60 protein-coding genes, 1 tRNA gene and 2 riboswitches (2 of these 63 only partly in view) are annotated in these 56,345 nt (G+C 48.2%); of the genes, 35 read left to right on the top strand and 26 right to left on the bottom strand.

What is annotated here, in order from left to right; translation table 11 throughout:
- Positions 1–4, bottom strand: partial view of a hypothetical protein gene (locus tag B3S86_RS12580; protein ID WP_290753134.1) — the 5' portion only. Its footprint begins 419 nt before the window's first position; 4 of the gene's 423 nt are visible here — the first part of the coding sequence; its start codon is at positions 2–4; the stop codon falls past the left edge of the window.
- Positions 4–1,905, bottom strand: a complete 1,902-nt coding sequence (locus B3S86_RS12575) for an ATP-binding cassette domain-containing protein (protein ID WP_290753302.1) — start codon at positions 1,903–1,905, stop codon at positions 4–6. Before B3S86_RS12575 ends, B3S86_RS12580 begins: the two co-directional genes overlap by 1 nt.
- Before the next feature lie 167 nt (positions 1,906–2,072).
- Here B3S86_RS12575 and B3S86_RS12570 point away from each other — a divergent pair, with 167 nt between their 5' ends.
- From B3S86_RS12570 to B3S86_RS12530, 9 genes are all read left to right on the top strand, one after another.
- Positions 2,073–2,732, top strand: coding sequence for a redox-sensing transcriptional repressor Rex (locus B3S86_RS12570; RefSeq protein ID WP_023469604.1), 660 nt, complete (start codon positions 2,073–2,075; stop codon positions 2,730–2,732).
- A complete protein-coding gene (locus tag B3S86_RS12565) occupies positions 2,732–2,929 on the top strand; it encodes a twin-arginine translocase TatA/TatE family subunit (protein ID WP_029342825.1) in 198 nt (65 codons plus the stop codon). Before B3S86_RS12570 ends, B3S86_RS12565 begins: the two co-directional genes overlap by 1 nt.
- A gap of 7 nt (positions 2,930–2,936) precedes the next feature.
- Positions 2,937–3,716: a twin-arginine translocase subunit TatC gene (tatC, locus tag B3S86_RS12560; RefSeq protein ID WP_035410816.1), complete on the top strand. Its 780-nt coding sequence runs from the start codon at positions 2,937–2,939 to the stop codon at positions 3,714–3,716.
- 104 nt (positions 3,717–3,820) lie between these two features.
- Positions 3,821–3,896, top strand: a tRNA-Ala gene (locus B3S86_RS12555).
- A gap of 223 nt (positions 3,897–4,119) precedes the next feature.
- Positions 4,120–7,866, top strand: a complete 3,747-nt coding sequence (locus B3S86_RS12550; protein ID WP_290753131.1) for a S8 family serine peptidase — start codon at positions 4,120–4,122, stop codon at positions 7,864–7,866.
- Between the two features lie 127 nt (positions 7,867–7,993).
- The gene (locus B3S86_RS12545; protein WP_034801002.1) at positions 7,994–8,152 is read left to right on the top strand and encodes a hypothetical protein; all 159 of its coding nucleotides are present in this window, start codon (positions 7,994–7,996) and stop codon (positions 8,150–8,152) included.
- Positions 8,153–8,272: 120 nt separating this feature from the next.
- The gene (locus B3S86_RS12540; protein ID WP_290753123.1) at positions 8,273–8,725 is read left to right on the top strand and encodes a hypothetical protein; all 453 of its coding nucleotides are present in this window, start codon (positions 8,273–8,275) and stop codon (positions 8,723–8,725) included.
- Positions 8,726–8,738: 13 nt separating this feature from the next.
- Entirely contained in the window at positions 8,739–9,248 is a 510-nt protein-coding gene (locus B3S86_RS12535; protein ID WP_290753120.1) for a hypothetical protein, read from the top strand.
- On the top strand, positions 9,215–9,682 hold the full coding sequence (locus B3S86_RS12530) for a hypothetical protein (RefSeq protein ID WP_290753117.1): 468 nt from the start codon (positions 9,215–9,217) through the stop codon (positions 9,680–9,682). The genes B3S86_RS12535 and B3S86_RS12530 overlap by 34 nt, the downstream gene beginning before the upstream one ends.
- 53 nt (positions 9,683–9,735) lie before the next feature.
- Here B3S86_RS12530 and B3S86_RS12525 read toward each other — a convergent pair whose 3' ends face one another.
- From B3S86_RS12525 to B3S86_RS12510, 4 genes are all read right to left on the bottom strand, one after another.
- Complete coding sequence (locus B3S86_RS12525; RefSeq protein ID WP_197026239.1) at positions 9,736–10,740, bottom strand: FecCD family ABC transporter permease; 1,005 nt, start codon at positions 10,738–10,740, stop codon at positions 9,736–9,738.
- Positions 10,740–11,741, bottom strand: coding sequence for a FecCD family ABC transporter permease (locus tag B3S86_RS12520; RefSeq protein ID WP_035410802.1), 1,002 nt, complete (start codon positions 11,739–11,741; stop codon positions 10,740–10,742). The genes B3S86_RS12525 and B3S86_RS12520 overlap by 1 nt, the downstream gene beginning before the upstream one ends.
- 78 nt (positions 11,742–11,819) lie before the next feature.
- Positions 11,820–12,731 (bottom strand): iron-hydroxamate ABC transporter substrate-binding protein, encoded by a 912-nt coding sequence (locus tag B3S86_RS12515; RefSeq protein WP_035410799.1) that lies wholly within the window; start codon positions 12,729–12,731, stop codon positions 11,820–11,822.
- Between the two features lie 3 nt (positions 12,732–12,734).
- Entirely contained in the window at positions 12,735–13,526 is a 792-nt protein-coding gene (locus tag B3S86_RS12510; RefSeq protein ID WP_214852023.1) for an ABC transporter ATP-binding protein, read from the bottom strand.
- Between the two features lie 185 nt (positions 13,527–13,711).
- Between B3S86_RS12510 and B3S86_RS12505 the strand changes: the two genes are divergently transcribed.
- The 3 genes from B3S86_RS12505 (at position 13,712) to B3S86_RS12495 (ending at position 16,778) form a co-directional block, all read left to right on the top strand.
- A complete protein-coding gene (locus B3S86_RS12505) occupies positions 13,712–14,770 on the top strand; it encodes an NAD(P)/FAD-dependent oxidoreductase (protein ID WP_056064111.1) in 1,059 nt (352 codons plus the stop codon).
- Positions 14,771–14,949: 179 nt separating this feature from the next.
- A complete protein-coding gene (locus B3S86_RS12500) occupies positions 14,950–16,245 on the top strand; it encodes a cation:dicarboxylate symporter family transporter (protein WP_035410792.1) in 1,296 nt (431 codons plus the stop codon).
- Positions 16,246–16,481: 236 nt separating this feature from the next.
- Positions 16,482–16,778 (top strand): DUF2089 family protein, encoded by a 297-nt coding sequence (locus B3S86_RS12495; protein ID WP_214852030.1) that lies wholly within the window; start codon positions 16,482–16,484, stop codon positions 16,776–16,778.
- Positions 16,779–16,819: 41 nt separating this feature from the next.
- On the opposite strand, the gene B3S86_RS12490 is transcribed toward B3S86_RS12495, so the two are convergent.
- Both B3S86_RS12490 and B3S86_RS12485 read right to left on the bottom strand, forming a co-directional pair.
- On the bottom strand, positions 16,820–17,053 hold the full coding sequence (locus tag B3S86_RS12490; protein ID WP_214852032.1) for a DUF4305 domain-containing protein: 234 nt from the start codon (positions 17,051–17,053) through the stop codon (positions 16,820–16,822).
- A 21-nt stretch (positions 17,054–17,074) separates the two neighbouring features.
- On the bottom strand, positions 17,075–17,767 hold the full coding sequence (locus tag B3S86_RS12485) for a CPBP family intramembrane glutamic endopeptidase (protein ID WP_058713945.1): 693 nt from the start codon (positions 17,765–17,767) through the stop codon (positions 17,075–17,077).
- Positions 17,768–17,987: 220 nt separating this feature from the next.
- Between B3S86_RS12485 and groES the strand changes: the two genes are divergently transcribed.
- The 4 genes from groES (at position 17,988) to B3S86_RS12465 (ending at position 21,683) form a co-directional block, all read left to right on the top strand.
- Complete coding sequence (groES, locus tag B3S86_RS12480) at positions 17,988–18,272, top strand: co-chaperone GroES (protein WP_023469587.1); 285 nt, start codon at positions 17,988–17,990, stop codon at positions 18,270–18,272.
- Between the two features lie 33 nt (positions 18,273–18,305).
- Positions 18,306–19,946 carry a chaperonin GroEL gene (groL, locus tag B3S86_RS12475; RefSeq protein ID WP_029342811.1) on the top strand — a complete coding sequence of 547 codons (1,641 nt, stop codon included), beginning with the start codon at positions 18,306–18,308 and terminating at the stop codon, positions 19,944–19,946.
- Positions 19,947–20,087: 141 nt separating this feature from the next.
- Positions 20,088–20,708, top strand: a complete 621-nt coding sequence (locus B3S86_RS12470) for a LysE/ArgO family amino acid transporter (RefSeq protein WP_290753101.1) — start codon at positions 20,088–20,090, stop codon at positions 20,706–20,708.
- Positions 20,709–20,744: 36 nt separating this feature from the next.
- A complete protein-coding gene (locus tag B3S86_RS12465) occupies positions 20,745–21,683 on the top strand; it encodes a HEAT repeat domain-containing protein (RefSeq protein ID WP_290753099.1) in 939 nt (312 codons plus the stop codon).
- Between the two features lie 107 nt (positions 21,684–21,790).
- Here B3S86_RS12465 and B3S86_RS12460 read toward each other — a convergent pair whose 3' ends face one another.
- On the bottom strand, positions 21,791–23,581 hold the full coding sequence (locus tag B3S86_RS12460) for an LTA synthase family protein (RefSeq protein WP_290753096.1): 1,791 nt from the start codon (positions 23,579–23,581) through the stop codon (positions 21,791–21,793).
- Positions 23,582–23,879: 298 nt separating this feature from the next.
- Here B3S86_RS12460 and wrbA point away from each other — a divergent pair, with 298 nt between their 5' ends.
- Complete coding sequence (wrbA, locus tag B3S86_RS12455) at positions 23,880–24,482, top strand: NAD(P)H:quinone oxidoreductase (protein WP_035410786.1); 603 nt, start codon at positions 23,880–23,882, stop codon at positions 24,480–24,482.
- Between the two features lie 61 nt (positions 24,483–24,543).
- Here the strand turns inward: wrbA and B3S86_RS12450 are convergent, their stop codons facing one another.
- A complete protein-coding gene (locus B3S86_RS12450) occupies positions 24,544–26,976 on the bottom strand; it encodes a HAMP domain-containing sensor histidine kinase (protein WP_290753091.1) in 2,433 nt (810 codons plus the stop codon).
- A 215-nt stretch (positions 26,977–27,191) separates the two neighbouring features.
- On the bottom strand, positions 27,192–28,205 hold the full coding sequence (locus tag B3S86_RS12445) for a zinc-binding alcohol dehydrogenase family protein (RefSeq protein WP_290753295.1): 1,014 nt from the start codon (positions 28,203–28,205) through the stop codon (positions 27,192–27,194).
- A gap of 189 nt (positions 28,206–28,394) precedes the next feature.
- Here B3S86_RS12445 and B3S86_RS12440 point away from each other — a divergent pair, with 189 nt between their 5' ends.
- Positions 28,395–28,820, top strand: a complete 426-nt coding sequence (locus B3S86_RS12440) for a hypothetical protein (protein ID WP_035410778.1) — start codon at positions 28,395–28,397, stop codon at positions 28,818–28,820.
- 71 nt (positions 28,821–28,891) lie between these two features.
- On the opposite strand, the gene B3S86_RS12435 is transcribed toward B3S86_RS12440, so the two are convergent.
- From B3S86_RS12435 to B3S86_RS12420, 4 genes are all read right to left on the bottom strand, one after another.
- Complete coding sequence (locus B3S86_RS12435; RefSeq protein WP_214852058.1) at positions 28,892–29,404, bottom strand: PCYCGC domain-containing protein; 513 nt, start codon at positions 29,402–29,404, stop codon at positions 28,892–28,894.
- A 76-nt stretch (positions 29,405–29,480) separates the two neighbouring features.
- The gene (locus B3S86_RS12430) at positions 29,481–30,398 is read right to left on the bottom strand and encodes a metal ABC transporter substrate-binding protein (RefSeq protein ID WP_290753084.1); all 918 of its coding nucleotides are present in this window, start codon (positions 30,396–30,398) and stop codon (positions 29,481–29,483) included.
- Positions 30,395–31,240 carry a metal ABC transporter permease gene (locus B3S86_RS12425; RefSeq protein WP_290753081.1) on the bottom strand — a complete coding sequence of 282 codons (846 nt, stop codon included), beginning with the start codon at positions 31,238–31,240 and terminating at the stop codon, positions 30,395–30,397. Before B3S86_RS12425 ends, B3S86_RS12430 begins: the two co-directional genes overlap by 4 nt.
- Positions 31,237–31,974 (bottom strand): metal ABC transporter ATP-binding protein, encoded by a 738-nt coding sequence (locus tag B3S86_RS12420; RefSeq protein WP_290753078.1) that lies wholly within the window; start codon positions 31,972–31,974, stop codon positions 31,237–31,239. Before B3S86_RS12420 ends, B3S86_RS12425 begins: the two co-directional genes overlap by 4 nt.
- Before the next feature lie 231 nt (positions 31,975–32,205).
- Here B3S86_RS12420 and mgtE point away from each other — a divergent pair, with 231 nt between their 5' ends.
- Positions 32,206–33,558 carry a magnesium transporter gene (gene mgtE, locus B3S86_RS12415; RefSeq protein ID WP_035410763.1) on the top strand — a complete coding sequence of 451 codons (1,353 nt, stop codon included), beginning with the start codon at positions 32,206–32,208 and terminating at the stop codon, positions 33,556–33,558.
- 57 nt (positions 33,559–33,615) lie between these two features.
- Here the strand turns inward: mgtE and B3S86_RS12410 are convergent, their stop codons facing one another.
- The 3 genes from B3S86_RS12410 to B3S86_RS12400 form a co-directional block, all read right to left on the bottom strand.
- A complete protein-coding gene (locus B3S86_RS12410) occupies positions 33,616–34,266 on the bottom strand; it encodes a hypothetical protein (protein ID WP_290753072.1) in 651 nt (216 codons plus the stop codon).
- Between the two features lie 13 nt (positions 34,267–34,279).
- Positions 34,280–34,609, bottom strand: coding sequence for a potassium channel family protein (locus B3S86_RS12405; RefSeq protein WP_035410757.1), 330 nt, complete (start codon positions 34,607–34,609; stop codon positions 34,280–34,282).
- 381 nt (positions 34,610–34,990) lie between these two features.
- Positions 34,991–35,824, bottom strand: coding sequence for an SDR family oxidoreductase (locus B3S86_RS12400; protein ID WP_290753067.1), 834 nt, complete (start codon positions 35,822–35,824; stop codon positions 34,991–34,993).
- A 127-nt stretch (positions 35,825–35,951) separates the two neighbouring features.
- On the opposite strand from B3S86_RS12400, the gene B3S86_RS12395 reads away from it, so the two are divergent.
- The 3 genes from B3S86_RS12395 to B3S86_RS12385 are packed head-to-tail and all read left to right on the top strand — an operon-like array spanning position 35,952 to position 38,211.
- Positions 35,952–36,707 (top strand): DeoR/GlpR family DNA-binding transcription regulator, encoded by a 756-nt coding sequence (locus tag B3S86_RS12395; RefSeq protein ID WP_290753064.1) that lies wholly within the window; start codon positions 35,952–35,954, stop codon positions 36,705–36,707.
- A complete protein-coding gene (locus B3S86_RS12390) occupies positions 36,704–37,753 on the top strand; it encodes a Gfo/Idh/MocA family oxidoreductase (protein WP_290753061.1) in 1,050 nt (349 codons plus the stop codon). Before B3S86_RS12395 ends, B3S86_RS12390 begins: the two co-directional genes overlap by 4 nt.
- The gene (locus tag B3S86_RS12385; protein ID WP_290753058.1) at positions 37,741–38,211 is read left to right on the top strand and encodes a heme-degrading domain-containing protein; all 471 of its coding nucleotides are present in this window, start codon (positions 37,741–37,743) and stop codon (positions 38,209–38,211) included. The genes B3S86_RS12390 and B3S86_RS12385 overlap by 13 nt, the downstream gene beginning before the upstream one ends.
- Before the next feature lie 394 nt (positions 38,212–38,605).
- Here B3S86_RS12385 and B3S86_RS12380 read toward each other — a convergent pair whose 3' ends face one another.
- The 4 genes from B3S86_RS12380 to B3S86_RS12365 all read right to left on the bottom strand — a co-directional run bounded on the left by B3S86_RS12380 (position 38,606) and on the right by B3S86_RS12365 (position 40,398).
- Complete coding sequence (locus B3S86_RS12380) at positions 38,606–39,085, bottom strand: DMT family transporter (RefSeq protein WP_214724201.1); 480 nt, start codon at positions 39,083–39,085, stop codon at positions 38,606–38,608.
- 12 nt (positions 39,086–39,097) lie between these two features.
- The gene (locus B3S86_RS12375) at positions 39,098–39,526 is read right to left on the bottom strand and encodes a DMT family transporter (RefSeq protein ID WP_035410744.1); all 429 of its coding nucleotides are present in this window, start codon (positions 39,524–39,526) and stop codon (positions 39,098–39,100) included.
- A 65-nt stretch (positions 39,527–39,591) separates the two neighbouring features.
- Complete coding sequence (locus B3S86_RS12370) at positions 39,592–39,909, bottom strand: ArsR/SmtB family transcription factor (protein WP_290753053.1); 318 nt, start codon at positions 39,907–39,909, stop codon at positions 39,592–39,594.
- Positions 39,910–39,954: 45 nt separating this feature from the next.
- Positions 39,955–40,398, bottom strand: a complete 444-nt coding sequence (locus B3S86_RS12365; RefSeq protein ID WP_290753049.1) for a GNAT family N-acetyltransferase — start codon at positions 40,396–40,398, stop codon at positions 39,955–39,957.
- A 170-nt stretch (positions 40,399–40,568) separates the two neighbouring features.
- Between B3S86_RS12365 and rpoE the strand changes: the two genes are divergently transcribed.
- Together rpoE and B3S86_RS12355 are read left to right on the top strand one after the other, a co-directional pair.
- Complete coding sequence (gene rpoE, locus B3S86_RS12360; protein ID WP_035410737.1) at positions 40,569–41,093, top strand: DNA-directed RNA polymerase subunit delta; 525 nt, start codon at positions 40,569–40,571, stop codon at positions 41,091–41,093.
- A 267-nt stretch (positions 41,094–41,360) separates the two neighbouring features.
- A complete protein-coding gene (locus tag B3S86_RS12355; protein ID WP_047394418.1) occupies positions 41,361–42,956 on the top strand; it encodes a CTP synthase in 1,596 nt (531 codons plus the stop codon).
- Between the two features lie 102 nt (positions 42,957–43,058).
- On the opposite strand, the gene B3S86_RS12350 is transcribed toward B3S86_RS12355, so the two are convergent.
- The gene (locus B3S86_RS12350; protein WP_035395788.1) at positions 43,059–43,568 is read right to left on the bottom strand and encodes a DUF2529 family protein; all 510 of its coding nucleotides are present in this window, start codon (positions 43,566–43,568) and stop codon (positions 43,059–43,061) included.
- A gap of 94 nt (positions 43,569–43,662) precedes the next feature.
- On the opposite strand from B3S86_RS12350, the gene B3S86_RS12345 reads away from it, so the two are divergent.
- The 5 genes from B3S86_RS12345 to glpX all read left to right on the top strand — a co-directional run bounded on the left by B3S86_RS12345 (position 43,663) and on the right by glpX (position 48,100).
- On the top strand, positions 43,663–44,037 hold the full coding sequence (locus B3S86_RS12345) for a response regulator (RefSeq protein ID WP_035410731.1): 375 nt from the start codon (positions 43,663–43,665) through the stop codon (positions 44,035–44,037).
- 132 nt (positions 44,038–44,169) lie between these two features.
- A complete protein-coding gene (gene fba / locus B3S86_RS12340; RefSeq protein WP_035410728.1) occupies positions 44,170–45,024 on the top strand; it encodes a class II fructose-1,6-bisphosphate aldolase in 855 nt (284 codons plus the stop codon).
- Positions 45,025–45,178: 154 nt separating this feature from the next.
- Complete coding sequence (fsa, locus tag B3S86_RS12335; protein WP_023469552.1) at positions 45,179–45,826, top strand: fructose-6-phosphate aldolase; 648 nt, start codon at positions 45,179–45,181, stop codon at positions 45,824–45,826.
- A gap of 28 nt (positions 45,827–45,854) precedes the next feature.
- Positions 45,855–47,102 (top strand): UDP-N-acetylglucosamine 1-carboxyvinyltransferase, encoded by a 1,248-nt coding sequence (gene murA, locus B3S86_RS12330; protein ID WP_290753037.1) that lies wholly within the window; start codon positions 45,855–45,857, stop codon positions 47,100–47,102.
- 32 nt (positions 47,103–47,134) lie between these two features.
- Positions 47,135–48,100, top strand: coding sequence for a class II fructose-bisphosphatase (gene glpX, locus B3S86_RS12325; RefSeq protein WP_035410722.1), 966 nt, complete (start codon positions 47,135–47,137; stop codon positions 48,098–48,100).
- 399 nt (positions 48,101–48,499) lie between these two features.
- Here the strand turns inward: glpX and B3S86_RS12320 are convergent, their stop codons facing one another.
- Complete coding sequence (locus B3S86_RS12320) at positions 48,500–49,177, bottom strand: C40 family peptidase (protein WP_035410719.1); 678 nt, start codon at positions 49,175–49,177, stop codon at positions 48,500–48,502.
- 355 nt (positions 49,178–49,532) lie between these two features.
- Here B3S86_RS12320 and rho point away from each other — a divergent pair, with 355 nt between their 5' ends.
- Positions 49,533–50,906 (top strand): transcription termination factor Rho, encoded by a 1,374-nt coding sequence (gene rho, locus B3S86_RS12315; RefSeq protein WP_056064138.1) that lies wholly within the window; start codon positions 49,533–49,535, stop codon positions 50,904–50,906.
- 91 nt (positions 50,907–50,997) lie between these two features.
- Complete coding sequence (locus tag B3S86_RS12310; protein WP_023469546.1) at positions 50,998–51,243, top strand: type B 50S ribosomal protein L31; 246 nt, start codon at positions 50,998–51,000, stop codon at positions 51,241–51,243.
- Between the two features lie 35 nt (positions 51,244–51,278).
- Here the strand turns inward: B3S86_RS12310 and B3S86_RS12305 are convergent, their stop codons facing one another.
- Positions 51,279–51,929 (bottom strand): DedA family protein, encoded by a 651-nt coding sequence (locus tag B3S86_RS12305; protein WP_052019115.1) that lies wholly within the window; start codon positions 51,927–51,929, stop codon positions 51,279–51,281.
- Between the two features lie 183 nt (positions 51,930–52,112).
- On the opposite strand from B3S86_RS12305, the gene B3S86_RS12300 reads away from it, so the two are divergent.
- Positions 52,113–52,727, top strand: a complete 615-nt coding sequence (locus B3S86_RS12300) for a thymidine kinase (RefSeq protein ID WP_035410895.1) — start codon at positions 52,113–52,115, stop codon at positions 52,725–52,727.
- A gap of 84 nt (positions 52,728–52,811) precedes the next feature.
- Here the strand turns inward: B3S86_RS12300 and B3S86_RS12295 are convergent, their stop codons facing one another.
- Positions 52,812–53,570, bottom strand: coding sequence for an alpha/beta hydrolase (locus tag B3S86_RS12295; RefSeq protein WP_290753029.1), 759 nt, complete (start codon positions 53,568–53,570; stop codon positions 52,812–52,814).
- A gap of 67 nt (positions 53,571–53,637) precedes the next feature.
- A riboswitch (SAM riboswitch) is annotated at positions 53,638–53,739 on the bottom strand.
- Positions 53,740–53,988: 249 nt separating this feature from the next.
- Positions 53,989–54,092, top strand: a riboswitch (SAM riboswitch).
- A gap of 86 nt (positions 54,093–54,178) precedes the next feature.
- Here B3S86_RS12295 and B3S86_RS12290 point away from each other — a divergent pair.
- The 3 genes in view from B3S86_RS12290 to B3S86_RS12280 are tightly spaced (at most 19 nt apart) and all read left to right on the top strand, a layout consistent with a single transcriptional unit that may run on beyond the window.
- Complete coding sequence (locus B3S86_RS12290) at positions 54,179–55,207, top strand: methionine ABC transporter ATP-binding protein (RefSeq protein WP_035410710.1); 1,029 nt, start codon at positions 54,179–54,181, stop codon at positions 55,205–55,207.
- Complete coding sequence (locus tag B3S86_RS12285) at positions 55,197–55,847, top strand: methionine ABC transporter permease (protein ID WP_023469541.1); 651 nt, start codon at positions 55,197–55,199, stop codon at positions 55,845–55,847. Before B3S86_RS12290 ends, B3S86_RS12285 begins: the two co-directional genes overlap by 11 nt.
- 19 nt (positions 55,848–55,866) lie before the next feature.
- Positions 55,867–56,345, top strand: the 5' portion of a protein-coding gene (locus B3S86_RS12280) for a MetQ/NlpA family ABC transporter substrate-binding protein (protein WP_035410708.1). Its footprint extends 340 nt past the window's final position; 479 of the gene's 819 nt are visible here — the first part of the coding sequence; it begins with the start codon at positions 55,867–55,869; its stop codon lies off the right edge, out of view.

The following is a 56,345-nucleotide window of genomic DNA, read 5'->3' as shown; positions in this document are numbered from 1 at the left end:
GCATCAGTGTTGGTTCTCCCATCGTTCCATCAATTCGAGTAGATCGACATCGATCTGGTCCCGTTCCGCAGATAACGCTGTCGCTTTTGGAATATCATTAAAGACTTCCGGTTCGCAAAGCAACTGTTCGATTTCCGCTGAACGCTGTTCGAGCCGTTCAATATCTTGTTCGAGTTGTTCGATTTGCTGACGGCGTTTTTTTTCTTCTTTCTGTGCTTCTTTGTCGATCGTCTTCGATGCCGTGACTTTTACCGCTTTTGCCTCTTCGGCTTCAAGGCGAGCGATTTCTTCTTGTTCGGCCTTCTTCTCTGTGTAGTACGAATAATCGCCGAGGTATTCTGTCACACCAGCTTCACTCATCTCGATGACGCGTGTCGCGATCCGATCGATGAAGTACCGGTCATGGGAGACGAAGAGTAGCGTACCTTCATAGTCGACGAGAGCGTTCTCAAGGACCATCTTCGAATCAAGATCCAAGTGGTTCGTTGGCTCGTCAAGGATGAGGACGTTAGTCTTCCGGAGTTTCAGTTTTGCGAGCGCGAGACGTCCGCGTTCGCCACCAGACAATTCATGAACGATTTTGAAGACATCGTCGCCGCTGAACAGGAATTGTCCGAGCACAGAACGGACTTCTTGTTCGCGCATCAGTGGCCATTCGTTCCAAATCTCATCGATGACACGGTTCCGGTCATTGAGTTCCGCTTGCTCTTGATCGTAATACCCGATCGAGACGCCGGTGCCGAAACGGAAATCACCGAAGAGAGGACGTAAACGACCGACGAGGACTTTTAAGAGCGTCGACTTCCCGATTCCGTTCGGTCCGACGAGTGCCAGTGATTCACCGCGTTGCAAGCGGAACGTGATGTCTTTTGAGACAGCTTCTTCGTAACCGATTGCCAATTGATTGACTTGAAGAACGTCATTCCCGCTCTGTTTTTCGATTGGGAAGGACAGGACCGTACTGCGTTCATCTCCATCTGGTCGATCGAGCCGGTCGACCTTCTCGAGCCGTTTTCGAACGCTTTGAGCACGCTTTGTCGTCGTCGCCCGAGCGATGTTTCGTTGAATGAAGTCCTGCATCTTTGCGATTTCTTCTTGCTGCTGTTCGAACTGTTTCATTTCTTGATCGTACAATGCCGCTTTTTGCTCGAGGTACTTCGTATAGTTCCCCGTGAACTTACGACAGACATTACGAGAGAGCTCATAGACGACATTGACGACTTGATCGAGGAAGTACCGATCGTGCGAGACGATCAGAACGGCACCACGATAACCACCGAGGTAACTTTCAAGCCAAGCAAGCGTATCGATATCCAGGTGGTTTGTCGGCTCATCGAGAATGAGAAGCTCTGGTGCTTGCAGGAGCATCTTCGCTAAGGCGAGCCGTGTCCGTTGACCCCCGGACAATGTCTGAATCCGGCGCGAGTAATCATCCGGATAAAAGCGCATGCCGTGCAGGACGGAGCGGATATTCGCTTCGAACTGATAACCACCGGCTTCTGAGAAGTCGTGTTGCGCTTGATCATACGTCTTCAAGAGACGATCGTACGCGACCGGGTCGTTCAAAATGTGCTCCATGCCCATCTCGATTTCCATCCGGCGCAGTGTCCGTTCTTGTTCTTGCAGATGTTCAAAGACGGTCAGCATCTCGTTCCAGATCGTCTCATTCGATTCGAGACCACTGTCTTGCGCGAGATAGCCGATTTTGACATCTTTACCTTTCATGATATCGCCCGAGTCATGACTGAGTTCACCAGCGATGATTTTGAGCAAGGTTGATTTACCGGCACCATTTCGACCGACGAGCGCAATTCGGTCGCGCTCCTGTACTTCTAGTTTGATATTTTCTAAAATCGGCTCGACGCCGAATGATTTCGAGAGTTGGTTGACTTGTAAGAGTATCATTTCCATCCATCCTTCCACCTTTTAGTCTATCACGAACAAAAGCGCGAGGTCCTGCGGAATATATTATTTGTGACTCTATGTGAAGTGGTTTACAATCAAGGAGAGTAGAAAGCTTTTTGCAAAGATTTGGGTGCCACGATGGATGTGGCCGAAGGGGGAACTGCAGGATGAATGGACCAGACACAAAAATTCCACAAGCGACAGCAAAACGGTTGCCGCTATATTATCGTTTCATCCAAAGTTTATACAATTCAGGTAAGCTCCGCGTCTCTTCTGCTGAGTTAAGCGAGGCGGTGAAGGTTGATTCAGCAACGATTCGTCGCGACTTTTCCTACTTTGGGGCACTAGGGAAGAAGGGGTATGGATATAACGTTCAACATCTCTTAACGTTTTTCCGGAAAACCTTGAATCAAGATGAGGTGACGAATGTCGCCTTGATCGGGGTCGGTCATCTCGGAACAGCGTTTGCAAATTATAACTTTTTAAAGAATAATAGTACTCGGATAGTCGTTGCGTTTGATGCGGACGAAGAGAAGGTCGGAACAACGACGCATGACGTTCCAATCTATCATGTTTCGGACATGAAAGAACAAATCGAAGCGAATCAGGTCGATGTCGCCATCTTGACGGTTCCATCCCAGTTCGCACAGTCAGTAGCGGATGAGTTAGTCGAGTATGGTGTGACAGGCATTCTGAACTTCACGCCTGCACGGTTGAACGTGCCAGCGAGCGTTCGGGTTCATCACATCGATTTATCGATCGAGTTGCAGTCGTTAGTTTATTTCATGAAGCATTATTCGCAATCAGCTGAAGGAGTGAAATCATAATGGAAAACCTTATCCCGCTCACGCTAGGTATCGGACCTGCGAGTATCGGATTAATCGCTGTCGTCGCGTTGATCATCTTCGGACCGAAGAAGTTACCGGAATTCGGTCGTGCTGCCGGTCAAACATTGAAAGAGTTCAAGAATGCCACGAACGGCATCATGGACGACGATAAAAAGGACGAACCGAAAGAGAAGTGATTGAATCATGACGGTTGATCAAGAACAAAGCATGACGTCGCACCTAGACGAACTGCGTAAGCGGATTGTCTGGTCGCTCCTCATCGTCGTCGTCCTGTTCGCTGTCGCATTTCCGCTCGTCCGACCGCTCGTCCGTTTTCTGCAAGCGGACTTAAAAGAGCTCGGTATCGGATTAAATGCCTTCAACGTCGCCGATCCTTTAATGTTGTATTTGAATCTTGCGTTCATCATCGCGCTGATTTTAGCGTCACCGTTCTGGATGTATCAACTGTGGGCATTCGTCCGACCAGGGCTTTATGAAAAGGAACAAAAAGCAACACTGACATATATTCCAGTCATCTTCTTTCTATTTTTGGCTGGTGTAGCCTTCTCGTATTTCTGGTTGCTTCCTTTCTTGCTCGAAGTCTCAACGGATCTCGGGAAAGAATTGGGGATCGAGCAAGTCATCGGGGTCGAAAACTACTTCAGTTTCTTGATCCGGTTGACGATGCCGTTTGGTCTTCTCTTCCAATTGCCGGTCGTGACGATGTTCCTGACACGTCTTGGTCTTGTGACGCCATATTTCATGCGAAAGAATCGGAAATATGCGTATTTCGCGCTGTTCGTCGTTGCGGCATTGATCGCACCGCCGGACGTGACGTCACACTTGATGATCTCAGTGCCGTTGTTCGTTCTCTATGAAATCAGTATCTTGATTTCTGCGCGGACGTATAAAAAGGTCTTGATCCTCGAGCAACAGGCAGAGCTTGAACGACAGGCGGATTTGATGCGTGAATTGAATAAATGAATCGTGAATTCCTTCCAGCAATTTCGGGAGGAATTCTTTTTTATGAAAGCGTTATGTTTATATTGATAAAGCAGTTAGCGATGCGTATACTAAAGATAATTCATGGGGGCTTAGCTCAGCTGGGAGAGCGTTTGGCTGGCAGCCAAAAGGTCGTCGGTTCGATCCCGATAGTCTCCACCAAGTGCATACGTTCAACTCCTCGAGTGCTCGAGGAGTTTTTTTTATGTTCCCAGTTAAATTCCTTCCAAATATAAAATGTCACCAAAAAGAAATAAATTAAAAAAATAGACAAATATAAATTGTTTATTTCCATTAACTTCATTAAACTAAAAATACAGAATTTTCTTTAAACTGTTTTATTAGTATTACTACTATGGTTTTACAGAAAAGGGGAAACGAACGCATGAAGAAGAAGATTGCACTTATGGCAGCCGTCTTAATGACGTCTTCCAATCTAGTCAGTGCGCAAGGTGCACTGTCCTCGCAAGACAAAGCGACGGGTCAAAAACCGCAGGCGCTCTCACTGAAGAAATCGGGGCAAGAAAAGAACTACAAACAATCGGATAAAGTCCGAGTCGTCATCGAGATGGAACAAAAACCGGCGATTCAAATCGCCCAATCTCAAAACAAGCGGTATAGCACATTGAGTAATGCCGAAAAGGAATCGATCAAGGATCGACTCGTCAGCGTCCAAAAATCAGTCAAGTCAGCTATCGCTAAAAAGGCGATTCCTGTTACATATAAAGAAAGCTTCACAACCGTCATCAACGGATTCAGTGGTGAAGTGAAGTTCGGTGACATCGAAGATATCAAACAACTCGAAGGAGTCAAAAGTGTACATATCGCGCACGAATATGCGCGCCCAACCGTCGATAAAGGTGCCAAGCCAGACATGCTGTACAGCAAGGACATGGTCAATGCGAAGGAAACGTGGCAGGACTATGGCTTCAAAGGGGAAGGAACCGTCGTCGCGGTCATCGATACGGGGATTGATCCATCGCACAAGGACATGGTCTTGAGTCCAGAGACAAAGGTGGATTTAACCTCTTCGAAGGTCGAGAGTGCGAAAGAAACAAAAGGCTTAAAAGGAAAGTACTTCACGGAAAAAGTACCGTACGGCTATAACTATGCCGATCACGACAGCGAAATCCGTGACTTAGGTGCGGGGGCATCGATGCACGGGATGCACGTCGCAGGTACGGTCGGAGCAAACGGGGATGAAGCGAACGGCGGCATTAAAGGGGTCGCTCCAGAAACACAGCTCCTTGCGATGAAGGTCTTCGGTAACGATCCAGGGATGCCATCGACATTTAGTGATATCTACATCAAAGCAATCGATGATGCCATCGCACTTGGAGCGGACGTCATCAACATGAGCCTGGGTTCGACGGCATCGTTCGTCAACGCAGATGATCCGGAGCAACGCGCGATCGTCAACGCGATGAACAACGGTATCTTGTGTGCGATCTCTGCTGGTAACTCGGCGTTTGCAGGTCATGGTGCGGGTAATCCATATACAGCAAACCCGGATATCGGTGTCGTTGGTGCACCAGGATTGACGAGCCAGGCGCTCCAAGTCGCGTCACTCGAAAATACGAAATTGACGCTTGAAGGCATGGCGCTGACGATTGACGGTCAGGATGCCGGTTATTTGGCATACCAAAAACAAGATTCGCCGAATCCGATTGCCGTCTTCGATAAAGAGAAGAAGGATGTCGTGTATGTCGGTGACGGTCAAGCTTCGAACTATGAAGGTAAAGACGTCAAAGGGAAAGTCGTCTTCGTCGTGCGGACAGGTGATTTTAACTACAGCATGATTCAAGCAGAAGCTGAGAAGCAAGGCGCAGCAGGTGTCATCGTCCGTGGTAAAGTCGATCATGGGGATTACGTCAGCATGGCGCTCAACAATCCGACGATTCCACTCGTGACGCTTAGCATCGCGGACGGGAATGATCTCGAAGCAAAAGCAAAAGAAGGCAAGGCAATCGCAGTGACATTTGACGGAAAAGCGGTCTCAACCGATAACCCGGTCGCAGGACAAATGTCTGACTTCACGTCATGGGGTGTCACGCCAAGCCTCGACTTCAAGCCGGAAATCACGGCACCAGGTGGGAAAATCTATTCGACGCTTAATGATAACGAGTATGGCGTCATGAGCGGTACATCGATGGCAGCACCACACGTCGCTGGTGGAACAGCACTCGTCATGCAACGGATTGCGAAGGACTTCAAAGTCACTGGTGCAACACGCGTTAAACTCGCCAAAAACATCTTGATGAATACATCGCGTCCGCAACTCGATCAAGGAAAATACAACGCACAATTGAAAACAGGCAACTTCTACTCCCCACGTCGTGAGGGAGCTGGACTGATGGATCTTCGTGCTGCGATGAAGACACCAGTCGTCATCACAGAGACAAAGTCAGGTGAAGGCAAGGCATCCTTGAAGGAAGTCGGCGAGAAGTTCACATTCACGCTTGATTTAAAAAACTACAGCAATGAAAAAGTGACGTATAAGCTAGCGGGAACGGTTCAATCAGATCTCGGTGCAAAAGGATCGAACTTCCTTGAAGCAAATGGAATCTTCAAAAAAGGAACGATCGGTACGGTAGATGCCAACACAGGCACATACCCGATCTCATTTGCAGTCGGCTCGAAGAAAGCGAGTTCAGTCTCGATTAATCCGAAGAGCTCAACGAAAGTCAGCGTGTCCGTCGATTTGAAGAACACGACTGACTGGGCGAACGAGCTTCCGCTTGAACAAGTCTTTAAAAACGGCTACTTCGTCGAAGGATTCGTCGGTCTGATCGATACGAAGAGCAAAAATCCAGAACTGACAGTTCCTTATGTTGGATTCAAAGGAAAATGGGATCAAGCTCCGATTTTAGATGCACCATTGTACGATAAAAACAACACGTTCTACGGATTGACAGGTCTAGCGACTGAAGTGAAGGATGATTTCGAATTCCTTGGTACGAATGCCGCTGGAAAAGTTGTCGCGAACAAAGTCTCGTTCTCACCGAACAACGACGGTAGCGCAGATGAAGCTTTCCCGATCATCTCATTCCTTCGCAATGCGAAAAAAGTCGAGTATTCGATTCTTGACCGGAATAAAACAACACTTCAGAAGCTTGATATGCAAACGGACGTCGTCAAGAACTACTATGATAGCGGTTCAGAGGACGGCTACACACCAGTCACAAGCGCTGCTTGGGACGGAACGATCAACGGGAAACCGGTCAAAGATGGTCTTTACTACTACAAAGTCAAATCGGTGATCGATTATCCGAACGCAAAATGGCAGACGAATCTCTTCCCAGTCTATGTCGATACGAAAAAGCCAGCAGCTACTGTGAAATGGGATGCTGCGAAATCAACACTTTCATGGACAGCAGGCGACCAAGGAACAGGAGTTGCGTCATACGATATCCTCGTCAATGGCAAAAGTGTCTTAAAGCAACCACTTGCCGCAACAGAAAAAGCGTACACGTTGACGGATCTGCCGGAGCGCGCGAAGATTGCCTTCGTCGTCAAAGACTATGCTGGAAACAGTGTGAAAAAAGACGTCAACACGACAGGCGTTGATAAAGCCGTACCAAATGTTCAAATCGATACACCGGTCGCTCTTGGTCTTGCAACATCAAAAGTCATCAACACTGCGGGTCATGTCTCTGATGAGTCAGGTATCAAATCGTTTAAGATCAACGGCAAAGCCGTTAAACTACGTTTTGATGCTGCCCAACAAAACTATGCGTTCAGCCATGACGTGACGTACACGACGGATGGCGTCAAGTCATTCAAGGTCGAAGCATACGATGGAAAAGGGAATCGTGTGGCGTTCAACCGTCAAGTCATCATCGACACAGAATTACCAACGATTCGCGTCACAGCACCAAAAACCGTCTCAAGTAAAACAAAAACAGCTGAGATGAAGATCGTACTTCGCGATAACTACAGCGAATTACGCTTCGACTTCAATGGTAGCGCGGAATACCGCCGGACGTTCAAAGAACCGTACGTCATGAAAGCCTTCAAAAAGACGATCACGAAAAAAGTGACGCTCAAAAAAGGAAAAAACACGTACAACTTGAAACTGAAGGATCTGGGTGGACACGTCGTTACGAAAACAGTCGTCATCACGAAAAAATAAGTTAACAATGAATAAGCCAGGCGGAAATCCGTCTGGCTTTTCGTTGTGTGTCGAAGCGCCTTGAAGGGTTTATGAGACGAGTGGAGGGGGAAATTTAAGAGCAGAAACAATTAGAGGGGGAACGACCATGAATCCGTTTACGACATTAATCGCCTTCATCGTGGGGTGTCTCGTCTTATATCTCGGTATCCGTGACAAAAATGGCTGGCTAATCGGTGTCGCGTTGATACCGCTCGCGATCGTTGCTTATAGTGTCATCTATCTGATCATCCAGGTCAGTGCATAGTCTCTAATGAAAGATGTCTTGTCCGAAGCGACAAGACATCTTTTTTTTGAAAAATCGCACTACAGGTGAAACCGATACAGTAAAATGTAAGTATATGACAGTATAGAGAGGTGGGAGATCATGGAACACGTACATACACAAACGGAAGCATTAGCGACGTTATACGAAGAGATGCACCAAAAGACAAAGACCGGCATGTGGGTCATGCTTGCGGCATTCTTAGCACTCAGTAACACACTTGAGATGCCAGTTTATGCGATGATCGTCCCATTATTGTATTTTGGCTATGACATGCTCGTACAACGCAAGCGGTTCGCGCTTGTCGCGAAATATTCATCAAAGGCATCAGCAAAACGGCTCTATCAGGTGCATGTCTTGATCGGGATCTTACAATACGGAGCGCTTGCCGGTTTGATTGTCTGGGCAGCCGATCGCCCGCACATGTCCTTCTTGATCGGACTCGTCATCGTCGTCATCCCGTTCTACTGGATTTGTCGAAAAACGCTAGAGTTCGTCTCACGAAAGATCGATCCAACGTATGTGACGGAAAAAGAAATTCATCAAGCTCGCTAAAGGAGAAGGTACTATGCAAACGGCTCGTGAAGAACGCCTACAAAAACTTGCCCTCGCGTACCGGGACGTCGAATGGCTCGGTACACGCTGGTATTGGAACATGTTTCTATTCATAACAGTCGGTATCTTAATTGAATGGACGGATCTCCCGATGCTGATTTTGACGATTCCAGCCGTTTTTCTCGCCTCCGATTTTCGCTACCAACTAAAAAAACGAAAAATTTTAGACGGCTACATCTCAAAAGCGCAGGTCCGTCGCCAATTTTTACTCCGCATTGGTAGTCACGTCCTGCTGTACGCCGTCTTGACGGTCGTCATCACCCAGACGATCGAGAGACCGTTCTGGCAGATGCTTCTAGCAATTTTTGCGATTTTAACACCACTTTATTTCATCAGCGAATGGATCATCCGACGTGACGGAGCGCGCGATCCCGATTATATCAGTGACGTTGAGGTAGCCCGCTTCGTCAGACAGAAAGGAACATCGCAATGGAACACCTATTCGAGCGACAAGCACGTCTGAACCTATTGGTACGTCCTGTGCGTTCCGTCGCCTATTTCTTTTTGGTCCCTGGATTGATTTTTGCGGTACCTGCTTGGTTTATGCCGACAATTACATCCGTCTTTCTTCAGATCATGCTCTTTTGTCTTTGCGCGACAGCAGTCTCTCGAGAAATTGTCCGTCTACGGCTCATGAAGTCATATTTAACACCAACTATGTATCAACAAACCGTTCAAAAGGTCGCTCGTCTGACAATCATCGGGTATGTCGTTGCATGGCTGATCGCCGTCGTCATGCTGTCGATTCCAAGTGCTCCTGGTTATTTATTCGTCGTCTTCCTTTTTTGGATTGGTGGGTTTAGTCTTGGTGTCACTCGAATGAATCGGTTAGCCAAACAAATCGATCCAGCCTACGTCTCGATGGGGGAAATCGAACGTGCGTGGTGGAAACGGTAAAGCAAAAAATCCGCATCAATCAGCGAAAGACGCTGTTTGATGCGGATTTTTGATTATTTCTTCAACAAGAGATAGATAAAATAAGGTGCTCCGATTAAGGCGACGACGATTCCAGCTGGCACGCCGTCCGGTCCCGCAATGTTGCGTCCGATCGTATCAGCGAACGCAAGCAACCATCCGCCGAGCAAAAGGGCAATCGGCAAGAAGAACTGATGCCGTGGTCCAACGAGCGCGCGGGCGATATGTGGCGCCATCAGACCGATGAAGGAAATCCCACCCGTGACGGAGACGGCAGCAGCGGCAAGTGCGACGGCTGTCAACAAGAGTTGGATCCGTTCTTTTTCAAGCGCGACGCCGACACCGATTGCGACCGGTTCATTCAAGGCAAGGAGATTGAGTTTATTCGCCTTATAGAACGTCAGCGGAATCAAGACGAGTAGCCACGGTAAGAGTGAGTAGACGAAGATCCAGTCCGTCCCCCAGATGTTACCAGCGAGCCACTTAGCGATGAAGTCGACCTTTTCACGACGCGTCGACGAAATCAGAATGACCATGATTCCGGAAAGCGCCATCGAGAAGCCAACACCAGTCAAAATCAAGCGAATCGGTTGCAGTCCTTGCACACGGTCGTATGAGAATAGATAAATCGCCATCGCGGTCACGAGTGCACCGAGAAAGGCAGCGATCGGTAACAGATAAATGAATGATCCGACATCGACCGGGAAGTACAGGAAAAACAAGGCGACGGCGACACCAGCTCCGGTATTGATGCCGATGATACCAGGATCAGCGAGTTCATTGCGCGTGATCCCTTGGAGGATCGAACCGGATAAAGCGAGTGCCATTCCTGCCATGACGGTGATGAGCAGTCGTGGTAAGCGGAGCGAATAGAGGACGAACTCCTCTTTGAACGAGCCGTTTCCAAGTAACGTCGGCAACAAACGATCATAGGATAGGGAAGCAGGTCCGAGACCGATGCTGACGACGAGTGTTGCGATCAATAGTGCCAGTAACGTCCAAAACGTCAGTTGCTGGCGACGACGTAAACGAGATTCCATCATGAGAAAGCACGCCCTCCTTTCCGAACGATCAAGAGGAAGAATGGTAGTCCGAGCATTGAGACGATCGCGATGACCGGAGTCTCGTAGGGAGCATACAATGTCCGACCGATTGTATCGGCAAGTAACATGAACGTCGCACCAAAGATCGCGGTCATTGGCAGGATGAACCGATAGTCCGTCCCGACGATCGCGCGGACGATATGTGGAATCATCAGCCCGATGAACGCCATGTTACCGACGAGTGCAACAGCAGCACCTGCAAGCAGAATGACGACAACATAAAGTACTGCTTTGATCCGCTGGATGTTCTGCCCGAGTCCGAGCGCGACTTCTTCCGATAGACTGAGAATCGTCAATTGTCGGGAGAAGATGAAGGCAATCACAATCCCGATCGCGATGACCGGAGTGATGACTTGCAGTTGTCCCCATGTCGACCCGACGAGTCCACCGGACGTCCATTGTGAGACATCTTGAGCGATCTTGAAGTAGATGCCGATGCCTTCCGCAATCGCATACAGAAAGGCTGAGATTGCAGAACCGGCAAGGACGATCCGGAGTGGCGAAAAACCACCTTTTTTCGAAGCACCGATTCCAAAGACAAGTGCTGCCCCAAGTGCTGCTCCGAAGAAACAAGCAATCATGATACCGAAGTACTCAATTTTCGGGAACAGGACGATGACGAGTGCAAGTGCTGCGTTCGCACCCGCCGTCAGACCGAGCAGACCAGGATCGGCGAGGGGATTGCGTGTCATCGCCTGCATGATGGCACCCGATACACCGAGTGCTGCTCCGACGAGGATTGCTGCTAATTCCCGTGGCAGGCGGATTTCCTGGACAATTTTTGCTTTTTCATTCAACGGTCCGAACGTCAAGGCGTTCCAGACTTCGCGGATCGTCGTATCGGCAGCGCCGAACGTCATCGCGATCCAGAACATCCCGAAAAAGAGGACAAGACCGAGTGTGATTTTTATGCCGAACGGAATTCGACCAGCTGACATGAATGTCGCCTCCATTTCTGATTCAGGGAGTGAGCCGCAAAAAAAGGAAGGGATCCCGCAGGTTCCCTCCCTTATTTATTATGCACCAAGGAAACTTTTCTTGAAGAACTCGAGTTGACGTTCGAGTGTGAGAGGATCATTGAAGTAGAACTCCTTCGAATCGACTTCGAAGACATGATCGTTTTTGACGGCTGGAATGTTTTTAAACGTATCCGTTTTCGTGAATGAGTTGTCCGCTTCTGCGCTCTTGCTGAAGACGAGGTAGTCGCCTGCATATTCAGGGAGGACTTCTGGTGACAACGCATAGTAACCATCTTTTAATGCCATCTTCGTGACTTTATCCGGCATTTTTAATTTCATTTCTTGATAGAGAATCTCTGTTCCACGACCCCAGTTGTTGCCGAAGACGTAGAGTTGTTTATCGAAACTTTCGATGACAGAAACAGTAGCATCTTCACCGATTTTTGCTTTGATGTCTTTACCGGCAGCAGCGGCACGTGTTTTGAAGTCTTTGACCCAATCGCGTGCTTCCTGTTCTTTGTTGAGCAATTTACCGATTTCGATATGTTGCGTCAAGTAGTCGACTTTTCCGTATGTGTACGTGACCGTCGGAGCGATTTTTTTGATTTTGTCGAGGTTTTTCGTTGTCGAGTAGCCGATGATCAAGTCAGGATCGAGTTCGATGATTTTTTCAACGTTCTCTTCCGAAACTTCCGTGACATCTTTTAGTTTATCGAACTTCGGATTCGCTTTTGACCACGAATCAACACCAACGACAGGAACGCCGAGTGCCATGACGTTGCCGGCAAAACCAGCGAGGACCACGACTCGTTTTGGATGAGCTGGAACTTTAATGTTTCCATTTTCTGATTTATATGTGATCGTTTCGTTTTTCGAACCAGATGCTGCGTCGTCTTTTTTCTCTGTATTGCCACACGCTGCGATGACGAGCGTGAGAATGAGTAGAACCGGTACAAGTAGTTTCTTCATGATTTAATCTCCCTTGATTAAGTTGTAGGTGATACACATCGGCTTGTTCGTCCGCGGATCGCGTCCGATTTCAGCATCGATATGGAATACTTCTTGTAAGACATCTTTTGCGATGACTTCCTCACACGTGCCGGCTTTGACGACTTCGCCGTTTTTCATGGCGATAATATAGTCGGCGAAGCGTGCCGCTTGATTCAAGTCATGCAGGACCATGACGATCGTCCGTCCTTCGGTCCGGTTGAGATATTCGAGCAGTTCGAGCACCTCGAGTTGGTGGGCGAGATCAAGATAAGTCGTCGGTTCATCGAGAAAGATGATATCTGTCTCTTGAGCGAGTGCCATCGCAATCCAGACCCGTTGACGTTGACCACCGGACAGCGCATCGACTGGACGATGTTTGAACGCCATCGTGTCCGTTGCTTCGAGTGCCCAATCGATGATTTCATAATCGTGTTTCGTCAAGCGTCCGAATCCTTTTTGATAAGGAAAACGACCGTATGAGACGAGCTCTGCGACCGTTAGACCGCTTGCACTTTCCGGAGTTTGTGGCAGGATAGCCATCTTCCGAGCAAGCAGCTTCGTGCTTTCCTTCGCGATATCAAGACCATCGAGCAACGCACGTCCCGATTGATGGGGAATGATCCGTGTCATCGCTTTCAGCAAAGTTGATTTGCCGCATCCGTTCGCGCCAATGATCGTTGTGATTTGACGATCGGGAATTTGGACGGACAAGTCTTTGACGATGGGACGATCACCGTAGCCGATATTGATTTCTTCTGTTGCTAGACGTACCATACGCGACGACTCCTTCGTTGTTCTCTCCATTTTTCAATGATAATGATTATCACTATCGTCTCATTAACCATACCAGTCTCATAAAAACGCTGTCAACATTTTTTCTTGTGTTCAAGAGATGTTCACGTTATCATGAGAGAGTGAGAATGATAATCAATAACAATCAAGGATGAGGAGTGAGTGAGATGAGGGAACAGGAGTTGTTCGACGTAACAATCATCGGTGGAGGACCAGCAGGGTTATATTCGACGTTCTATAGTGGTCTTCGAGGTATGAAGACGAAATTGATCGAGTATCAAGCAGAACTCGGAGGAAAACTGCACGTCTATCCGGAAAAGATGATCTGGGACGTCGGTGGACAGCCGCCGATCACTGGTGAAAAACTCATGGCTCAACTCGTCGAACAAGGACTGACATTTCAACCGACTGTTCAATTGAATGAAAAGATCATCTCGATCGCAAAAGACGTCTTCGGTAACTTCGTCTTAGAAGCGGAATCGGGGCAGATTCATTATTCGAAGACGGTCATCGTCGCGGTCGGCGGTGGCATCCTCAATCCACAAAAATTAAAAGTCGAAGGCGCGGAACGTTTCGAAGTGTCAAACTTGAACTATACGGTTAAATCGATTGAACGCTTTAAAGGAAAGACCGTCATCGTCTCAGGTGGTGGGAACTCAGCGATCGATTGGGCAAACGAACTCGAACCGGTCGCGAAAAAGGTCTACGTTACGTATCGGCGAGATTGTTTTTCAGGGCACGAGGCGCAAGTTGATCAACTTGTCAAAAGTTCGGCGGTCTGCCTCCTCAATACGACGATTCACAAATTAATCGCCAGTCCCGATCACCAACGGATCGCGTCGGTTGAATTGATCGACTGTCAAACAGATGAGGTCGTCGAGATTCCAATTGATGAAGTCATCATTAATCATGGGTATGAACAAGATGCGGCGCTACTTGACGCGTGTGACCTCGATATTGCACGGGTCGATGACTTCTACATCGCCGGGAATGCCGCGAGTGAATCGAGTGTACCGGGACTATATGCAGCAGGAGATATTCTTTCGCACGACGGGAAGGTCCATTTGATCTCGGGCGCGTTCCAAGATGCGGCAAACGCCGTCAACCGGGCGAAACGCTTCATTGAGCCGGAAGCGCCAAAAGTGGCGATGGTGTCGTCACACAATGAGGTCTTCAAAAAACGCAATCGTGCGTTGATTGAGGAACGCGTTAATCAACAATCTTAAAAATTATGAAAACGTCCAAAATGCTTGGAAACAAGCGGATTTTGGACGTTTTTTCGTACAGAATTCGGTTTTGTACTATAACAGATGGATTTGACAATGTGCTGTATTTAGGACAAAATTCTATTTATGTTCCACTACATGTAGGATACAAGTAAGACGGATGTATAAGGAGGAAGCGTATGACAACTACGAAACGTAAGCCCATTGGCCTTGCCTGGCAGATTTTAATCGGCTTGATTCTCGGGATCACAGTCGGTGGTGTATTTTATGGGAATCCCCATGTCGCGGAGTGGCTCAAGCCAATCGGTGATATCTTTATCCGGATGATGAAAATGATCGTCGTCCCAATCGTCTTTACGACGATCGTCCTCGGTGTCTCATCGGTCGGTAGTCCGAAGAGTCTCGGACGTCTCGGCGTCAAAACACTGGGTTACTTCACGATCGTGACGATGATCGCCATCTTCACGGGGCTATTTGCAGCCAATCTGATTGAACCAGGTGCTGGCATTAATATGTCGACATTGGATAAAACGGATATCTCATCATATGTCGCAACGGAAGAGACGACAAAAGACGAAGGACTCGTCGAAAAAATCGTCAATATCGTACCGACGAACATTCTCGATGCGATGGTTCGCGGTGATATGCTCGCTATTATTTTCTTCTCAGTCTTATTCGGACTCGGTGTCGGTTTTGCAGGAGAGAAGGGTCAACCGGTCATTCGTTTCTTCGAAGGTGTCGCAGCAGCAATGTTCAATCTCGTCAACATCGTCATGAAGTTCGCACCAATCGGTGTCTTCGCCTTGATTGGTGTGACGGTCTCGACGTTCGGGATTGACTCGCTTGGTTCGTTATTCAAGCTCATCGCGACATTGTATGTCACAGCGCTTCTCTTCATGATCATCGTCTTCGGCGGCATCATGAAGTGGGTTGGTGTTCGGGTCTCAGACTTCGTCCGCGTCTTCAAGGATGAATTGCTCTTGACGTATTCGACAGCCTCTTCAGAAACGGTTCTTCCACGGATCATGGAAAAACTCGAGAAGATGGGTGTGCCGAAATCAATCGTCAGCTTCGTCGTACCGACGGGTTATTCGTTTAACCTCGATGGATCAGCACTCTATCAAGCACTTGCTGCCTTGTTCATCGCACAAATGTACGGGATCGACCTCTCGATCGGGACGCAGATCACACTTGTCTTCGTCTTGATGCTGACATCAAAAGGAATGGCTGCCGTTCCAGGCGTTTCGTTCGTCGTATTGCTCGCAACACTTGGTACGGTCGGTATCCCGGCGGAAGGACTTGCCTTCATCGCGGGGATTGACCGAATCATGGATATGATGCGTTCCGTCGTCAACGTTACAGGAAACACGCTCGCTTCACTCGTCATCGCGAAGTGGGAAGGTGTTCTTGATGAAGACCAACTCGATACGTTCATGTCGACAGAAAATAAGAAAGACGACATCCGCAGTGCGTGATTGTCGTAAGTATGGGGAAGGACTGAATCATCAGTCCTTCTTTTTTGTTTGCGAAAATGGATTAGGGTAGTTACTCGTCATTGGTATTGTTGCAGTCTGTATCGTACAATTTTACTTAGCAAGATTTGAAAGAGCTTAGAGTCCCACCATTGGACTCGGGATTTATGGCTATTAAGAAACAGTACATACACCGTGGTCGAGATTTAGTATTTATTAGAGAGAGGTGAGGGAATACGATGGAACGACAAGACGTGCCCGCTTGGGTACTAGCACTCGAACAGGAGCATCTCGAGTTCATCCGGAAGTTCGTCTTGAGCTCCGGTTCGTTGAAGGATATGGCAGCTGCCTATCAAGTATCCTATCCGACTGTCCGGGCGAAGTTGAACCAGTTGATTGAGCGGATTGATTCGGTGCAACAGGAAGATGTCGAATTCATCAATATGATCAAGAACTTGGTCTTAGATGAACGGTTGAGTCTTGATGTGGCGAAAACGATCATCGATTCTTACCGCAAGGGTCAAGCGAAAGAATAAGCCAAAAAACGAGATTCCCGCCTGACGGAAATCTCGTTTTTTTATTGTTTATCGTTCTTTTTATCCTGTTCCTTCTTGATCATCTTCTTTGCTGCTGAGCGGAAGCGGAAGATCAAGTAAAGACGATAGAAGTCGATTGCGGCGAACAAGGTCAGGAGGATCGTCCAGAAGTTGAAGACCGTTCCTGCCTCGACTGAGTTGTTGTAGGCAAGAAACATGAAAAGAACACCAAAGATGGCATAGAACAATGCCATGAAGTTCGAGCTTTGACGCATGAAAACACGACCTTTCGTAAATTAAGACATCGCGTAGATGGCGAGTACGACGATTCCGTTGTTAAAGACATGAATGGCGATCGGAGCAAGAATCCGGCGCGTCTTGACGAAGACGAGGGAGAAGACGAAACTCATCGCGACATAGATTAAAAATTTGTTGTCTTGGTGGATCAGGGCAAATAAGCCGCCCGTCAGGATGAAGCTAAAGAAGAAACCGAGCTTCGATGAGAGATTGCCGAACATGATGTGCCGGAACAAGAACTCTTCCATGATCGGTCCAAGCAAGACGACCATGACTTGCAGGAGCGGGATGACTTGAATCGCTTGAATGATTTGATCCGTATTTTGCGATTTCGCGACATTTTCGATCCCGCCTGCCATCCAGGCATCGATCAAATTGACGCTGATCAAGAGTGCATACAAAAGCGCAATCCCGATCCCGATCCATTTTAGTGTATCCATCGGATCGGTTTGACGTCCTTCTGCCTTCCATTTCTGCCAATCAGGACGCAGACAGTAGTAGGAGACGATGACGGCGACCGTGAAGCCGATCGCGAGCCACCAACCGGCGACGTCAGCAATGACGTTCTTCGGAAGGAAATACTGGAACGAACCCGGAACCAATTGGACGATCAGATAGATGATGATCGGGATGACGTGACGCTTTTGCCACTTCTCCGCCATCAGAAAAGGCAGACTGATTGGATTTTTCATCGTACAGGACACAACTCCTTTGTAATGAAGGTACTGTCCCGATTGTAACAAACAAACGGTCTTGGCGCACGATTGACGATGATTCAAAGGTGTCGATTTCGGGAAAACGGATAAAGGTTCAGGCTTGAATTCAAGAGAGAAAGCGTATAAGATAAAAATATGTTAGCACTCAACGAAAGTGAGTGCTAAAAAACAATCATTTTCAAGGAGGATGTTTCGCATGTTAAAACCACTTGGTGATCGCATCGTGATCGAAGTCGTTAAAAAAGAAGAAACAACACTCGGAGGAATCGTTCTTCCTGGGTCAGCGAAAGAAAAACCACAAGAGGGTAAAGTCGTCGCTGTCGGTACTGGCCGTGTAACAGAGCAAGGCGTACGTGTACCACTTGAAGTGAGTGTCGGAGATCACGTCATCTATGCACAATATGCCGGTTCGGAAGTCAAAGTCGACGGCAATGAATACTTAATTTTACGCGAAAGCGATATTTTGGCAGTAGCCGAGTAATTCAGTCAATCATCTATAAGGGGGATTTCAGTCATGGCAAAAGAGATTTTATTCAGTGAAGAAGCACGTCGGGCAATGCTCCGCGGGGTCGACGCATTAGCGGATGCAGTTAAAGTCACGATCGGACCAAAAGGACGCAACGTCGTCCTCGAGCGAAAGTTCGGTTCACCACTCATCACGAATGATGGCGTGACGATCGCGAAAGAAATCGAACTCGAAGATCACTTCGAGAACATGGGTGCAAAACTCGTCGCAGAAGTTGCCTCGAAAACGAATGAAATCGCAGGGGATGGTACGACAACAGCGACAGTCCTCGCGCAAGCGATGATTCGGGAAGGTCTCAAAAACGTCACAGCGGGCGCAAACCCGATGGTCATCCGTAAAGGAATCGAAAAAGCGGTCCGTCGTGCCGTCGAAGAGTTGCACACGATCGCAAAACCAATCGAAGGTAAAGAAGCGATCGCCCAAGTCGCAGCGATCTCAGCAGCGGACGAAGAAGTCGGTCAATTGATCGCAGAAGCAATGGAACGTGTCGGTCAAGATGGTGTCATCACGATCGAAGAATCACGCGGCTTCACGACAGAACTTGACGTCGTCGAAGGGATGCAATTCGACCGTGGTTACGCATCACCATACATGATCACGGATTCAGACAAGATGGAAGCGGTCCTTGAGAACCCGTACATCCTCGTCACGGACAAAAAAATCTCGAACATCCAAGAGATTCTTCCAGTCCTCGAGCAAGTCGTCCAACAAAACAAACCACTTCTCATCATTGCAGAAGACGTCGAAGGCGAAGCACTTGCGACACTCGTCGTCAATAAACTCCGTGGTACGTTCAACGCGGTAGCAGTCAAAGCACCAGGCTTTGGTGACCGCCGGAAAGCAATGCTTGAGGACATTTCAATTGTCACAGGCGCAGAATTGATTACAGAAGACCTCGGTCTTGATCTGAAAGAAACACAAATCACGCAACTCGGTCGTGCGTCGAAAGTCGTCGTCTCAAAAGACAACACGACGATCGTCGAAGGTCACGGACACGGCGATTCAATCGAAGCACGTGTCGGGACGATCCGTGCACAAATCGAAGAGACGACAAGCGACTTCGATCGTGAGAAATTACAAGAGCGTCTGGCGAAACTCGCAGGTGGCGTAGCAGTCGTCAAAGTCGGAGCAGCAACCGAGACTGAGCTCAAAGAACGTAAGCTCCGGATCGAAGATGCACTCAACGCGACACGCGCAGCAGTCGAAGAAGGCATCGTAGCAGGTGGGGGAACAGCTCTCATTCACGTCACGAAAGCTGTCGAATCGATTCTGTCGGTCTCAACAGGCGACGAAGCAACAGGTGTCAACATCGTTCTTCGTGCACTTGAAGCACCACTTCGTCAAATTGCGGAAAACGCAGGTCAAGAAGGCTCAGTCATCGTCGAGCGTCTCAAGCATGAAGCACCAGGAATGGGCTATAATGCGGCAACGGACGAATATGTCGACATGATCGAGACAGGAATCGTCGACCCAGCGAAGGTAACGCGTTCAGCACTTCAAAACGCGGCATCCGTTTCAGCGATGTTCTTGACGACGGAAGCTGTCATCGCCGATAAACCAGAACCAGCCGGATCTGCTCCTGCAATGCCTGATATGGGCGGCATGGGTGGAATGGGCGGAATGATGTAAGACATTTCATCTAAAAGTACCGAATCCTAGTAAATAGGGTTCGGTACTTTTTGTTTGCGATAGTATACTTAATAGTTGAAAGAATTACATAAGCACCACTCATCAGTTTAGAAATACAGATAATGAAAGAGGAGACGTCAAGTGAATGAAATTTTAAAAGGTATAGTAACATCGGGTACACTCATCGTCGCAATCGGCGCTCAAAATGCGTTCGTCCTTAAACAAGGTTTACTTAAAAACAATATTTTCTGGGTGGCGCTAGTATGTTTTTTATGCGATGTGTTATTGATGTGTGCGGGCGTACTGGGAATCGGTACCGTCATTAAGAATAATACGTTTGCAAATGTTGGTCTTGCGATTGTCGGAGGACTATTTCTTCTCTTGTATGGATTTAAATCTTTTCGTAGTGCATTTTCGTCATCACATACAATGGATGTTTCAACAGATTTTAAAATCATTCCCATTCATAAAACAATTTTAGTTACATTAGCAATTACACTTTTAAATCCACATGTATACCTAGATACGGTCGTTGTCATCGGTGGTATAGCTGGGACTTTGACATTTGATCAAAAAGTCAATTTCTTAATTGGAGCCTTAGTTGCCTCGTTTGTCTGGTTTTTTGGCTTAGGGTATGGATCGAGATGGCTCATTCCTGTTTTTAAACAACCAAAAGCGTGGAAAGTACTAGATTTTGGAATAGGATGCTTAATGTTCTGGCTATCGTATCAATTAATTCAGTTTGCTTTAGAACAAAGTTAAATAGATATTTAAATGGTTAAGGAGCAACTACAAGATATGAAGGACGATGAGATTTTATATTTAGTTGAACAGATGTCTGATGAAGAATACCTCTATCATGAAGAAGTGAAGTGCTATACGAACGAAGGCTCACCATCCGACCTGGCTTATGAAAGAGTCCATCATTTTAGGGACGCGAATATGCTTCCGATATTGAACACTTTACTCGACAAAGTGAAACAAGCAGAACAAAAACAACATCTTTATTTTATGATTGGAACGATTGGTGTGAATTCGGGAGATGTTCGTGCAGGGATGTTATTGCTTGAAAAACTGGAGCAAGAAACAAAGCCGAGTCTTCTCGAAAGTATCTTAGAAGAAATAGCAAAACAACGATGCATTCCTGATACAGAACGAATCGTAAAATACATAGACGATTCTCGGTCGTCTGTTCGAGAAGCTGCGATTCAAGCATTGCGAGCCTGTCGAGATGAGATAGCAGAGGATGCGCTAATTCGTTTGATTACGACATCAAATAACTCTTTTGATATCATGAGTGCTAATTTTGTTTTAGCCACGATTGGAACAGAGCGAGCCGTTCCTTATTTGACTCCTTTATTGGATCATTCGCGAGGAGATGTGAGACATTCGGCTTTAGTTGCACTAAGTAACCTTGGTGATAAATCACATCTCCCGATTTTTGTGAACGGATTAGAAGGTAGATCCGGCAATGTTAAGGAATATGCATTAGTCGCAATCGAGCGACATGGTGATGAAGTAGCGATTGAACCGGTAATCAAACGTTTACAAATATTATTGAAGCGAAAGCGACAGATACAGACAGATGAAGTCATAATCGCTCTTCGATTTTTATATCGATACCAGCATTCCTCTCAGGCGATTCCTAAACTATTTCATTGGATCATTCAAACAAAAAAAGAACTTTTGTTTGACGAAGAATGGCAATGGCTCGAAGACCATTTTACTTTCTACTGATGGGCTCGAGGGTAGGTGGAGATAACGATCAATAAACAAGCCTGACTTCTCACTAGACGTGAAGAAGGTCAGGCTTGTTTATTTTAAGAAAATTAGATGCTCTTTAATTACTCCAGTTCATTCTCCTCAATAATCTTATCCGACAGCTTTAACTGCTTACTCACATCCTTCACTTGATTTCGACAGAACTTCATCTCAATCTTTTTCTCAGTCGATACGTCATAGCAGGTGCCTTCGCCTGATGCTTTCGTCAAATCCGCTTCATAGTAATAGTCTTTATAGCGGAACGAACCATCACGGAAGCCCGTCAGATTCGGTTTGTCGTCGATGAGGGATTGCCCCATCATATAGGACGTTTTGAGGTTTAATAGATCAATGATCGTTGGTGCAATATCGATCTGTCCGCCGTTTTCTTTCATGACCCGACCGGTTTGTTGGTCGGGTTTTTTGATGAAGAGCGGGATGCGGCGCTCGAGTTCGAAAGCTGCAACCGGAGACGAAACATCCGCTTTTTTGCGCATCTCGCTGCCTTCATTGACGAGTCCGCTATCGTGATCGCCATAAAAGATGACGAGGGACTGGTCCCAAAGATTGCGTTGTTTCAACTCATCGATCATCTTTCCGACACCGGTGTCGACGTAATGGACGGTCTGATAATACCGTTTCAACATTGGATCCTCATATCCGGACAGATCAAGCGTCTGATCTTCCTTGTCGATCTCATACGGTGTATGACTCGTCAACGCGACTAAAAACGAGAAGAACGGTTCTTGCAACGTCTCCATGTGATCAATCGATTCGAGGAAGAACTGTTGATCGTTCAGTGCCATGCCGATCTTTTTTTCTTTTGAATAATCCTTTTGGCTGAAGAAGTGCTTAAAACCGATGTTCTTGTAGACATCGTCACGGTTCCAGAAGCCTTTCTCGTAAGCATGCATCGCTGCCGTATCGTATCCATTTTTCTCAAGTAATGCAGGGAGCGGCTCGAATTCATTCGTCGGATATTGCGTATAAACGGAACCTGATTTCAACGGGTAAAGCGATGTGTTCGTGATGAACTCAGCGTCCGAAGTTCGTCCTTCATGTGTCTGGTGGTAAAACGACGAGAAGTAGAGCGATTCCTTCTTCAACTGATTCAGGTTCGGCGTCACTTCTTCGCCATTAATGGTCTGGTCGATGACAGAAGCCTGGAACGACTCGAGTTGCACCAAAATGATGTTCGGTGTCTTTTTCGCACCGGTCGGATTCGTCTGCTCCTTTTGGTTGATGCGCTGTTGCTCCTGAGCCGTTAGTCCGTCGCTCGGTCGCCCGGTCACACCTTTGAAAGCGTCCCACCCGTGATAACCCCAAAAGCCGAACAGATAGTAGTCACGCATATCGGAGATCGCTGCGGTCGGTTGACGATCTTCCGTTAGCGTCCGGTACGTCAGCAGCGAGGCAGACAAAATAATGCCACTGACTGCAAGGAGTCCAGCTGTCCGGCGTCGTGTTTGCGCTGTCGCCACTTCCGGTCGTTTGCGGAAGACAAAGAGCAGTACCATGAAAATCAAACTATCAGCGAACAAGAGGAAGTCTTGCGGTACGATCAAGGCAGTGAAGCCGCTACTAACGTCACTCATCTGCGTCATCTGTGAGAGGAGCGAGACGGAGAGGAAGTCCTCGAAGTAACGGTAGTACCACATGTCGGAAGCCAGCAGAAAACTGTGCGCTAACAGTAGACCGAGCCAGACCCAGCGGCGTTTATTCCACGGAATCAGTAACGTCCAGCTCGATAGGATCAGCATGCCAGCAAGATTCATCAGTGTTAAATGAAGCGAAAGGTCGGTTTTTGTAAAATAACTAAATAGCATGAACTTCAGCATGCCAAGTAACAGATAAAGGGTGTAGCGAATCGCCATGGTCAGTACTCCTTACGTGTGTCGTCAATCGGTCTTTACCCTAAACGGCAAATCGAGGAACGCATAGATGTGGGAAGTATACAATCTGAAGGTGAAATGGCGATTGTTTCTGAATCAGGCAAAAATAGAACTATTACCAAGACAGGAAGTCATGTTCGCTCGTTTCATGAATTAATCGAGGAATTGGTTTGAATTTCCTCTTGAATTCAAACAATTGACGTTAATTTGCGCGGAAAGCGGGAATAGAAAGCGTGTACGTCCATCGTCCGTCACTGTCTTTTAAAAAAGGAGCGAAGTCATGTCAAACGTGAAACTAGCGGTCATCTATTACAGCGCAACCGGAACGAACCATCAACTTGCCTCATGGGCAAAAGAAGCGGGAGAAGCAGCAGGGGCGGAAGTCCGTCTTGCGAAAATCAAGGAGACAGCCCCAGCAGAAGCGATCGCTTCGAACCCATTGTGGCAAAAGCATGCGGAAGCCACACGTGATATCGAAGAAGCGACACCGGATCTACTCGACTGGGCAGATGCGATTATCTTTAGCGTCCCGACACGTTACGGTCATGTCCCAGGACAATTCCAACAGTTCCTCGACACGACAGGCGGACTGTGGGCACAAGGCAAACTCGTCAATAAAGTCGTCAGTGCGATGTCGTCGGCACAGAATCCGCATGGCGGTCAGGAAGCGACTGTTCTCGCAGTTTATACGACGATGTTCCACTGGGGTGCAATCGTTGCGGCACCAGGTTATTCGGATCCTGTCTTGTTCGCAGCGGGCGGAAATCCATATGGTACATCGGTCACTGTCGACCAAGACGGTAACATGGTTGAATCAGTCGAACCAGCCGTGCGCCATCAAGCGAAACGGACGGTTGAAGTGGCAAGCCGTCTTAACTCATAACATTACCTAATTCAAAAAGCGCCGGAATGCTGATTCGCATTCTGGCGCTTTTTCGTATGCATCATGTGTTTTGTGTCAACGGAAGTTCGACTGTGAACGTCGAGCCTTGTCCTTCGATCGACTCGACATGGATTTCTCCATCATGTCCACGCGCAATTTCGCGACAGATCGAGAGCCCAAGACCAGTACCGCCGATTTGACGGGTGTCCGAATTGTCAACACGATAGAATTTTTGGAACAGGTTACTCATCGCAGAAGCCGGAATCCCGATACCCTCATCTTGAATCGCGACCGTGACACGTGACGCGTGTCGCGTCAGTTGAATATCGATCGTTCCACCAGCTGGTGAGTATTTGATCGCATTGTTGATCAGGTTACTGAATAATTGGCGAATCTTCTTCGCATCCCCTTCGACGATCAATGGTTCGACGTTTCGTAATATTTCAATCGCATGGGAAGAAGACGACAGACTATGCAACTGTTTCAAATCCCGAATCATCGCGACGATATCGAACGGTGCCATCTCATATTCCTGACGGTTTGCTTCCATCCGTTGCAAGTCGAGGAAGTCATTGATCAACAGCGAGAGACGTTCTGTTTCCGAATGGACCGCTTCGAGATACTTCTTCTGTCGTTTCGGTGGTAGGTCACGCTGAATCATCAGCTCAGTAAAGCCATAGATCGACGAGAGTGGTGTCCGCAGTTCGTGTGAGATCGTCGAGACGAGTTCGTTTTTGATCCGGTCAATCTCGACTTCATTCGTCACGTCACGTAAGACGAGTAGAATCCCGCGGAACTGTCCACCATAATGAATGCTCTCGGAGTACGTCTTGATGAAGCGTCGCTCGTGATCGATCGAGAAGGTGGTTCCTTCACCGATTTCTCGTTTCACGAACGTCTTTTTCAAGTAACGTTCGAATTCCGGTAGTTGGTCGACGCGATGCTTGAGTTGAACGACAGACGGAGTGATGTTCATCAGCCCATTCTCATCGAGACTGTCATCAACCGGATGGTCAAACAGATCGAGCAATGGTCGGTTGATCAACTGGATGTCACCTTCTGGTTCGATATAGACGATCGATTCACGGATCGAGTTCAACAGTCGCGCTGTTTTTTCCCGTTCGCGTTCAATCTCGTCGAACGTCCGCATCCGTAGGAGTGACAACGCTAGCTGACGCGCGAAGGCAGCGAGTTCTTCTTGCTCGTAACGATCAAACCGATCTTGATTACGGGACAAGAATATATAGGCGATGATCTCATTTTGACTCGGATCAAGAACCGGTGTGACAGCGCGCGCGACTTCATCTTCGAACTGCGTATGCGGTCGTTTGTCTTGTCGCGACTCACGTAATAACGGCTCAATCGTTGGCATCCAATCTTCGACTGTGAGCGGTGTCTGCGGATAAAAGACGATATCGATCACTTTCGTACCATCTTTGAAAATCAAGGCACCTTGTGTCGCATTCGTGATTTCAACCATCTTTTGAATGACGGCAGGATAGGCACTGATGCTATCACGCGACGCTAGTGTCTCCGTCAATTGATTACGTAGCCGTAAATGGGACTCGTTCCGTTGCGTCAGTTTCAACGCATCTTCGAGAGTGACGTTCGTCGACATCAATTGGTGTTTGTTTTCAATCAAGGCTGTCGCCATCTGATGGAACGATTTACTCAATTCACCGATCTCGTCAGCACGGTTCAGTGGAATCAACGGTAACGTATGCTCACCACTTGCAAGGAGCTTGCTCTCCTTGCTGAGAAGGTGGATTTGTCGCGTCGTCCGTTCGATGAACGGGCGGACGATCAGCAAGATGACGAGGAACAACACGATCAGGTTGACGAGCCAAATCCACTCAGCGTACTTCGTCTGCGTGACAAGCTGTTCTTTTGCACCGAGTTCTTTCGCGCGGAGACTACTCCGGTAGTTCGTGAACGTACTCTCCATCGTGTTGACACTTTTACGCATCGTTTCACTGTTCGAGGCATTCATCTTGAACTTCCGATTCGGGTCCCGAGGTACTTGTGGCATCATCGCTTTTAGACTCGGCATCTGCAGGAAACGCTCGTCAATCGTGCCCGATTGCTTTGCTTGGACGTATTTAATCAAGCTGGGCATGACGAAATTGGTATAAGAATTATAGAGCGACCGGATATCAGACGCATAGATTTGATCCGCCTTGTAGAGACGATTCTTTTCAAACCAAGCCGTCTGTTGTTCGAGTGATGCCTTCTTTTCATCAATCACGTCGAGCACGGCGTCATCTCCGAAGACGATATAACCCCGCATCTCGTATTGAAGGGACTGCCAATCGTCCCATAGTTTTGTTGCGCGATCTTCGCGCATGCTGATCGCATCGAGCTGTTGTTTGGCATCCATGACTTGGTGGTTCGTATAAAAATAAGCAGCCAAGGAGGAGACGGATAAGGTGATAAGGATTAAGTAAAATGACGACATGATCTGTCGGCTGATTTTTTGATTGAACCATTTTCGCATATGGATTATGGATGCTCCTTTGTACATGTGAGTCGAGGGTCGATTAGATGTATTACGTTGGAATATTTGTTACCGTAATCGTACATTTTTTAGACGAATAAATATAGTCATAATGTATAAAATATCTTCAAAGTAAGAGATTCACGTTCACAAGAAAACAAAGAACGACAAAAAAAGCAGGGTGGGAGCCTGCTCCCATCCTGCTTTGATGTCCATTAATGATGTTCAACGACAATCTTTCCAATCGTTTTTCCACTTTCGACGAGGCGGTGTGCTTCTTTTAGATTGTCGGCGTTCATGCCGATCAATGTCTGTGTCACCGTCGTCTCGAGCGTATGCTCTTCAATCCAAGCTGCGACTTGCGTTAGAATCTCATGCTGACGAATCATATCATCTGTCATAAACAGCGGGCGCGTGAACATGAATTCCCAGACGAACGTCGCACTCTTTTGTTGGAGCGCACTCAAATCGAGTTTTTGATCCGTCTCGACGATACTACAGATTTTTCCTTGCGGTGCGATCACATCGACCATCGCTTCAAAATGTTGGTCCGTCGCATTGAGACAGAAGATATAGTCGACGTATTTGTAACCGAGAGCTTCGAGTTGAGGACGGAATGCCTCGTGGTGATTGATCGTATGATGCGCGCCGTGTTCCTTCGCCCAATCAATCGTCTCGTCGCGTGACGCGGTACCGATGACCGTCAATCCAGCGTGATTCGCAAGTTGTGTCGCAATCGAACCGACACCGCCAGCGGCTCCGATGATGAGGATTGTCTTCTTAAGATTCGACTTAGCATCAAACGTCAATCCGAGACGATCGGTCAATGCTTCATAGGCTGTCAGCGTCGTCAACGGGAGAGCAGCCGCTTCACTGAACGTCAACCGTTCCGGTTTTTTAGCAACAATTCGTTCATCGACGAGTTGGAAGTCGCTGTTTGATCCAGGGCGCTGAATTGCACCAGCGTAATACACTTCATCACCGACTTGGAAGAGGGAGGCATCATCGCCGACTTCAACGACGACTCCCGCTGCATCATAACCGATGACCTTCGGGGCGTCTTCGTCTTTCCCGTGGGCACGGACTTTCGTATCGACCGGGTTGACGGAGACAGCTTTGATCTCAACTAAGAGATCGTGTCCTGTTGCTTCTGGTCGTGGTAGTTCCAGATCAATCAGACTATCTTGTTCCGTTAAAGGTAAGTGTCGGTGGAAACCGACAGCGGACATATTCGACATCAACAATCATCCTTTCCAGATAGGAATCGTTTCTCTCCATCTGTTCCACGCCCGCTCGGTCTTAAAACCAGTTGCGAAACTTTGAAAACGGATTCCCCTTCTGTCATCAACGGAAGAATGCTGGATAGATATGGTAGCATATGAGAGTAGCTATCCATTTTCGAGAAGGAGCGATTTTGTATGTATGACGTCATCTCTCTACCGGCAGGAACGACTCAAGTCACGATTGAACGTTACCTCGTCCATGCTCATCCGCACCCCCGTCCGTATCGACCCGCGCGTTTGATTGCCTTACGTCAAAGTGGTGGCGTCATGCATCGACTGTATCGCACGGAGCGGGAAATCGTGCTCTCTCCGCACGAGGCACTCGCCCCACAAGTCCAGCGGCTCTCGTTCTCGCAACAGGAGCGTGTCCTTGCGTATATCGAAGAACGTCGCGCAAGCTTTGGTTTTGATGAAGGGGAGGAATACAAATTTTACTTACTCGAAGTAGCATATGAACTTCGTCACTTACCACGAACGGATCGACCGATTCGGGCACATACGTACTATCAACTGGATGAGCTGTTGTCGGGTCGACCGCTCGTCTTGCGAGCTAGAAGTTAAGAACGCTCCACATGAGATAAAAAAACAGTCCGCCTTTCCTTACGTTCATCGCGAGGAGGGCGGACTGTTTATTAAAGTGCTGGCGTTGGCGTCGGTGTGACACCGGTCTTCGCATAAGTTTGATCGATTGCAGTCCGAATTTCCTTGACGGAGCTACCTTTTTGATAAGCGACGATCGACTGTGCCGCGATATCGAGACACGTACCACACGTAATGCCGTGCGTCGTCCAGGTCGTTGACGTAGCGTTCTGTTCTTCGATGAAGCAGTCATAGTTGCTCGTATGACCCGCAGATTCACCACAACCGCAATAACATGGCATCTTCTTCAATAAATCGGGATGTTTAGCGACGGAGCGATAGATTGTTTGAATCGATTGATCCTGCTCATCGAGAAAAGCAGGTAACGTGTCCGGTCCCGCGGTCTTCTCGAGTTGATCATCGGCACCGTGACTGGCATGGTCAGCGTGATCTTCGTGATTCGTGTGTTCTGTTTTTGGAGTATCCGTCTGTTCAGCCGTCCCGCATGCAGCGAGCAACAGGCTGAGACTAAGTGGAAGTCCAAAACGATACAGTCGTCTTTGCATAGTCGGCCTCTCTTTCATTGTCTTACCTTCATTATAAGGAAAGTAAAACGATGAAAGCATGACGATTTATTGACGCTTATTTCGTGAGTGCTTGTGTGATCGTCTTGATGTTCGCTTGCATCATACTGTAGTACGTGTCGCCGTCTTTACCCGGTGCTCCGAGCGAGTCGGTGAAAAGTGTGCCAGCGATCGGAACGCCGGTCTCACGAGAGACAGTCTCCATACTCCGCCGGTCGACGCTTGTTTCGACGAATAGGACAGGGATGTCTTGCTCCTTGATCGTATCGACGATCCGGCGGACTTGTGCCGGCGTTCCTTGATTATCCGAGTTGATCTCCCAAATATAATCCGCTTTGACGTCATAGGCAGTTCCGAAGTATTTGAAGGCACCTTCACTCGTGACGAGGTGACGTTCTGCTTTCGGAATGTCGGCAAACTGCTTTTTCGCTTCCTGATCAAGCGTCTGCAGTTGTTTGATGTAAGCCTCGACATTTTTCTCGTAGTCCGCTTTGTGCTTCGGATCTTCCTTGATCAATGCCTGCTTGACGTTTTCGACGTATTGAATGCCGTTACTCACATCGAGCCAAGCATGCGGATCGGTTTCTGATTCCTTGCCTTTCGTCGTCAGGTACTTTGGTTCGACGCCTTGACTTAAACGATAGACTGGCGCGTCAGACGCGTCTTTGCCAGTCGTTGCCCGAAGTTTGTCGAACCAAGCACCGCCGGCTTCAAGATTCAGACCGTTATAGAAAACGACATCCGCATCCGCCATCGCTTGTACGTCTGCCGGAAGTGGATCATACTCATGCGGATTTGCCCCAATCTTAACCATGCTGTGAACATCAACGTGTTCACGACCAACTTCGCGGGCGAGATCAGCGAGGATTGAATACGTCGCAACGACCTTCAGCTTTCCGTTATCTTCTGCTGGTGTCGAACAAGCAGCAAGCAAGACTGTGCTGAGGAGGACGAACAGGAAAAATTTTAATTTCATACAGTAGACTCCTTTCGTTTCCGGTGACGCATCAGACCGTGACGTGGTGAAAAGATGAAGACGAGTGCGAACAGCGTCGTCGCGACGAGGACGATCGATGCACCAGAGGATAAATTGTAGGTGAAGCTGAAATACAGTCCGACGATGGCGGACAGCGTACCGAAGCCTGCTGCTAGGAACAGCATCCGCGAGAGATGGTTCGTCAGTAAATACGCTGTCGCAGCTGGTGTGATCAGCATCGCAACGACGAGGATGATGCCGACCGTCTGAAGGGAAGCGACGGTGACGAGTGTCAGCAATGTCATCAATCCATAGTGAATCCAGCGTGTCGATAGTCCATAGGCTTGCGCCATTGTCGGGTCAAAGGAACTGATCAGCAACTCTTTGTAGAACAAGAAGATTCCCCCGAGGACGATCAATCCGATGATGACGGTCATCCACATATCGCTCGGACGGACCGCGAGGACGTTGCCGAACAAAATGTGATAGAGATCGCTACTGCTGCGCAAGAACGAAATCAAGATGATCCCGAGGGCGAAGGCGGACGTGAAGAGGATGCCGATCGCTGTGTCGTTCTTGATGCGACTGTTTTGGCTGACGAAGCCGATTCCAAGTGCCGTCACGAGACCTGTGACGATGGCACCGATCAAGAAGTTGATCCCGAGTAGATAAGAAATCGCAACACCAGGTAAAACGGCGTGCGAGATTGCATCACCCATTAACGACATCCCGCGTAAGATGATGAAACAGCCGATCACGCCGCAGATGATGCCGACCATGACGGCGGTGATCATCGCTTTTTGTAAGAACTCATACTGAAATAATGCCTCAATGAACGTCATCCTTGTCCCTCCTTACGTCGTTCGAATAGCGGTAAGCCATACGCTGGTTCGAGCCACTCCGGCGTCAAGATATCAGACGGAGGACCGACAGCGATTAGTCGTTTGTTCAACAGCATCAACGTGTCGAAGTAGTCCTCTGCTTTATGCAGATCATGGTGGACGACGACAATCGTCCGCCCTTCGGCTCGGAGTGTCCGTAAGAGTTCGATGATCATCTGCTCACTGGCGACATCGATACCGACGAACGGTTCGTCCAGCAACAGTAGTTCTGCTTCTTGGGCAAGGGCACGCGCCAGAAAGACCCGTTGTTGTTGTCCGCCTGACAGTTCACCGATTTGCCGTTCGGCATGATCGGACATACCGACGCGTTCGAGACATTCCATGGCGAACGCTTTTTGTGCTTTCGATGGTCGTTTGAATAAGCCGAGCTTCGGATAACAGCCCATCAACACGACATCCTGCACACGAACCGGGAAGTCCCAATCAATTGCACTTCGTTGCGGGACGTATGCGACACGTGACCGGACAGCTTCGAGTGGTTGATCGAGTACGCGTAACTGCTCGATCCGAGCCGGGATCAGACCGAGGATGGCTTTTAAGAAAGTGGATTTACCGGCACCATTCGGTCCGATGATACCAATCAGCGAAGCGACCGGAAGACGGACGGATACATCGGCGAGTGCATGGGTATCAAAATAGGAGACCGTGAGACGGTTAACATCAAGGGCGTACATGAATGCTCACTCCTTTGGTTTTATGGTATAGAGAAGGAAAGTTTCCTTAGGGCAAAAAGTAGATTAAAAATTTTTGATGATTCATTACTAGAGAAAGATTCGGTCTACTAATAATGTTTCCTTAAGGCAAACTTTAAAGCCGTGAGAAACAGTTGTCAACTGTTTTTCGATATCGATCGCGAATCAACTCGTGCTAAGATGAAAAGGCAGAATCGTATGGGGGTGAGGAGATTGCGTCAGACAGCAGAACAACAATGGAAGTGGCTATTGCTCGATGCGCTTGCGAAGGAAAAGCGAGAGCAAGCACAGCAAGTCATCGAAGAAGTCTATCCGTATGACATCGCGCAAGTGTATGAAGAATTAGGAGAAGACGATCAAGCACGACTCCTCGATTATCTCGATCACGAACGATTGGCAGATGTGCTTGAGGAGCTCGAAGGAGAGCAACGTCTTGCCGTCTTGCGTCGTTTAGACGTCGAGCGCGCCGGGCATGTCCTCGATTTAATGGAAAACGATGATGTCGCGGATTTACTGGAGGAACTGGGACCAGAAGAAACTGACCGTTTGCTTGGTAGCATGCGGACAGACGAGGCACTGATCGTCCGCAATCTCTTGACGTATCCACCGGAGACGGCAGGGCGTTTGATGACGAACCGGTTCATCTGGGTGGGAGAGGATTTCACGGTCGGTGAGACGGTCGAGAAGATGCGTGACTACATCGAATACTCGGAGACGATCAATTACGTGTACGTCGTCAATCAACTCAGTGAACTCGTCGGTGTCATCTCATACCGGGACGTCATCTTAGCTGAAAATACGGAACGAATCAGCGATGTCATGGAGACGAAGGTGATTCGGGTCGCAGCAGAGACCGATCAGGAAGAGGTCGCGCAATTGTTCGAACGCTACGATCTCGTTTCGCTACCGGTCGTCGAAGGCGATGTTCTCGTCGGATTGATCACGGTCGATGATGCACTCGATGTCTTACGGGAAGAAGCGAATGAAGACATCGAGAAACTCTCAGCATCCGGTAAATCAATTGATTTCGAGACGAAGCCGTGGATTGCTGCAACCCGGCGCTTGCCATGGCTCGTCTTGTTACTGTTCATCGGGCTCGTCTCCGGATCGATCATCAGTCAGTTCGAAGAGACGCTTTCAAAAGTTGTCGCGCTCGCCTTTTTCATGCCAATGATTGCTGGGATGACCGGAAATACCGGTACCCAATCGCTCGCGGTCGTCGTCCGTGGATTGATCACGCGTGAAGTCGATAAGCGGGTCGCGACGCGATTAATCCTACGAGAACTTTGGGTTGGTTTGATCATTGGTGTCATTTGTGGCGTCTTGATTGCTATCATTGCGTACGTCTGGCAAGGAAGTGCCGTCTTAGGTCTTGTCGTCGGCAGCTCACTCGTCATCACGCTGATTTTTGGAACACTGGCTGGAACGATCATTCCGCTCATCTTACATCGCTTAAAGATCGACCCGGCGATTGCGTCCGGACCGCTAATCACGACGTTGAACGATATCTTGTCGCTCCTCGTCTACTTCGGGATCGCGACCGCGTTCATCAGTCGCTTGATGTAAAAAAAACCGAACCGATTCGCCTTCTCTTCAAGAGAAAGGGAATTGGTTCGGTTTTTTTCATGCATTCTCATGCGTCGTGCGAATCCAGACCGCCAGTGGACCAACGTCGTCAAAGCCTGCTTCGAGCGCCGTGATCAGGTGATCACCGTATTCGTATCCGACGAGCGGTTGACCGGGGAAGTGTGCGGAGCACAAGCGTGCGATATCATCCCATAAGCGTTCATCAAGATAGTCGGAACTAACGTACATCAATCCGGTCGTCGTTTGGTTCGAGTAGGCGATGCAACTTGCCTGTTGTGCTTCGCAATAGAAAAAGCGGACGTCCGGATGTTGCCATAACGATTCCGGTAACTCCGGTGTCGCTTGGATTGCTTGGAAGCGAGTAAACTGCGTGGCATCCGTGACGACAGACCAATTGACGGGAAGAGGGCGACGATCGAGTATGGCGGGACGGGTCATCCATTCCGCTGTGAACAGGTGACTGAGACCAGCGCTTGAGAAATCATAGCTCGCCGTACAGTCCTTGATGCTGTACACGTCTGTCGCATTAATTCGCTGATGAGGAAGGCGAACCATCAGTTCCGGATAATAACTTGGAACGCTTCCTTTAGCGAGCCAGGTCGATTCGGTTTCTGTCACCTGGCATCCGACTTGTTCACAAACAAGGCGACACCAATCGAAATTGTTTTGGATGGCAGATTGACGCATATTTGATTCCCCCTTAATCCTCTTCCGGTTGTTTAATCAAAACGTATGACAAGGTAGCAATTAACGTCAAGAACAACCCGCAGCCGATCGTGATATACGCCATCGTGAAGACCTTACCGAGCGTCGTCGTCGGGATGAATGTCGGATGCCCGACCGTACTCAGTGTCGTGATGCAAAAGTAAAGCGCATCGATGACCGAAAGGTTTTCTTCCGTACTGTAGAAGATCGTCCCAGAGACGAGTGTCAACAAACAAAGAATCAGTAGTCCGCGGAAGTAAGACAAGTGAAAGGCGCGGCGCAATCCCTTGAATAGGCGTGAAAAAATCGTCAGTACAGATATCATCGAATCTCTCCTTTAAGATCGGTGCGTCGAGTCCATCGTATCATGAATGAGATAATCATTCTTTCCGGCATGTTTGACACCATCTATCACCTGATCAACCTGTAAGTTCAAGCGAAGAGGCATTTTTCTTGAATGGAGGAAGAACATCCCATAAGTAAGCGAACGTGAATAAGCTGAGCAGTTAGTGTTGCGGATGTGATGGAGTGCGTAAAAATATATCAATCGACATATAGAACATGATGAAGGTCGGAATCAGATAGACGATCGTAAAAAGAAACAAGGATGGCATGCGTTCCGCTCTTCGAGATGATTTTTAGATAGATAGTCTCAGTATAGTGGGCGCAGATTGCTTAGGCGGATTGAAATTTTAAAAAAGGGGAATTAATCGAGATTCAATGTCAGCCGTCGTATTTTAGCGACACCTTCGAGTCCTGACGGATCATGATGCGTCTTATGGGCGACGAAATGTTCATCGGCTTCCGTCGTCCGGATTCGTAACGGACGTTCGTCACGGTGGACGACCTCGAAGATCACCTCAGCCAGAGCTTCTGCCGATTGGCGGTCGGCATGCCGCGTTCGGTACGTCTGCAAATAAGCCGTGATGATCGGTTTGAAGTCGTCTTCGTGTAAGCCACCCGTCCGTTCAAGTTGATCGAGAACATTTGCGGTAAAGTTCGTCTCGACGGCGGCCGGTTCAATCAGGGTGACGTCGATATTGAAGTACGGTTTATAGTAGGTCGCAAGACTTTCGAACAGCCCTTCGATCGCAAACTTACTGGCACAATACAATTCATTCATCGGTTGACCGACGAGACCACTGACGCTTGAAGTCGCGAGTAAGTGACTACCTTCCGGTGCTTGTTTGAGTAAGGGGAGGCAGGCTTCAATCGTTCGGATGACACCGAAGACATTCGTTTCGAAGAGTTGCTTGATTTCATAACTTGTCGCTTGACCGAGTGCGCGCAGTAAACCATGACCGGCGTTGCAGAATACAACGTCCAGGTGATCGACCTCTTGTTCGATTTTCCGGATGGCTGCCTTCACGCTTGTTTCATCTGTGACATCGAGCGACAAGAAGGTGAGCGTCGGTAACGACACAGTCATCTCACCCGGACTCCGAACACCAGCGTAGACAGACCAGCCGGTTTCCGCAAACCGCTGCGCCGTCGCCAGACCGATACCGGAAGAAGCACCCGTGATCAATATCGTTTGCATATCAATTCCTCCGTTCTGAAAGTAGTTGTCTTCTATTATTTACCCGAATTATCATCGAATTATTTGCAATAAAATTGCATATAGTAATGAAAAAACTTAATATAAAGAAAAAAGGAGGTAGGAATCGATGGGGCAAATCGAACGGCTGCAACAGATGCGGGAATGGATCAAGACGAGTCCTGAAATTTCGCTGGATCAACTGATGCAGGAGTATCAGATTTCACGAGATACCGCACGTCGTGACGTCATCGTCCTCGAACAAGAAGGGGAGATCATTCGTGTTAAGAATGGATTAGTCCGTGCTGGTGGGACGCTTGCATATGAACAGCGGACAGAGAAACCGGAAAAACGGCGGATCGGACAGCGCGCGGCGCGTCACGTCCAAGCGAATGATCGCTTATTGCTCGACGCTGCAACGACGGTATCTGAGATGGCACGGGCACTTCCACCGTATTCACTACAGGTCATCACGAACTCACTCGATATCGCCGATCACGTCGGAGCGCGGAGGGATATTGAGCTGTACGTTACGGGAGGGCGTTTCGACCGGCATGCGCGAAGCTTGAGTGGAATCAAGACGGCAGACGACATCCTGAATTATCAAGTCGATTGTGTTTTTCTTGGAGCATGTGGGTTGACGGAAGAAGGACTTTTTGCGGAACAACTCGAAGAAGCGGTCGTAAAGAAAGCGATGATTCGAAGTGCGACCCGTGTCATCGTCCTCGCGGATCATACGAAATTCAATAAACGCTTTTTGCATAAAGTCTGTGATTGGGGACAAATCGATATGCTCGTCACCGATCAAGTACCAGACGCAACGTGGCAAGAACGATTAGATCATTATCATGTCGATCTCGACGTGACAGAGGAGGAAACAACATGAACCCGATTCAAACGACGCTCGTCGGATTTGGTTTTTCAGCGGTGACGTTTCACGTTCCGTTCTTACAGGCATTACCGACATTTGAAGTGACGCAAGTCGTCTCGAGTCGACCGGAGCAGGTGGCACAACATTTCAGTGAGGCGATAGTCGTCGCGACACTCGCTGAAGCTTTGCAAGATGAGAATACGGAACTTGTCGTCATCACGACACCAACGGCACTGCATTTCGAAATGGCAAAACAAGCGATCGAAGCAAAAAAGCACGTCTTACTCGAAAAGCCGGCCGTCGTGACGATCGAAGAAGCACTGGCGCTGCAAACGTTAGCAAAACAACACGGGGTTCAAATCGCCGTCTATCAAAACCGTCGCTTTGACGGGGACTTCCTGACACTTGAACAATTAATGGAAATGAACGAAATTGGGGACTGGCAAGTCATTGAGTCACGCTTTGATCGCTATCGCCCGGTTGTTCGAGAGCGTTGGCGGGAACAAGCGGGTGATGGTGCCGGCATCCTGTTTGATCTCGGCTCACACTTACTCGATCAAGCACTTGCCTTGTTTGGAGAACCGGATGCTCTGACGGGCGATGTTTACCTGCAACGTGACGGTGCTGTTGTCGATGACGGTTTCCATGTCACGCTACATTACGGTACGCGGCGTGTCATTCTTCGCTCGGCATCCTTCATCCAAGGACCGACACCGCGTTTTGAGTTCCATGCGACACGCGGCAGTTACATCAAATACGGAATGGATCCACAAGAAGGACGGCTTGCGAAAGGTCATGCTGTCGATGGACAGCTCGGCGAAGATGAAGTGGACTCCTATGGCTATCTCCAGATCGCCGATCAGCCAGTTGAGCGCCTCGCGACACTTCCAGGCAGTTATGCGACGTTTTACGAACAGTTGGCGGAAGGACTTCGCGGTGGACGGGTACCTGTCGATTTACGCGACGCTGAAAAAACAATGCGCTTGATTGAAGCAGTGCGCATCAGCAGTGATGAAGGGCGACGCCTCTTACGAAAGGAATGGGATGCATGGAAGAATTGAAAGTGCTGCTTGCGGAAGAGGAAGAACTCGTCCTGACGTCACTGACGAATACGGAAGCAATCGGGATGGGACATGAGTTGATCGGACGGGCGATGAAGAAAAACTTGTCGATTGCCGTTGAAATCAAACGGAATGGGCAGCGTTTATATTACGCGGCGCTCGATGGTACGGCACCGGATCAAGAAGAGTGGATTCGCCGGAAATCGAACGTCGTCTTGCGACATGGCTATAGCTCGCTGTACATGCGTCGGTATAATGAGAGCAAACATCGCTCGTATCATACGATGTATGCTGTTTCTCCAGCCGATTATGTCGATGCCGGTGGGTCGTTCCCGATCCGGATCGAAGGAGTCGGTGTCGTTGGTACGATCACCGTTTCCGGTCTATCGCAGGAAGCAGATCATCGTCTTGCGACGGAAGCGTTGCGCTTACTTAAGAGACAACAGCTGGGGCAATAAGGTATTTATAAAACACAAGTGTTGATTCTCGTGCAAGACTTCGCTTTCCACGGGCGGAAGGCGAGCCTCCTCGCCGCATTCGCGCCTACGGGGTCTCACCCATTCCGCTTTTCCCGCAGGAGTCTTCGTCTTGCACGTTCATCAACGGATCATTCGACACGAAAAAACCGAAATGCTGAAGTGAATATACTTCAGCATTTCGGTTTTTTATGTTCTATTTTGATAGATCATGAGAAACAGCAGGACTCACGTTGTTCACGCGACTCCTACAGGAAAAAGCGCAAGATCTTGCGCTGTCAGAGACAAACAAGACCCGTGTCGGCTGTCTGTGACAGTCGAGACTGGCTTGTGTCTCGCCTGAGGAAAGCGCGTGAACGAATCGTGAGGACAATCGTCACGATGCAATCGAATCAGATGAAGCCGACACGTCTTTGCGTGTGTTCCCGCGATAGACGAAGTAAAGCGCAGCAAGCATCGCAAGCAGACCAAGCAGACGTTTTCCGTCGAGCGGAACGACGACGCCACCGAACGCACCGATGTGATCAATGACCATACCTGCTGCGAGTTGACCGATGACGGTCGCGATACTAGCTGCCGTGACACCAATCTGCGGAACGGCAAGAATCGTCAGGAATAGATAACTGACGCCGAACAGGACAGCACTTAGTTGCCAACGTGGTGCTTCGAGCAAGAGCAATACGTTTCCTTGACCAAAGAACAGGATGGCGAGTGCGAGAATCAGCATCCCCGTGAAGAAGGTCAGAAACGTACTTTCAAGGGCACCAGCCTTTTGACTGAAGGCACCGTTGATGGACGACTGTGCGCTCAGCATGACGCCACCGAGTAATGTAAAACCAAGTAATAAAATATTCACGAGCGAACCTCCTTAAAAGATAAGAAATAGGGCGACGAGCATCAGAGCAGAAGCCATTAGCTTGTCGCGATTGATGGGACGTTTCGGACTACCAAGCCAACCGTTATGTTCGATGACCATACTAGCGACCATTTGACCGAGAATGACACTGATCATGGCGAGACCGACACCGACGAGCGGGATGCTGATGATCAAGATCGTCAAGTAGATGCTACCGAGTAGACCACCGAGCAAGGTCCATTTCGGTGCGCGGAATGTATAGCCGAGTGAACCCCTTCCGAAGAAGAGGACGATCAATCCGATGATGATCGTACCGGCGAAGAAATTATAAAAGCTACTTTCGAGTTTTCCGACGAAGTTCCCGAGCTCACCATAGATTGCTCCTTCGACACTTAAAGCGATACCCGCAAGTAACGCGAGTGCGTAATACACGATTTTCAACAGAATTCATCCTTTCACGAATCTAAATATCGAGAAATGACGATATGTAAGGCGAGGAGAACGGATCAAAGTTCTCCTTTGAGGTACGATGCAAGCTCCTGGATTTTTTCTTCATTTCGCCGGTAATACGTCCATTTGCCGTGACGTTCGGATTCGAGCAATCCGACTTTTTGCAACATCGTAAGATATTGGGAGACGGTCGATTGAGATAAGTTCGCCTTCTCTTGGATATCTCCGACGCAAATGCCTCCCTTGTCCGACAAATTCGTCGCGAGATGGGCCGTCGGCTTATTGAAATGAGTCTCGGGATCCTTGAGCCAGCGTAAGATATCAAGACGTACCTCGTTCGATAATGCCTTGAATAGATCCACTTGATTTGTCATACGCTTAAACTAATCGATGATTCTCGATATGTCAATTCAAGACACTTATGGTTGAACGAATGCATGCTTGAGAAGGCGATGTGTCACTTTAGTTGCTGTATACGGATCAAAACCGAATCGTTCATAAAAGGTACTGGCATCGTCCGTATAGAGCCAGAGCTCGGAATACGTCAAAAGTGCTTCCGGGATGATTTTCTCAAGTAGTTGCGTACCAACACCGTGGTGTCGTATTTCTGGTAAGACATAGACATGACGAATCCGACCGACGTCGTTCGTGCCGGTTTGTTTCATATACCCCCCGCACGCGATGACGTGTCCGGAAAGAGATAAAGCGACAAACAATGCCTCACCATCCTCTTGGAACGTTTCATTTCGCCGTTCGCGTAGCATCCGTTCGATGAAGGGATAGCCTTCCTGTGTACTCTTTGATAAAATTGGTAACCAGTTGAAGGCATCAAAATCGTTGACCCGTTCGATTGTCATCTCCATCTGTCATTCCTCCTTCTTCTCTCTTGGATATTCCTTTTTCGGGAGCGGGAAAAACACGAATCGAGAATCAATTCGAGCTTTTTTTAAATAGAGACTGGATTTTTAAAAGCCATTTTGCGTATAATGAGAAGTAATGGATTGAACGCAAATGAAAGGAAGTGGCCGTCACAATGAGCCTCAGCCGTTTAAGTAAAGAAGAGATTACTGATCTTTCGCTGATCGAATTCGTCAATGAAATGTTGCAAGAAGCTGGCGAACAGCCAATCACGTTCGATGACATCACGTCAGAAATCGAAAAGTACCATACGTTTACAGATGAAGAAGACAAGTTCGAGAAACTTGCTCAACTCTATACAGACATGAACATCGACGGAAACTTCGTTAACGTCGGAGCGAACCGTTGGTCACTCCGCGCTTGGTATCCGTTTGATAAGTCGGATGAGGATCTCGTCATCGAAGCGCGTCAACGTGGAGAACTTGATGAGTTTGAAGAAGAGTTCAACTATGATGCAGAAGAAGATGAGTTCGAGACGATCGAAGACGATCTCGATACATTCGCGAAGACAGCAGACTATGATTCAGCTGACGACAGCGAAGACGAGGATACGTTCAAAAAAGTCGCAGCCATCGATGATCTCGATGACGATCTCGACGAAGAAGACTTAGAAGACTTCGAAGAAGAAGAGGAAGTCTAAGCACGATCAACTACAACTGTACAGCTGCTATTTCCCTATAGAAATGGCAGTTTTTTCGTTGACGGCTGACGAACGAGCGCGAAAATTTTTCTCTGAAAAATTAGGCTTGACGAAGTTTTCCGAATGACGTAAGTTAGTCATGGGCTTCTTTAAGCAACGTGCTTATTTCAGCAAAAGTGTCTCCTATTATGGGGGCACTTTTGCTTTTTTGTTTTTACCACCTCTGTTTTGTTGAGATGTGAATTAGAGAAGGGAGCAATATTTAACATGACAAAGTATATTTTCGTAACAGGTGGCGTCGTATCGTCACTCGGTAAAGGGATCACCGCTGCATCGCTCGCTCGTCTCTTGAAAAACCGTGGCCTTAACGTCACGATCCAAAAATTTGACCCGTACATCAACATCGACCCGGGTACAATGAGCCCGTACCAACACGGGGAAGTTTTCGTCACAGATGATGGCGCAGAGACGGACCTTGACCTTGGTCACTACGAGCGCTTCATCGACATCAACTTGAGCCAAAACGCAAACGTCACGTCTGGTCGTATTTACTCGACGATCCTCAAGAAGGAACGCCGTGGAGACTACAACGGTGGAACAGTCCAAGTCATTCCGCACATCACGAACGAAATCAAAGACCGTGTCTTCCGTGCTGGAAAAGAAACGGGCGCAGACGTCGTCATCACGGAGATTGGTGGAACAGTAGGGGATATTGAGTCGCTTCCGTTCATCGAAGCCATTCGCCAAGTGAAAAACGATATCGGAAAAGAAAACGTCATGTACGTCCACTGTACGCTTGTTCCGTATCTTGCAGCAGCAGGTGAGCTCAAGACGAAACCGACACAACACAGTGTCAAAGAACTCCGTAGCTATGGTATCCAGCCAGACATCATCGTCTTACGTGCAGAGCACCCAGTCCCACAAGAGATGAAAGATAAAATCGCTCTCTTCTGTGACACACGTCCGGAAGCAGTCATCGAAGCACAAGATGCATCGACGCTCTACGAAGTACCGCTCAACTTGCAACGTCAAGGCATGGACCAACTCGTCTGTGACTACTTCAAGTTCGACACACCAGTTGCTGACATGACGGCTTGGAAACAACTCGTCCACACAGTGACGCACCTCGAGAAGACGACGAAGATCGCACTCGTCGGGAAATACGTCGAATTGCGTGATGCGTACATCTCAGTTGCAGAAGCACTGAAACACGCTGGATTCGCCTTCAACAGTGATATCGAAATCGACTGGATCAACGCAGAAGACGTGACGCGCGAAAACGTCAACGAATTGCTCGGTTCAGCAGACGGAATCCTCGTTCCTGGTGGATTTGGAGAACGCGGAATCGAAGGGAAAATCGAAGCGACACGTTTTGCACGTGAAAACAACGTACCGTTCTTCGGTATCTGCCTCGGTATGCAACTCGCGACAGTTGAATTCGCACGTAACGTACTCAATCTTGAAGGCGCACACTCAGCGGAAATCGACCCAGCGACACCATACCCAATCATTGACTTGTTGCCAGAACAAAAAGACATCGAGGATCTCGGTGGTACACTCCGTCTCGGACTTTACCCATGTAAACTCGAAGATGGAACGAAAGCACGTGCCGCTTATTCAAGCGAGCTCGTCTACGAACGTCACCGTCACCGTTATGAGTTCGGTAACGAATTCCGTGAGCAGTTCGAAGCGAACGGCATGGTCTTCTCAGGTACGAGTCCAGACGGTCGTCTCGTTGAGATCATCGAGATTCCAGAACACAAATGGTTCGTCGCGTGTCAGTTCCACCCAGAATTGATCTCACGTCCAGAACGTCCACAAGCACTCTTCCATGACTTCATCCAAGCTTCACTTGGTGAATGAAAAGAAAGATAATCAAAGACGCGGTAACCTTCAGCATCTTGAAGTTTACCGCGTCTTTTTTGATTAATTATATTCAGAACTACATATTATAGAAGAAAAGTGTTAATCCCACTCTTCCGTCATCTCTTGTAGTTGCGTCAAGATATGTGTCAAGAGGAACGCGCAAAGGGCAAGACTCGGCAGTCCGTGACGTGAACCGTCCTCTGCCGGAAGCAATCCTTTATTAAACTTCAATGCGAGCGGTGCAATCGAACGCTCGAGCGTTTCTGTCACGTCACTGAGTGTGACGATCGCATAAGGCGTATGCCATGCGTCATAGCGGGCAAGAGAAGCGAGAAGGTCGGAGCGTTCCGTATCTGGCGTAAAGATTAAGACGCGATCGACAGCGTGCAGTGTCTTTCGATCCTTGATTTTCGTAACCCGTTTCATCTGATCCGGACCTTCTGAGAGCATTGGATAGAGTCCTTCACATTCACCGTAAGCGTCGACGTAGACCGTGCCTTCTCCGACGAGCGCCTGTGCGAGCAGACGGACGACATCGAATAGTTCGTCTTCCTGTTTTGCGAGCGTTTGCAACTTTCCGTTGAATTGTGTAGCTAAGATTTTCATCATTTTTCTTCATCCTTTCTGTATTTCTCTCAAGGACAGTATAAAGCAAGTTTTGCTTTAGTGTAGAATGGAAATAACTAGAGGGGGAGTGGCAGAGATGAAAGGCAGATTGTTGATCGTCGAGGATGAGCCGGGAATCCGGAACTTACTTGCACAATTGTTCCGGACAGAAGGGTATGAAACGGACGTCGCCGTCGATGGAGAGGAAGCGATCGTCTATTTACAAGAAGCGGCATATGATTTGCTGTTGATGGATGTCAACATGCCGGGGCGGACCGGGATCGAGGTTTTACGTCATCAGGACCGGATCGGACGACGTGTCCGGACGATTTTAATGACGGCACTCGGTGAAAAAGAAGCGATGGAAGAAGCGAAACGATTAGGGGTCGTCGCCTTCTTCGGGAAGCCATTTGACATCTTCGAATTAAAAAAAGAAGTGACTGTGCAAATTTCTCACGATGTAAGCGGTTAATCCTTCACGTCGCCGTCACAAACCAAAAAACCAAGCGAAATGCTGTACGTTCCGATGAATCAGTATGTTATAATCAGTCTGAAATTGCACGAGTTCGTGTAAGCAGCGATCAAAACAGAGGAGGATGTCATTATGCCATTAGTATCTATGACAGACATGTTAAACAAAGCTCTCGAAGGTAAGTATGCAGTAGGTCAATTCAACATCAACAACCTCGAGTGGACACAAGCGATTCTCGGTGCGGCTCAAGAAGAGCAGTCACCAGTTATCCTTGGAGTATCTGAAGGTGCAGCACGCCACATGGGCGGATTCTACACTGTCGTGAAAATGGTTGAAGGTCTCGTACACGACATGAAAGTAACAGTTCCAGTCGCAATCCACCTCGACCACGGTTCGAGCGTTGAAAAATGTAAAGAAGCGATCGACGCTGGATTTACATCTGTCATGATCGATGATTCGCACAGCCCGATCGACACAAACATCGAAACAACTAAAGCAGTCGTTGAATACGCTCACGCTAAAGGCGTTTCAGTTGAAGCGGAAGTTGGTACAGTTGGTGGACAAGAAGACGACGTCATCGGTGATGTCATGTACGCGAAACTTGACGAGTGTGTACGCATCGTTAAAGAAACTGGAATCGACACGCTTGCTCCTGCACTCGGTTCTGTTCACGGACCATACAAAGGTGAACCAAACCTCGGATTCAAAGAGATGGAAGAAATCCGTGACGCTACAAACCTCCCACTCGTTCTTCACGGTGGAACTGGAATTCCGACACACGATATCGAAAAAGCGATCTCACTCGGAACTTCAAAAATCAACGTTAACACAGAGAACCAAATCTCATTCGCGAAAGTCGTTCGTGAAGTGTTGGCTGAGAAACCAGAAGCATATGACCCACGCGTATTCATCGCACCAGGTCGTGAAGCAATCAAACAAACTGTCATCGGTAAGATGCGTGAGTTCGGTTCAAGCAACAAAGCTTAATCGACTCCTCTTTAAAGTGCGGTAGACTTCGGTCTACCGTGCTTTTTTCATATCATATGAACGTGTATTCGATGGAAAACAGTAGGACTTCTCGTGAAAAAAACCTATAATAGAGTCGTAAGCGATTTCAAGGGATGAAAGGGGAACGAGAAAGATGAGATTTTTCATTGACACAGCAAACGTAGAGGACATCAAGAAAGCGCATAAAATGGGGATTTTAGATGGTGTCACGACGAATCCATCGCTCGTCGCTAAGGAGGGCGTCGATTTCCATACAAGACTTCGTGAAATCTGTGAAATCGTCGGAGATGTCTCTGTCAGCGCTGAAGTCATCGCGCTTGATGCAGAAGGAATGATTCGCGAAGGGAAGGAACTTGCCCAGATCGCACCGAACATTACGGTTAAGGTTCCAATGACTCCGGCCGGACTCGAAGCGGTCGCAGCACTTTCAAAAGAGAAGATCACGACGAACGTCACATTGATCTTCAATCCGAACCAAGCATTACTCGCAGCCCGTGCTGGTGCGACATACGTATCACCATTCCTCGGTCGTCTAGATGACATCGGTCAAGATGGAATGGGGCTCGTCGAGACGATTGCTCAAATTTTCGTCGTACATGATATTCCGACACAAATCATTGCGGCATCGGTCCGGAACCCGGTTCACGTGACGAACGCTGCTCTTGCGGGCGCAGACATCGCGACGATTCCATTCTCGGTCATCGAGTCACTCACACACCACCCACTCACGACGCAAGGAATTGAAAAGTTCCTCGCGGACTGGGAAAAAACGCAGCAATAATCGTAGCGAAGAGAAAGGTTGATGGAACGTGGACATTTTGCATATCGTAGGGCAACAACGCCTAGAAGGAACCGTATCAATCAGTGGTTCGAAGCAAAGCGCCATTCCGTGTCTTGCTGCAGCTCTACTGACGGATCAGACGGTCATTCTAGAAGGCGTGCCGGAAATTGGCGACGTCGCGACAATGATCGAGATTTTAGAGACGCTCGGCACGGTCGTGACACGTCAAGGCGATATGGTGACGATTGATCCAAGTCGGGTTGAATCGATGCCGTTAACTGGTGCGGAGACGCGCAAGTTACGCGGATCGATCTACCTTATGAGCGTTCTGGCGGCCAGATTCAAACAAGGAGTCGTCGGTCTGCCTGGGGGTTATGACATCGGACCACGACCGATTGATTTACACATCAAAGCACTGGAGCGTCTCGGTGTTTCCGTACGTAACGAGCAGGGCGTCCATTACATGCGCGTCGACCGTCTCGTCGGAAACCGAATCTATCTCGATCTTCCGTCATTCGGAGCGACGATCAGTGCTTTACTCGTCGCTGTCTTCGCTGAAGGAACGACTGTCATCGAAAACGCTGCCTATGATCCAGAAGTCATCGACGTCAGTACGATGCTGACGAACATGGGGGCAAGTGTCAAAGGGGCAGGAACGGATGAGATTCGAATCAAAGGTGTCTCACGCCTGAGTGGTTGCCGGCATACCTTGATTCCAGACCGGATGGAAGCAGGAACGTTTTTGACGATGGGCGCGGCACTTGGGCGCGTCACCGTCGATAACGTCATTCCGCTCCATCTCGAGAGCGTTATCCAAAAACTCGAGCGGTATGGTGCGTTGATCGAAGTGACAGATGATTCCGTCACGGCGACATTTCATGAGGCGAAGCCGGTCGATATTCGTGTCTTCCACTACGGTGGATTCCCAAGCGATCTACAACCTGTCATCTCGGCAGCGTTGTTGCAAGCGAAAGGAGCGAGTATCGTTGTCGATAAGTTGTACCCGCAACGTTTCCGACATGTACAGGAGTTACGGCGCTTAAACGCCCGAATCACGCATGAAGACGCTTCGATCATCATTCGTGGTGGCGAATCCTTACTCGGTACGGAAATCGAGGCACCAGATCCACGCGGTGGCGCAGCACTTGTCTTGGCGGGACTTCTCGCTTCAGGGGAGACGACATTGCACCACGCGGAAGTGCTTGACCAGAGTTACGAACGATTTGATCAGAAGTTGAAGGAACTAGGCGCCCTCGTATGGCGTGAAACGATTTGACCGATTTGTAACAAGGGAGAGGGGACATACACATGGAGAGAAGTCTATCAATGGAACTTGTACGCGTCACGGAGGCGGCAGCACTTGCCTCTGCACGTTGGATGGGAAAAGGATTGAAGAATGAAGCGGATGATGCGGCAACAAGCGCGATGCGTGATGTCTTCGATACGATTCCGATGAAAGGAACCGTCGTCATCGGGGAAGGCGAGATGGATGAAGCACCGATGCTTTACATTGGAGAAAAGCTAGGAAATGGGTATGGACCACGACTTGACGTCGCTGTCGATCCGCTCGAAGGAACGAATATCGTCGCAAAAGGAACATGGGGCGCACTTGCTGTCCTCGCTGTTGCGGATGCGGGAGATTTACTCCATGCACCGGACATGTACATGGATAAGATTGCAGTTGGTCCAGAAGCAGCAGGACACATCAGTCTGGATGCGACGATTGAAGAAAACATCGCAGCCGTCGCAAAGGCGAAGAACAAGGAAATCGAAGACGTCGTCGTCTCGATCCTTGATCGCGAACGTCATGAAGAAATCATTCAACGGATTCGGGCAACAGGGGCACGGATTCGCTTGATTGGTGACGGTGACGTTGCTGGTGCGATCAATACGGCGTTCCCGCATACAGGGATTGATATCTTGCTCGGTTCAGGTGGCGCACCGGAAGGCGTTCTTGCTGCCGTTGCCTTGAAGTGTCTCGGTGGAGAGCTCCAAGGGCGCTTGTTACCAGCAGACGATGCCGAGATCGAACGTTGTAAGAAGATGGGCATCGAAGATCCATCGAAGATTCTCATGATGGACGATCTCGTCGCAGGAGACGACTGTATCTTTGCTGCGACAGGGGTCACGGACAGTGAGTTGATGAAAGGTGTCCAGTTCACGGCACAAGGCGGTCAGACACACTCTGTCGTCATGCGTGCGAAATCCGGAACGGTTCGCTTCGTTGAAGGCATTCACTCGTTTAAGAAAAAACCGAAGCTTGTCATTAAGTAAAAGAGACGGACTCATATGTGAGGACTTGATCGATAAAAAAGAGTTGGTGTTTCGGATAATTTCCGAAACACCAACTCTTTTTGCTATGTTTCTAGGAATCAAGACGTTCATCCTCAACTCCTAGAGGAAAAGGAAACGTGCTAACGTTTTCCGCTTCGTTAAATCGTATGGGAAGATTGCAGTGCCTCCAAATCGCTCGACATGAAATTTCGTTTTGAAGAGCATTGTCTCACGTTTGACGAGCAGGACGTGATTTCATTATCGTACAGATAAGCGAATTCACGACTAAGACCTCTTGAAGCACCTGTGATGAAGACATGCATCCTATTTCCTTCTTATGAATTGAATGAGATGAAAAAAAGCGATCGAGCCAATGCTCAACCGCTTTGAGATGATGAATTAAAGGTAAGATCCTGCGCCGACAAGGCGTGAACCCCAGTACCCTGATTTGAAGCTTGAGTATTTAACGCCACCTGTTTCTGAGTTAACCATGCTTGACTTACTTGTTGCGATCCCGACGTGTTGAATGCCGCTACCGTGTGAGAAGAAGACAAGATCTCCTGGTTGTACGCTTGAAACGCTGACTTTCTTAGAAGAAGAATATTGTGAAGAAGACGTACGTGGCAATGTTTTACCAGCCGCTTTCTTGTAAACGTAGCTTGTGAAACCAGAGCAGTCGAATCCACGAGTCGTTGTTCCGCCCCATACGTATGGTGTACCTTTATGTTTTGCTGCTTCGTTCAGGATTTTCGTCCGTTTAGAAGATGTGCTTGTTGATTTTTTAGCGCTTGAAGATGATTTGTATGTCTTTGTGTATTGTGAGAAGACATAACGTGTTTTACCGCCGTATGAGATTTTTGTCCAGCTGCCTGATTTGCCTTTGTATGTAAAGACTTGACCAGCGTTGACTTTCCCGACGATGCTTGCTTTCGTAGAAGGAGCTGTCCGAACACGAAGACCGTTGTCCGTGATCTTGACTTTCGTGACTGTTGCTGCTTCAACTTTACCTGTACCCACTGATGTAAAACCTGAAACCACTAAGGCTGCTGTCGCGATCGATGCTAGAAAACGTTTCATGTTAAGAATTCCTCCGTTTTAATGTAGTGTGTTGCGTCCGTAAGTTATATGATGAAATCATTAAGTGTGTGATTAAGCAGTGAACCTTACAACTGTGTAAGAATTTTGTCTGCAGGAATATCTTAGCATGTGCGCCCTTAAAAACGTTTTTTCAGTTAGAAGACAAAATAGATGCTTTTGTAACATAACTGAAATAATATCCTTGAATATTACAAAGTAAGAAACGCAAAGGATTGTTGACGACGAATTTAAAAAAATATGATACCTTTAGTTCACGAAAGAAATTACATACCTCCTGATGTATGTATGGAAGTATGCTGAATGCAGTTGAATTTATAAAGAATAGGTGAAAAACATGCCAACAACTGATAAAAAAGATAAACCTGAACGTTCCTATACTTTGGCTCAATTGAGCCAGCTGACATTAAAAGAATTATATGAAATCGCAAAGACGAAGAATGTCCCGCAATATCGGGAAGCCCGTAAGCGTGAGTTGATGTTCAAGATTCTAAAAGCACAGGCGGAATCAACAGGTCTTTATTTCCTCGAAGGGGTACTTGAAGTCATCCCTGGTAATCCACAAATGCAAAACGATGGTGGCTTCGGCTTCCTTCGCCCTATCAATTATTCCCAATCCTCTGAAGATATTTATATCGCCGCTTCTCAAATCCGACGCTTCAATCTACGTAATGGTGATGTCGTCACAGGTAAAGTACGCCCACCGAAGGAAAACGAACGTTTCCAAGGGTTACTTAGTGTGGAAGCCGTCAACGGCGAAGCACCGGATACAGCGCGTAACCGTTTGTTCTTCCCGGCGCTGACACCGATCTATCCGGATCGTTTAATGCGTCTTGAGACAGAGCCACGTCATTTATCGGTTCGTGTCATGGATATGATTGCACCAGTTGGGTTTGGACAACGCGGTTTGATCGTCGCACCACCAAAAGCAGGGAAGACGTCACTCCTCAAAGAAATCGCGAACTCGATTCAAGAGAATCATCCGGATGTCGAGCTGATCATTCTATTGATCGATGAGCGACCAGAGGAAGTAACTGACATCGAGCGTTCGGTTCCGGGAGCAGACGTCGTCAGTTCAACGTTCGACGAAACACCGGACAACCATGTGCGGATTTCTGAACTTGTCCTTGAACGGGCGATGCGACTTGTCGAACATAAAAAAGATGTCGTCATCTTGATGGATTCGATCACGCGTTTGACTCGTGCGTATAACTTAACAGTGCCGCAAAGCGGACGGACGCTTTCAGGGGGGATTGACCCAGCAGCGTTCCACAAACCAAAACGGTTCTTTGGTGCGGCGCGAAACATCGAACATGGTGGCAGTTTGACGATTCTTGCGACGGCGCTCGTCGAGACGGGATCCCGCATGGATGACGTCATCTATGAGGAATTCAAAGGAACAGGAAACATGGAGCTACATCTCGATCGTAAGCTGTCGGAACGCCGAATCTTCCCGGCAATCGACATTCGCAAATCAGGTACGCGGAAGGAAGAACTCTTGCTTCCGAAAGAGCAACTCGATGCGCTCTGGACGATTCGTCGGACGATGAACGAGTCGAACGAGTTCGTCGATACGTTCCTGCGTAAGATTCGCGACACGAAAAATAATGAAGAATTTTTTGCTGAACTTGAGAAAGAAAAGAAGAAGACGGTCCGACGTGCACCTGCTAAACCGCGTACCGTCAAGAAGGAAGCAACGACGGAAAAATAACTATTGCGACGCGTAAAAAAATCGTTTAGTATAGGAAGGTAACTTACTCTGGCTCAGCAAATGGACCAGGGCGGAAGGAGAGAAATCAACCATGAAACAAGGAATTCACCCTAACTACAACAAAGTAGTATTTATGGATTCAACGACTGAGTACAAATTCTTAAGCGGTTCTACTCGTTCTTCGAACGAAACGATCACTTGGGAAGATGGTAACGAGTACCCACTCATCCGTGTGGATGTGTCTTCAGACTCGCACCCATTCTACACAGGTCGTCAAAAGTTCAACGCGGCAGATGGTCGTGTCGATCGCTTCAACAAAAAATACGGCCGCAAGTAATTACTTGCCGGTTCTTAAAAAACAGCCTGCCTCCATTACGGAAGCAGGCTGTTTTTGTATAGACTGAATTGCGAACGGTACGTAAGGTACGTCTTTAAGACGAACGAGAAAGCAATCCCGCCGACGATCCCGATCAAGTACGGCATAGCATCTGGATGTGCCAAGATGTAGTCGACGACTTTATGGAACGAGATATGACGACCAACAAAGTAGCCGGCGCCCAAGAACACACTGACCCAAATCAAAGCACCTGTATACGCGTAACTCGCAAAAATGCGAAACGGCATTTTTGAAACACCTGCAAAAAAGGCAGAGAGTTGGCGAAGACCAGGTATGTAGTAACCGATGATCAAGACCGATTTGCCGTAACGACGAAATCCGGCTTCAGCGGAGAGAATGTGTTTTTCTGAGATGCGCATCTTTGGTCCGACGCGATGCAACAGGGGCATGCCGAGTTTTAAGCCCAGCACGTAGCTAATCGTCATTCCGATGCAACTGCCAGCGTAAGCGGCAAGAATCGTACCGAACAGCGGTAGATTGCCTTGATGCATCCAAAAACCGGACAGGACGAGCAAGGTCTCATCAGGAACCGGCAATCCCACGATACCACCTGCGAGAAGGACGGAAAGACCAAGGGCGCCATATTGGTGCAGAATGTCATGTAAGAGATGATGAATCGGGGACACCTTCTTTCGCGAGAATCTTCTTCTTTAGTGTACAGGAAATGGATGAAGGTTGGAATGAAAGGACAAAAATTCTAGGTAAAGAAAAAATGAATTTTGATTTCCGGAAGTCAACCCTTTTTCTCAATACCGTTTCGAGCTATACTCGTTAAAGTGACTATTTTTAGAGGACGGTGTCGGACGATGATGCATGTAATAAATCAGTACGGCTGGATCGAAGTAATTTGTGGTAGTATGTTTTCCGGGAAATCGGAAGAGTTGATTCGTCGTGTCAGACGGGCACAGTACGGCAAACTGCCCGTTCAAGTATTCAAGCCGGCAATCGACGACCGGTACCATGAAGAGCATGTCGTCTCTCACATCGGAAATTCCGTCGTGGCGATTCCAATGGCGACGAGTCGTGATCTCTATGCAGCAGTAGCGGAAGAAACACAAATTGTCGGAATTGATGAAGTTCAATTCTTTGATGATGAGATCGTTCAAGTCATCGAAGCACTTGCGCAAGACGGAAAACGCGTCATTTGTGCAGGACTCGATCAGGATTTCCGGGCAGAGCCATTTGGCAAGATGCCGGAATTACTGGCGCGCGCAGAATTTGTGACGAAACTTCAGGCGATCTGTCTCTCATGTGGCGATCCGGCTTCCCGGACACAACGTTTGATTGATGGAAAACCAGCGAACTATGATGATCCGATCATTTTAGTCGGCGCTTCAGAATCGTATGAGCCACGGTGCCGCCACTGCCATGAAGTGCCAGGAAAGCCGAAGCCGCTCCAAACGATGCAGCACCAAAAAGGATAAACAAAAAAGACGAACCGATGATGGTCGTCCTTTGATGTAACAGCTGTTCGCTTCTAAGTGAAGACGAATAGCTGTTTTTTTTTATTATCCCGTTTCCTGTGAGAAACGACTCGAGCGTTCGATGAAACGAATCGTCTCACGCACGATCAAATCCTGATCATGATCGAGGGTCGCGACGTGGTACGAGTTGAGGAGACAGTAGATTCGTTTATCATTCGTCCCGATATGCTGATGCAGGTAATCCGAGCTCGACGGCGGAACGACGTGATCGGTCGCCGAGTAAAGAATCAATGTCGGTAGAAGGATCGATCCAAGGCGTCCTTTCGTCTCATCCATCAAGCGGACGAGTTCGAATGCACAACGACTCGGAACGAGGTCATAGATGATTTCGAAAGCAGACCGTTTGATATCCGGTGCCCCTTCAGGTAAGTACTGTGGACCATCTTCAAACGACAGTGCTTCATAAGACGGAACGGAGAGAGCGGCATTGATCGTAATGATGCCTGAAAATGGAATCCCGTCAGCGGCGAGCGATAGTGCGAGCGTCGCGCCCATCGATTGACCGATGACGAAGACTTGATCGCATGTTTCTTGTAAACGTGCATAGCCGTCTTGCAGGCTCTGCTTCCAACATCGAGCAGTCGATTGTTCGAACTCACGGACGTTCGTCCCGTGACCACGCAAACGTGGAGCATAGACAGTGAATCCTTTAGCAGCAAATGCCTCACCGACGTCCCGAACACTTTGCGGGGTCGCATTAAAACCATGACAGATTAAAATGCCGATCGGTCCACCTTGAAGATAAAATGCTTCAGCACCAGTCAATACAGGATAGTTCATCATTACTATTTTTCCTCCATTCGTGAAAAAAACTCGTCAACGTCACTGCTTGGACGCCCACGAGTTTTTCACCGTATCATCCAAAGCCGCGCTTTGCTGGTCGGAGCACCTTACAGATTGCAGGTTGCCGTGAAGTCATAGAGCCAGGTCTCTCGTTCACTCTTGATAAATATCATATTGGAATTGTCGGATTAATCATTGAAACGATGGTAGCACGACCGAAAATGCCTTGTCAAATCGTTCTGGACGAATCGTGATTTGTTCTTTCAGCTAACTCATAACTTATGACTCAATCGATATGCGCCAAATGGATTATTTTTGCAAAGTTGGTTGACTTTTAAAGGTTCGACCCGTAATGTAAAAATTAGTTTTACGACATAAGCAACAACGCAACAACACACATACGAATTTCATACCGCAATACTTATCCAGAGAGGTGGAGGGACTGGCCCTACGAAACCTCGGCAACAGACTCATTATGAGCACTGTGCCAATTCCATCAGACAGATGTCTGAGAGATGAGTGGAGTGGATTCTGCCATTGTGCGGATCCAGGTCTCTTCTTGTTTCTCAAGAAGGGACCTTTTTTGTTGAATGAAGGGGGAAAACGGAATGATTGCATTTCATCAAGTCAAAAAAACGTACGTCACGAAGGATCAGACGATCGCAGCACTCGACGGTGTCGACCTGACGATCGAGAAAGGCGAAATCTTCGGTGTCATCGGCTTTAGCGGTGCCGGGAAAAGTTCATTGCTCCGCTGCGTCAACCTGTTAGAACGACCGACGTCAGGAACAGTGACGGTCGACGGAGAAGATTTAACACAACTATCACCAAAAAAATTACGCCAAGCGAAACAGCGGATCGGGATGATCTTTCAACACTTCAATCTATTGAATGCAAACACGGTCTTTACGAACGTTGCGAAACCACTCGTTCTCGCAGGTGTCAAGAAAGACGAGATTCGTCGCCGGGTGACGGAATTACTCGAATTCGTCGATCTTGCGGATAAGGCGGATCATTACCCGGATCAATTATCCGGCGGACAAAAGCAACGTGTCGGCATCGCCCGGGCACTAGCGACGCAACCATCCGTGCTCTTATGTGACGAAGCGACGTCAGCACTCGATCCTCAGACGACACATCATATTCTCCAGTTATTAAAACGCATCAATGCGGAATACGGGATCACCATTCTCTTGATCACCCATGAGATGGGCGTCATCCGGGAGATTTGTGACCGGGTCGCCGTCATCGAAGCCGGGAAGCTGATCGAGTCAGGAACAGTCTTTGATGTCTTTTCGAATCCGCAGACCGAGACAGCGAAAAACTTCGTCCGCTCCGTCATGCATGATGAAATTCCGGCATCAATTCGTCAGTTGATCGAGTCACGGAATGCGCATCCGATCTATAAGATTCATTTTCTCGGACATCACACCGGGCAACCACTCTTATCGCAAGTCGCAAAACGCTTCGACGTCGATGTCAACATCCTGCACGGTAGCATCACGGAGTTACAGGAAACACCGTTCGGTACATTACTTGTTGAACTGATCGGTGAAACAATCGAAGTAAAACGGGCCTTACAGTACATCGATCAGGCACAGGTGACCGTCGAGGAGGTGCTTGCTGATGCTAGTTAACTACAGTGATATCTGGACAGCATTTTTGCAGACGATGACGATGGTGTCAGTGTCGTTATTATTTTCAACTTTGATCGGTTTACCACTCGGCATCCTGCTCGTCGTCACCCGGAAAGGGGCATTGCTCGAGAACGTCCCGCTGTTCACATTCTTCAACAGTATCGTCAATATCTTCCGTTCAATTCCGTTCATCATCTTACTTGTTGCGATCATCCCGTTGACACGGTTGATCGTCCAGACGTCGATCGGAACCGAAGCCGCAATCGTCCCGCTCGTCTTTTACGCCGCACCGTACATGGCGCGTCTGATCGAGAGCTCGTTACTTGAAGTCGATAAAGGCGTCCTTGAGGCAGCAGAAGCGATGGGCGCGACACCGTTTCAAACGATTTTCCGCTTCCTTCTGCCGGAAGCACTCGGTTCACTAATCCTTAATTTAACGATTGCAACAGTCGGCTTGATCGGGGCATCAGCGATGGCAGGCGCCATCGGTGGTGGCGGTTTGGGTGACTTAGCAATTACGTACGGTTATCAACGGTTCGACACGAAAGTCATGATCATCACGGTCGGGATTCTCGTTATCTTAGTCCAAGGCTTACAGACGACAGGCAACATCGTCGCACGAAAAATCAGAAGACATTAATCAAGGGAGCGATTCAGCCATGAAAAAAGCAGTAGCGATTGGAGCAACATTAACGACGATTTTATTTGCCGGGTGCTCAGCATCAGGAGAAGAAGAAAAGACGATCAAGCTCGGGGTCAGCGGTTCAGACACTCAAGTGTGGGATTACGTCGCGAAAAAAGCGGAAAAGGAGGGCATCAAAATCGAGCTCGTCAAGTTCTCCGATTATGTCCAGCCGAACATGGCACTGGCTGAGGGTGAGATCGACGCCAATGCTTTCCAGACGATTTCCTACTTCAACGCCTTCAAGAAGGAACATAAGTTGAAGCTGTCGCCGATTGCGACGACCGTCATTGCACCGATGGGCATTTACTCAGATAAATATAAGGACGTCAAAGATATTCCAGTCGGTGGCAAAATCGCTGTTCCGAACGAAGCGACGAACATGGGACGTGCCTTCTTGTTACTACAAGAAGCAGGTTTGATCAAATTACCGGACGACTTCGACGGCAATGGATC

The organism is Exiguobacterium sp. UBA3968 (assembly GCF_002385115.1).
GTDB lineage: Bacteria > Bacillota > Bacilli > Exiguobacteriales > Exiguobacteriaceae > Exiguobacterium_A.
This window is presented reverse-complemented; position numbering and strand designations above follow the sequence as displayed.

What these genes read in the sequence shown, in the direction of transcription:
- B3S86_RS12575 (WP_290753302.1), bottom strand. Translation starts at nt 1,905, where the DNA reads ATGATACTCTTACAAGTCAACCAACTCTCGAAATCATTCGGCGTCGAG.
- B3S86_RS12570 (WP_023469604.1), top strand. Translation starts at nt 2,073, where the DNA reads ATGAATGGACCAGACACAAAAATTCCACAAGCGACAGCAAAACGGTTG.
- B3S86_RS12565 (WP_029342825.1), top strand. Translation starts at nt 2,732, where the DNA reads ATGGAAAACCTTATCCCGCTCACGCTAGGTATCGGACCTGCGAGTATC.
- tatC (WP_035410816.1), top strand. Translation starts at nt 2,937, where the DNA reads ATGACGGTTGATCAAGAACAAAGCATGACGTCGCACCTAGACGAACTG.
- B3S86_RS12550 (WP_290753131.1), top strand. Translation starts at nt 4,120, where the DNA reads ATGAAGAAGAAGATTGCACTTATGGCAGCCGTCTTAATGACGTCTTCC.
- B3S86_RS12545 (WP_034801002.1), top strand. Translation starts at nt 7,994, where the DNA reads ATGAATCCGTTTACGACATTAATCGCCTTCATCGTGGGGTGTCTCGTC.
- B3S86_RS12540 (WP_290753123.1), top strand. Translation starts at nt 8,273, where the DNA reads ATGGAACACGTACATACACAAACGGAAGCATTAGCGACGTTATACGAA.
- B3S86_RS12535 (WP_290753120.1), top strand. Translation starts at nt 8,739, where the DNA reads ATGCAAACGGCTCGTGAAGAACGCCTACAAAAACTTGCCCTCGCGTAC.
- B3S86_RS12530 (WP_290753117.1), top strand. Translation starts at nt 9,215, where the DNA reads ATGGAACACCTATTCGAGCGACAAGCACGTCTGAACCTATTGGTACGT.
- B3S86_RS12525 (WP_197026239.1), bottom strand. Translation starts at nt 10,740, where the DNA reads ATGGAATCTCGTTTACGTCGTCGCCAGCAACTGACGTTTTGGACGTTA.
- B3S86_RS12520 (WP_035410802.1), bottom strand. Translation starts at nt 11,741, where the DNA reads ATGTCAGCTGGTCGAATTCCGTTCGGCATAAAAATCACACTCGGTCTT.
- B3S86_RS12515 (WP_035410799.1), bottom strand. Translation starts at nt 12,731, where the DNA reads ATGAAGAAACTACTTGTACCGGTTCTACTCATTCTCACGCTCGTCATC.
- B3S86_RS12510 (WP_214852023.1), bottom strand. Translation starts at nt 13,526, where the DNA reads ATGGTACGTCTAGCAACAGAAGAAATCAATATCGGCTACGGTGATCGT.
- B3S86_RS12505 (WP_056064111.1), top strand. Translation starts at nt 13,712, where the DNA reads ATGAGGGAACAGGAGTTGTTCGACGTAACAATCATCGGTGGAGGACCA.
- B3S86_RS12500 (WP_035410792.1), top strand. Translation starts at nt 14,950, where the DNA reads ATGACAACTACGAAACGTAAGCCCATTGGCCTTGCCTGGCAGATTTTA.
- B3S86_RS12495 (WP_214852030.1), top strand. Translation starts at nt 16,482, where the DNA reads ATGGAACGACAAGACGTGCCCGCTTGGGTACTAGCACTCGAACAGGAG.
- B3S86_RS12490 (WP_214852032.1), bottom strand. Translation starts at nt 17,053, where the DNA reads ATGCGTCAAAGCTCGAACTTCATGGCATTGTTCTATGCCATCTTTGGT.
- B3S86_RS12485 (WP_058713945.1), bottom strand. Translation starts at nt 17,767, where the DNA reads ATGAAAAATCCAATCAGTCTGCCTTTTCTGATGGCGGAGAAGTGGCAA.
- groES (WP_023469587.1), top strand. Translation starts at nt 17,988, where the DNA reads ATGTTAAAACCACTTGGTGATCGCATCGTGATCGAAGTCGTTAAAAAA.
- groL (WP_029342811.1), top strand. Translation starts at nt 18,306, where the DNA reads ATGGCAAAAGAGATTTTATTCAGTGAAGAAGCACGTCGGGCAATGCTC.
- B3S86_RS12465 (WP_290753099.1), top strand. Translation starts at nt 20,745, where the DNA reads ATGAAGGACGATGAGATTTTATATTTAGTTGAACAGATGTCTGATGAA.
- B3S86_RS12460 (WP_290753096.1), bottom strand. Translation starts at nt 23,581, where the DNA reads ATGGCGATTCGCTACACCCTTTATCTGTTACTTGGCATGCTGAAGTTC.
- wrbA (WP_035410786.1), top strand. Translation starts at nt 23,880, where the DNA reads ATGTCAAACGTGAAACTAGCGGTCATCTATTACAGCGCAACCGGAACG.
- B3S86_RS12450 (WP_290753091.1), bottom strand. Translation starts at nt 26,976, where the DNA reads ATGCGAAAATGGTTCAATCAAAAAATCAGCCGACAGATCATGTCGTCA.
- B3S86_RS12445 (WP_290753295.1), bottom strand. Translation starts at nt 28,205, where the DNA reads ATGTCCGCTGTCGGTTTCCACCGACACTTACCTTTAACGGAACAAGAT.
- B3S86_RS12440 (WP_035410778.1), top strand. Translation starts at nt 28,395, where the DNA reads ATGTATGACGTCATCTCTCTACCGGCAGGAACGACTCAAGTCACGATT.
- B3S86_RS12435 (WP_214852058.1), bottom strand. Translation starts at nt 29,404, where the DNA reads ATGCAAAGACGACTGTATCGTTTTGGACTTCCACTTAGTCTCAGCCTG.
- B3S86_RS12430 (WP_290753084.1), bottom strand. Translation starts at nt 30,398, where the DNA reads ATGAAATTAAAATTTTTCCTGTTCGTCCTCCTCAGCACAGTCTTGCTT.
- B3S86_RS12425 (WP_290753081.1), bottom strand. Translation starts at nt 31,240, where the DNA reads ATGACGTTCATTGAGGCATTATTTCAGTATGAGTTCTTACAAAAAGCG.
- B3S86_RS12420 (WP_290753078.1), bottom strand. Translation starts at nt 31,974, where the DNA reads ATGTACGCCCTTGATGTTAACCGTCTCACGGTCTCCTATTTTGATACC.
- B3S86_RS12410 (WP_290753072.1), bottom strand. Translation starts at nt 34,266, where the DNA reads ATGCGTCAATCTGCCATCCAAAACAATTTCGATTGGTGTCGCCTTGTT.
- B3S86_RS12405 (WP_035410757.1), bottom strand. Translation starts at nt 34,609, where the DNA reads ATGATATCTGTACTGACGATTTTTTCACGCCTATTCAAGGGATTGCGC.
- B3S86_RS12400 (WP_290753067.1), bottom strand. Translation starts at nt 35,824, where the DNA reads ATGCAAACGATATTGATCACGGGTGCTTCTTCCGGTATCGGTCTGGCG.
- B3S86_RS12395 (WP_290753064.1), top strand. Translation starts at nt 35,952, where the DNA reads ATGGGGCAAATCGAACGGCTGCAACAGATGCGGGAATGGATCAAGACG.
- B3S86_RS12390 (WP_290753061.1), top strand. Translation starts at nt 36,704, where the DNA reads ATGAACCCGATTCAAACGACGCTCGTCGGATTTGGTTTTTCAGCGGTG.
- B3S86_RS12385 (WP_290753058.1), top strand. Translation starts at nt 37,741, where the DNA reads ATGGAAGAATTGAAAGTGCTGCTTGCGGAAGAGGAAGAACTCGTCCTG.
- B3S86_RS12370 (WP_290753053.1), bottom strand. Translation starts at nt 39,909, where the DNA reads ATGACAAATCAAGTGGATCTATTCAAGGCATTATCGAACGAGGTACGT.
- B3S86_RS12365 (WP_290753049.1), bottom strand. Translation starts at nt 40,398, where the DNA reads ATGGAGATGACAATCGAACGGGTCAACGATTTTGATGCCTTCAACTGG.
- rpoE (WP_035410737.1), top strand. Translation starts at nt 40,569, where the DNA reads ATGAGCCTCAGCCGTTTAAGTAAAGAAGAGATTACTGATCTTTCGCTG.
- B3S86_RS12355 (WP_047394418.1), top strand. Translation starts at nt 41,361, where the DNA reads ATGACAAAGTATATTTTCGTAACAGGTGGCGTCGTATCGTCACTCGGT.
- B3S86_RS12350 (WP_035395788.1), bottom strand. Translation starts at nt 43,568, where the DNA reads ATGATGAAAATCTTAGCTACACAATTCAACGGAAAGTTGCAAACGCTC.
- B3S86_RS12345 (WP_035410731.1), top strand. Translation starts at nt 43,663, where the DNA reads ATGAAAGGCAGATTGTTGATCGTCGAGGATGAGCCGGGAATCCGGAAC.
- fba (WP_035410728.1), top strand. Translation starts at nt 44,170, where the DNA reads ATGCCATTAGTATCTATGACAGACATGTTAAACAAAGCTCTCGAAGGT.
- fsa (WP_023469552.1), top strand. Translation starts at nt 45,179, where the DNA reads ATGAGATTTTTCATTGACACAGCAAACGTAGAGGACATCAAGAAAGCG.
- glpX (WP_035410722.1), top strand. Translation starts at nt 47,135, where the DNA reads ATGGAGAGAAGTCTATCAATGGAACTTGTACGCGTCACGGAGGCGGCA.
- B3S86_RS12320 (WP_035410719.1), bottom strand. Translation starts at nt 49,177, where the DNA reads ATGAAACGTTTTCTAGCATCGATCGCGACAGCAGCCTTAGTGGTTTCA.
- rho (WP_056064138.1), top strand. Translation starts at nt 49,533, where the DNA reads ATGCCAACAACTGATAAAAAAGATAAACCTGAACGTTCCTATACTTTG.
- B3S86_RS12310 (WP_023469546.1), top strand. Translation starts at nt 50,998, where the DNA reads ATGAAACAAGGAATTCACCCTAACTACAACAAAGTAGTATTTATGGAT.
- B3S86_RS12300 (WP_035410895.1), top strand. Translation starts at nt 52,113, where the DNA reads ATGCATGTAATAAATCAGTACGGCTGGATCGAAGTAATTTGTGGTAGT.
- B3S86_RS12295 (WP_290753029.1), bottom strand. Translation starts at nt 53,570, where the DNA reads ATGATGAACTATCCTGTATTGACTGGTGCTGAAGCATTTTATCTTCAA.
- B3S86_RS12290 (WP_035410710.1), top strand. Translation starts at nt 54,179, where the DNA reads ATGATTGCATTTCATCAAGTCAAAAAAACGTACGTCACGAAGGATCAG.
- B3S86_RS12285 (WP_023469541.1), top strand. Translation starts at nt 55,197, where the DNA reads ATGCTAGTTAACTACAGTGATATCTGGACAGCATTTTTGCAGACGATG.